54 protein-coding genes (1 of these 54 only partly in view) are annotated in these 56209 nt (G+C 73.1%); 34 read left to right on the forward strand and 20 right to left on the reverse strand.

The window, feature by feature from the left end:
• Window positions 1–19: 19 nt before the first annotated feature.
• Window positions 20–1588 (reverse strand): MFS transporter, encoded by a 1569-nt coding sequence (locus tag ABD086_RS22605; RefSeq protein WP_343910441.1) that lies wholly within the window; start codon window positions 1586–1588, stop codon window positions 20–22.
• Between the two features lie 21 nt (window positions 1589–1609).
• Complete coding sequence (locus tag ABD086_RS22610) at window positions 1610–2203, reverse strand: TetR/AcrR family transcriptional regulator (protein ID WP_343910443.1); 594 nt, start codon at window positions 2201–2203, stop codon at window positions 1610–1612.
• Between the two features lie 194 nt (window positions 2204–2397).
• Here ABD086_RS22610 and ligA point away from each other — a divergent pair, with 194 nt between their 5' ends.
• Entirely contained in the window at window positions 2398–4497 is a 2100-nt protein-coding gene (gene ligA / locus ABD086_RS22615) for an NAD-dependent DNA ligase LigA (protein WP_343910445.1), read from the forward strand.
• A gap of 70 nt (window positions 4498–4567) precedes the next feature.
• Window positions 4568–4900: a hypothetical protein gene (locus ABD086_RS22620; RefSeq protein ID WP_343910447.1), complete on the forward strand. Its 333-nt coding sequence runs from the start codon at window positions 4568–4570 to the stop codon at window positions 4898–4900.
• A 13-nt stretch (window positions 4901–4913) separates the two neighbouring features.
• On the opposite strand, the gene ABD086_RS22625 is transcribed toward ABD086_RS22620, so the two are convergent.
• The 3 genes from ABD086_RS22625 to ABD086_RS22635 are packed head-to-tail and all read right to left on the reverse strand — an operon-like array spanning window position 4914 to window position 7034.
• Window positions 4914–5408: a DinB family protein gene (locus ABD086_RS22625; protein ID WP_343910449.1), complete on the reverse strand. Its 495-nt coding sequence runs from the start codon at window positions 5406–5408 to the stop codon at window positions 4914–4916.
• Between the two features lie 17 nt (window positions 5409–5425).
• Entirely contained in the window at window positions 5426–6523 is a 1098-nt protein-coding gene (locus tag ABD086_RS22630) for a WD40 repeat domain-containing protein (RefSeq protein ID WP_343910451.1), read from the reverse strand.
• Window positions 6516–7034 (reverse strand): SigE family RNA polymerase sigma factor, encoded by a 519-nt coding sequence (locus ABD086_RS22635; RefSeq protein WP_343910453.1) that lies wholly within the window; start codon window positions 7032–7034, stop codon window positions 6516–6518. The genes ABD086_RS22630 and ABD086_RS22635 overlap by 8 nt, the downstream gene beginning before the upstream one ends.
• 84 nt (window positions 7035–7118) lie before the next feature.
• Here ABD086_RS22635 and gatC point away from each other — a divergent pair, with 84 nt between their 5' ends.
• The 8 genes from gatC to ABD086_RS22675 all read left to right on the forward strand — a co-directional run bounded on the left by gatC (window position 7119) and on the right by ABD086_RS22675 (window position 16131).
• Window positions 7119–7418: an Asp-tRNA(Asn)/Glu-tRNA(Gln) amidotransferase subunit GatC gene (gatC, locus tag ABD086_RS22640; protein ID WP_343910455.1), complete on the forward strand. Its 300-nt coding sequence runs from the start codon at window positions 7119–7121 to the stop codon at window positions 7416–7418.
• Window positions 7415–8938, forward strand: coding sequence for an Asp-tRNA(Asn)/Glu-tRNA(Gln) amidotransferase subunit GatA (gene gatA / locus ABD086_RS22645; RefSeq protein WP_343910457.1), 1524 nt, complete (start codon window positions 7415–7417; stop codon window positions 8936–8938). The genes gatC and gatA overlap by 4 nt, the downstream gene beginning before the upstream one ends.
• Window positions 8935–10467, forward strand: coding sequence for an Asp-tRNA(Asn)/Glu-tRNA(Gln) amidotransferase subunit GatB (gene gatB, locus ABD086_RS22650; protein WP_425571688.1), 1533 nt, complete (start codon window positions 8935–8937; stop codon window positions 10465–10467). The genes gatA and gatB overlap by 4 nt, the downstream gene beginning before the upstream one ends.
• 246 nt (window positions 10468–10713) lie before the next feature.
• The gene (locus ABD086_RS22655; RefSeq protein WP_343910459.1) at window positions 10714–11745 is read left to right on the forward strand and encodes a prenyltransferase/squalene oxidase repeat-containing protein; all 1032 of its coding nucleotides are present in this window, start codon (window positions 10714–10716) and stop codon (window positions 11743–11745) included.
• Window positions 11746–11752: 7 nt separating this feature from the next.
• Window positions 11753–12625, forward strand: a complete 873-nt coding sequence (locus tag ABD086_RS22660) for a hypothetical protein (protein ID WP_343910461.1) — start codon at window positions 11753–11755, stop codon at window positions 12623–12625.
• Between the two features lie 10 nt (window positions 12626–12635).
• On the forward strand, window positions 12636–13730 hold the full coding sequence (locus tag ABD086_RS22665) for an energy-coupling factor transporter transmembrane component T (protein WP_343910462.1): 1095 nt from the start codon (window positions 12636–12638) through the stop codon (window positions 13728–13730).
• Window positions 13727–15334: an ABC transporter ATP-binding protein gene (locus tag ABD086_RS22670; protein WP_343910464.1), complete on the forward strand. Its 1608-nt coding sequence runs from the start codon at window positions 13727–13729 to the stop codon at window positions 15332–15334. The genes ABD086_RS22665 and ABD086_RS22670 overlap by 4 nt, the downstream gene beginning before the upstream one ends.
• Window positions 15331–16131: an ECF transporter S component gene (locus ABD086_RS22675; protein ID WP_343910466.1), complete on the forward strand. Its 801-nt coding sequence runs from the start codon at window positions 15331–15333 to the stop codon at window positions 16129–16131. The genes ABD086_RS22670 and ABD086_RS22675 overlap by 4 nt, the downstream gene beginning before the upstream one ends.
• Here ABD086_RS22675 and ABD086_RS22680 read toward each other — a convergent pair.
• Genes ABD086_RS22680 through ABD086_RS22690 form a run of 3 tightly spaced genes read right to left on the reverse strand, consistent with a single transcriptional unit; the run spans window position 16118 to window position 18422 of the window.
• A complete protein-coding gene (locus tag ABD086_RS22680; RefSeq protein ID WP_343910468.1) occupies window positions 16118–17284 on the reverse strand; it encodes a PQQ-dependent sugar dehydrogenase in 1167 nt (388 codons plus the stop codon). The genes ABD086_RS22675 and ABD086_RS22680 overlap by 14 nt on opposite strands.
• A gap of 1 nt (window position 17285) precedes the next feature.
• Window positions 17286–18200, reverse strand: coding sequence for an alpha/beta fold hydrolase (locus tag ABD086_RS22685; protein ID WP_343910469.1), 915 nt, complete (start codon window positions 18198–18200; stop codon window positions 17286–17288).
• Window positions 18201–18224: 24 nt separating this feature from the next.
• Window positions 18225–18422, reverse strand: a complete 198-nt coding sequence (locus ABD086_RS22690; RefSeq protein ID WP_343910471.1) for a hypothetical protein — start codon at window positions 18420–18422, stop codon at window positions 18225–18227.
• 124 nt (window positions 18423–18546) lie between these two features.
• Between ABD086_RS22690 and ABD086_RS22695 the strand changes: the two genes are divergently transcribed.
• Window positions 18547–18957: an NUDIX domain-containing protein gene (locus ABD086_RS22695; RefSeq protein ID WP_343910473.1), complete on the forward strand. Its 411-nt coding sequence runs from the start codon at window positions 18547–18549 to the stop codon at window positions 18955–18957.
• A 9-nt stretch (window positions 18958–18966) separates the two neighbouring features.
• Window positions 18967–19206 (forward strand): glutathione S-transferase family protein, encoded by a 240-nt coding sequence (locus tag ABD086_RS22700; RefSeq protein ID WP_343910475.1) that lies wholly within the window; start codon window positions 18967–18969, stop codon window positions 19204–19206.
• Window positions 19207–19269: 63 nt separating this feature from the next.
• On the opposite strand, the gene ABD086_RS22705 is transcribed toward ABD086_RS22700, so the two are convergent.
• The 3 genes from ABD086_RS22705 to ABD086_RS22715 form a co-directional block, all read right to left on the reverse strand.
• A complete protein-coding gene (locus ABD086_RS22705) occupies window positions 19270–20607 on the reverse strand; it encodes a hypothetical protein (protein ID WP_343910477.1) in 1338 nt (445 codons plus the stop codon).
• Window positions 20608–20842: 235 nt separating this feature from the next.
• Window positions 20843–21070, reverse strand: coding sequence for a hypothetical protein (locus ABD086_RS22710; protein ID WP_343910479.1), 228 nt, complete (start codon window positions 21068–21070; stop codon window positions 20843–20845).
• Window positions 21071–21715: 645 nt separating this feature from the next.
• A complete protein-coding gene (locus ABD086_RS22715; protein ID WP_343910481.1) occupies window positions 21716–22600 on the reverse strand; it encodes an EamA family transporter in 885 nt (294 codons plus the stop codon).
• A gap of 46 nt (window positions 22601–22646) precedes the next feature.
• On the opposite strand from ABD086_RS22715, the gene ABD086_RS22720 reads away from it, so the two are divergent.
• Window positions 22647–23732, forward strand: coding sequence for a WD40/YVTN/BNR-like repeat-containing protein (locus ABD086_RS22720; protein ID WP_343910483.1), 1086 nt, complete (start codon window positions 22647–22649; stop codon window positions 23730–23732).
• A gap of 10 nt (window positions 23733–23742) precedes the next feature.
• Here the strand turns inward: ABD086_RS22720 and ABD086_RS22725 are convergent, their stop codons facing one another.
• The 5 genes from ABD086_RS22725 to ABD086_RS22745 form a co-directional block, all read right to left on the reverse strand.
• The gene (locus tag ABD086_RS22725; protein WP_343910485.1) at window positions 23743–25410 is read right to left on the reverse strand and encodes an APC family permease; all 1668 of its coding nucleotides are present in this window, start codon (window positions 25408–25410) and stop codon (window positions 23743–23745) included.
• A gap of 84 nt (window positions 25411–25494) precedes the next feature.
• Complete coding sequence (locus ABD086_RS22730; protein ID WP_343910909.1) at window positions 25495–28056, reverse strand: glycoside hydrolase family 65 protein; 2562 nt, start codon at window positions 28054–28056, stop codon at window positions 25495–25497.
• Window positions 28057–28082: 26 nt separating this feature from the next.
• Window positions 28083–28817, reverse strand: a complete 735-nt coding sequence (locus tag ABD086_RS22735; RefSeq protein WP_343910487.1) for an HAD family hydrolase — start codon at window positions 28815–28817, stop codon at window positions 28083–28085.
• A gap of 9 nt (window positions 28818–28826) precedes the next feature.
• Window positions 28827–30548: a hypothetical protein gene (locus ABD086_RS22740; RefSeq protein ID WP_343910489.1), complete on the reverse strand. Its 1722-nt coding sequence runs from the start codon at window positions 30546–30548 to the stop codon at window positions 28827–28829.
• 20 nt (window positions 30549–30568) lie between these two features.
• A complete protein-coding gene (locus ABD086_RS22745; RefSeq protein ID WP_343910491.1) occupies window positions 30569–31009 on the reverse strand; it encodes a hypothetical protein in 441 nt (146 codons plus the stop codon).
• A gap of 79 nt (window positions 31010–31088) precedes the next feature.
• Between ABD086_RS22745 and ilvD the strand changes: the two genes are divergently transcribed.
• Together ilvD and ABD086_RS22755 are read left to right on the forward strand one after the other, a co-directional pair.
• Entirely contained in the window at window positions 31089–32771 is a 1683-nt protein-coding gene (gene ilvD, locus ABD086_RS22750) for a dihydroxy-acid dehydratase (protein WP_343910493.1), read from the forward strand.
• Window positions 32772–32775: 4 nt separating this feature from the next.
• Complete coding sequence (locus ABD086_RS22755; RefSeq protein ID WP_343910495.1) at window positions 32776–33774, forward strand: hypothetical protein; 999 nt, start codon at window positions 32776–32778, stop codon at window positions 33772–33774.
• On the opposite strand, the gene ABD086_RS22760 is transcribed toward ABD086_RS22755, so the two are convergent.
• Window positions 33761–34642 (reverse strand): aldose 1-epimerase family protein, encoded by an 882-nt coding sequence (locus ABD086_RS22760; RefSeq protein ID WP_343910497.1) that lies wholly within the window; start codon window positions 34640–34642, stop codon window positions 33761–33763. The two genes, ABD086_RS22755 and ABD086_RS22760, sit on opposite strands and share 14 nt — an antisense overlap.
• Window positions 34643–34667: 25 nt before the next feature.
• Between ABD086_RS22760 and xylB the strand changes: the two genes are divergently transcribed.
• Complete coding sequence (xylB, locus tag ABD086_RS22765; protein ID WP_343910499.1) at window positions 34668–36065, forward strand: xylulokinase; 1398 nt, start codon at window positions 34668–34670, stop codon at window positions 36063–36065.
• Window positions 36062–37261, forward strand: a complete 1200-nt coding sequence (locus tag ABD086_RS22770) for a kynureninase (protein ID WP_343910501.1) — start codon at window positions 36062–36064, stop codon at window positions 37259–37261. The genes xylB and ABD086_RS22770 overlap by 4 nt, the downstream gene beginning before the upstream one ends.
• 211 nt (window positions 37262–37472) lie before the next feature.
• On the opposite strand, the gene ABD086_RS22775 is transcribed toward ABD086_RS22770, so the two are convergent.
• Complete coding sequence (locus tag ABD086_RS22775) at window positions 37473–38009, reverse strand: GrpB family protein (protein ID WP_343910503.1); 537 nt, start codon at window positions 38007–38009, stop codon at window positions 37473–37475.
• 82 nt (window positions 38010–38091) lie between these two features.
• Here ABD086_RS22775 and ABD086_RS22780 point away from each other — a divergent pair, with 82 nt between their 5' ends.
• The 7 genes from ABD086_RS22780 (at window position 38092) to ABD086_RS22810 (ending at window position 44350) form a co-directional block, all read left to right on the forward strand.
• Window positions 38092–39096: a beta-ketoacyl-ACP synthase III gene (locus ABD086_RS22780; protein ID WP_343910505.1), complete on the forward strand. Its 1005-nt coding sequence runs from the start codon at window positions 38092–38094 to the stop codon at window positions 39094–39096.
• A gap of 21 nt (window positions 39097–39117) precedes the next feature.
• Window positions 39118–39543: a VOC family protein gene (locus ABD086_RS22785; protein WP_343910507.1), complete on the forward strand. Its 426-nt coding sequence runs from the start codon at window positions 39118–39120 to the stop codon at window positions 39541–39543.
• Complete coding sequence (locus ABD086_RS22790) at window positions 39540–40217, forward strand: 4a-hydroxytetrahydrobiopterin dehydratase (protein ID WP_343910509.1); 678 nt, start codon at window positions 39540–39542, stop codon at window positions 40215–40217. The genes ABD086_RS22785 and ABD086_RS22790 overlap by 4 nt, the downstream gene beginning before the upstream one ends.
• 230 nt (window positions 40218–40447) lie before the next feature.
• A complete protein-coding gene (locus ABD086_RS22795; protein ID WP_425571689.1) occupies window positions 40448–42202 on the forward strand; it encodes an acetolactate synthase large subunit in 1755 nt (584 codons plus the stop codon).
• On the forward strand, window positions 42199–42753 hold the full coding sequence (ilvN, locus tag ABD086_RS22800; RefSeq protein WP_343910513.1) for an acetolactate synthase small subunit: 555 nt from the start codon (window positions 42199–42201) through the stop codon (window positions 42751–42753). Before ABD086_RS22795 ends, ilvN begins: the two co-directional genes overlap by 4 nt.
• Before the next feature lie 31 nt (window positions 42754–42784).
• Window positions 42785–43813 (forward strand): ketol-acid reductoisomerase, encoded by a 1029-nt coding sequence (ilvC, locus tag ABD086_RS22805; RefSeq protein WP_343910515.1) that lies wholly within the window; start codon window positions 42785–42787, stop codon window positions 43811–43813.
• 57 nt (window positions 43814–43870) lie between these two features.
• A complete protein-coding gene (locus tag ABD086_RS22810) occupies window positions 43871–44350 on the forward strand; it encodes a hypothetical protein (protein ID WP_343910517.1) in 480 nt (159 codons plus the stop codon).
• Here ABD086_RS22810 and ABD086_RS22815 read toward each other — a convergent pair.
• Window positions 44298–44624: a DUF6907 domain-containing protein gene (locus ABD086_RS22815; RefSeq protein WP_343910519.1), complete on the reverse strand. Its 327-nt coding sequence runs from the start codon at window positions 44622–44624 to the stop codon at window positions 44298–44300. The genes ABD086_RS22810 and ABD086_RS22815 overlap by 53 nt on opposite strands.
• A gap of 80 nt (window positions 44625–44704) precedes the next feature.
• Here ABD086_RS22815 and ABD086_RS22820 point away from each other — a divergent pair, with 80 nt between their 5' ends.
• The 6 genes from ABD086_RS22820 to efeB all read left to right on the forward strand — a co-directional run bounded on the left by ABD086_RS22820 (window position 44705) and on the right by efeB (window position 50881).
• Window positions 44705–45025 carry a helix-turn-helix domain-containing protein gene (locus ABD086_RS22820; RefSeq protein WP_343910521.1) on the forward strand — a complete coding sequence of 107 codons (321 nt, stop codon included), beginning with the start codon at window positions 44705–44707 and terminating at the stop codon, window positions 45023–45025.
• Between the two features lie 4 nt (window positions 45026–45029).
• Complete coding sequence (locus tag ABD086_RS22825) at window positions 45030–46766, forward strand: sensor histidine kinase (protein ID WP_343910522.1); 1737 nt, start codon at window positions 45030–45032, stop codon at window positions 46764–46766.
• Window positions 46767–46794: 28 nt separating this feature from the next.
• The gene (locus ABD086_RS22830; protein ID WP_343910524.1) at window positions 46795–47502 is read left to right on the forward strand and encodes a DsbA family oxidoreductase; all 708 of its coding nucleotides are present in this window, start codon (window positions 46795–46797) and stop codon (window positions 47500–47502) included.
• A 62-nt stretch (window positions 47503–47564) separates the two neighbouring features.
• Complete coding sequence (gene efeU, locus ABD086_RS22835) at window positions 47565–48431, forward strand: iron uptake transporter permease EfeU (RefSeq protein ID WP_343910526.1); 867 nt, start codon at window positions 47565–47567, stop codon at window positions 48429–48431.
• A 33-nt stretch (window positions 48432–48464) separates the two neighbouring features.
• The gene (gene efeO, locus ABD086_RS22840; protein ID WP_343910528.1) at window positions 48465–49622 is read left to right on the forward strand and encodes an iron uptake system protein EfeO; all 1158 of its coding nucleotides are present in this window, start codon (window positions 48465–48467) and stop codon (window positions 49620–49622) included.
• Window positions 49619–50881 (forward strand): iron uptake transporter deferrochelatase/peroxidase subunit, encoded by a 1263-nt coding sequence (gene efeB / locus ABD086_RS22845; protein ID WP_343910911.1) that lies wholly within the window; start codon window positions 49619–49621, stop codon window positions 50879–50881. Before efeO ends, efeB begins: the two co-directional genes overlap by 4 nt.
• 4 nt (window positions 50882–50885) lie before the next feature.
• On the opposite strand, the gene ABD086_RS22850 is transcribed toward efeB, so the two are convergent.
• Window positions 50886–52448: a PucR family transcriptional regulator gene (locus tag ABD086_RS22850; RefSeq protein WP_343910530.1), complete on the reverse strand. Its 1563-nt coding sequence runs from the start codon at window positions 52446–52448 to the stop codon at window positions 50886–50888.
• Window positions 52449–52565: 117 nt separating this feature from the next.
• Between ABD086_RS22850 and ABD086_RS22855 the strand changes: the two genes are divergently transcribed.
• The 4 genes in view from ABD086_RS22855 to ABD086_RS22870 are tightly spaced (at most 34 nt apart) and all read left to right on the forward strand, a layout consistent with a single transcriptional unit that may run on beyond the window.
• Window positions 52566–53456 carry a hypothetical protein gene (locus ABD086_RS22855; RefSeq protein ID WP_343910532.1) on the forward strand — a complete coding sequence of 297 codons (891 nt, stop codon included), beginning with the start codon at window positions 52566–52568 and terminating at the stop codon, window positions 53454–53456.
• Window positions 53453–54568: an o-succinylbenzoate synthase gene (gene menC / locus ABD086_RS22860; protein ID WP_425571690.1), complete on the forward strand. Its 1116-nt coding sequence runs from the start codon at window positions 53453–53455 to the stop codon at window positions 54566–54568. Before ABD086_RS22855 ends, menC begins: the two co-directional genes overlap by 4 nt.
• 34 nt (window positions 54569–54602) lie before the next feature.
• Entirely contained in the window at window positions 54603–55493 is an 891-nt protein-coding gene (locus ABD086_RS22865; protein WP_343910534.1) for an ABC transporter substrate-binding protein, read from the forward strand.
• Window positions 55490–56209 carry the 5' portion of an amino acid ABC transporter permease gene (locus tag ABD086_RS22870; protein ID WP_343910536.1) on the forward strand. The gene runs 186 nt beyond the window's last position, so 720 of the gene's 906 nt are visible here — the first part of the coding sequence; it begins with the start codon at window positions 55490–55492; its stop codon lies off the right edge, out of view. Before ABD086_RS22865 ends, ABD086_RS22870 begins: the two co-directional genes overlap by 4 nt.

A 56209-nucleotide genomic window follows, 5' to 3' on the forward strand; every position in this document is an offset into this window, starting at 1 on the left:
CGGGGTCAGCCGACGTGGCTCAGCCGACGTGGACAGGTGCCTCGGGTCCGTCGGTCGCCAGCTCCTCGTGCTTGACGTTCAGGAAGATCCAGGTGACCAGCGAGGCCACCAGCATCAGCCCGGCGCCGAGCAGGAACGCGTCGCTCGCGCCGGCCGTGAAGATCTGCTGGCTCGCGACCTTCATCTGGTCGGCGGTCGGCTGCACGCCGGAGGCGGCCGCCGCCTGCCGGACCGTCGCGGACAGGTCGTCGATGGTCTGCGTCGCGATCGTCCCCAGCAGCGACAGGCCGAGCGCGCCGCCGACCTGCTGCATGGTGTTCAGCACGCCGGAGCCGATGCCGGAGTCCTCGGCGCGCAGGTGGTGCACCGCGGTCAGCGTGAGCGGCACGAAGACCATGCCCATGCCGAAGGCCATCACGACGATGAACGGGAACAGGTCGGTCCAGTACTGGCCCTGAAGGTCCCGCATCGGGAGCGTCGTGTCGTTCGGCAGCCGGGTGAACCCGAAGAGCGCCACCGCGGCCATCAGCGTGCCGGTGCCGGCCAGGTAGCGCGCGTCGATCCGGCTGGCGAGGTTGGACACCAGGCCGGCGGCGGCCACGAGGGCGAAGCAGAACGGCAGGAAGGCGACGCCCGCCTTGATCGGGCTGTAGCCCATGACGTTCTGGATGTACTGGCTGAGGTAGTAGAACATCGCGAACATCGCGGCCGGAGCGAAGAACATCGCCACGAAGCTCGACGCCCGGGTCCGGTTGGCGAAGACCCGCACCGGGAGCAGCGGGTGCTCGACCCGGCGCTCCAGCACCAGGAACACGACGAGCAGGACGAGGCCGGCCGCCAGGCTGGCGAGCGTCCAGGTGTCGCCCCAGCCGTCGCTGCCCGCGCGGCTGATGCCGTAGACGAGGCCCAGGACGCCCAGGGTGCCGGTGACGGCGCCCGGCAGGTCGAGCTCGCCGGGGTGCGACTCGGACTCGGCGAGGAAGCGCGGTGCGAGCAGCGCCGTGACGATGCCGATCGGGGTGTTGATGAGCAGCGTGAGCCGCCAGCCCTCGACGTCGAGGCCGAACACGCTGTCCAGCCCGGTCAGCCAGCCGCCGAGCAGCAGGCCGACGGCCGCACCGACGCCGGACATCGCGGCGTACACCGCGAACGCGCGGTTGCGCGCCGGGCCGGCCGGGAACGTCGTCGTGATCAGCGCCAGGGCGGCGGGGGAGGCGAGTGCCGCACCCAGGCCCTGGAGGGCCCGCGCCGCGAGCAGCGTGGTCTCGCTCGTGGCCAGGCCACCGAGCAACGACGCGATGCCGAAGACGATCAGGCCGGCCATGAAGATCTTGCGGCGGCCGTAGAGGTCACCGAGGCGGCCGCCGAGCAGCAGCAGGCTGCCGAACGCCAGCGCGTAGCCGGTGACGACCCAGCGCAGGTTGGCGGTCGAGATGTCCAGGTCGTGCTGGATGTAGGGCAGGGCGATGTTCACGATGGTGCCGTCGAGCACCACCATCAGCTGCGCCACGGAGATGAGCACGAGCGCCCATCCCAGGTGCAGCTTCCTGACGGAGCTGGTGCTCTCGGCGTTCGCGACGTCGGTCATGTCGGTTTCCTTGCTCGTGGGTCAGTGGGACGGGGCCGACGCGCGGGTGGCAGCCGGCAGGATGATCTGGTCGATCACGCGGGTGATCAGCTCGGGGGTCGGCTGCTCGCCCATGATGAACAGCCGGTGCAGGACGATGCCGGCGAGCGCCGGCTCGAGGAGGGACAGGTCGACGTCCTCGCGGAGCTCGCCGCGGTCTCGGGCGCGCTCCCAGATCTGCTGCGAGGCCGCGATCTTCGGGCCGACGACGTCGCGCCGGAACGCCTCGGCGAAGTCGGGGTCGCGGGTGATCGCGGTCAGCACGCTCGCGAAGACCGACACGACCTCCTGGTCCGCCAGGCCGCCCATGCCGCAGAAGACGCCCATCAGGTCGCCGCGCAGCGTGCCGGTGTCCGGCACCTCGGTCGGCCCCTTGCTGTGGTGCAGGGCGTCGACGACGAGGCTGACCTTGTTGGTCCACCGTCGGTACAGCGTCGCCTTCGAGGCCTTGGCCCTCGCGGCCACGGCGTCCATCGTGAGCCGGTCGTAGCCGACGTCGACGAGGACCTCGAGGGTGGCGCCGAGGATCTCCAGCTCGCGGTCGCCCTCGATGCGGGGGCGCTCGGTGGGGGACATCGGGTTCCTTCGGTGGTCGTTCACCTGGATGAAACGAAACGGTTTCGTTTCATCGTGAACACCGTAGCCCGGGCCGCCATTCCGGCCCAACCGACTTTTCCCGGATTCCTGCCCCCCGCCTGCGCGTGGTCTGGACCGGAGCGTGGCGGCCGGTCCGCTCCGGGACCGTCGGCGGGCCCCGGCACAATGTCCTCGTGACCGACCCGCGCGAGGAGCACCGCCTGATCGCCGAGCAGGTCGAGGAGGCTCGCTGGCGCTACTACGTGCTGGACAGCCCCACGATCGACGACGCCGAGTTCGACCGGCTGATGCGCCGGCTCGAGGAGCTCGAGGCCGAGCTCCCCGAGCTGCGGACGCCGGACTCGCCGACCCAGAAGGTCGGGGGGTCGGTGTCGACCGAGTTCACCGCCGTCGACCACCTCCGGCGGATGGAGAGCCTCGACAACGCGTTCACCTACGACGAGCTCGAGGCCTGGTACGCCCGGCTGGCTCGCGACGGCGTCGAGAGCCCGGACCTGCTGTGCGAGCTCAAGGTCGACGGGCTCGCGATCAACCTCCTCTACGAGCGCGGGCGGCTGGTCCGGGCGCTGACCCGCGGCGACGGCACCACCGGCGAGGACGTCACGCCGAACGTCAAGACGATCGAGTCGATCCCGCACCGGCTGACCGCCACCGCCGAGTTCCCGGTGCCGGAGCTGGTCGAGGTCCGCGGCGAGGTGTTCCTGCCCGTGGAGGCCTTCGAGCGGCTCAACGAGTCGCTGCTCGAGGCGGGCAAGGCGCCGTTCGCCAACCCGCGCAACTCCGCGGCCGGGTCGCTGCGCCAGAAGGACCCGCGGGTGACCGCGAGCCGCGCGCTCGACATGGTCTGCCACGGGCTGGGGGAGCGCCGCGGGTTCGAGCCGGAGGCGCAGTCTCACTCCTACGAGGCGCTGGCCGCCTGGGGGCTGCCGGTCTCCGACCAGGTGCGCGTCGTGCCCACGCTCACCGACGTCGAGGCGTACATCGAGAACGCCGGCGAGCACCGGCACACGATCGTCCCGTACGAGATCGACGGGGTCGTGGTGAAGGTCGACGACGTCGCGCTGCAGCGCCGGCTCGGATCGACCAGCCGCGCGCCGCGGTGGGCGATCGCGTTCAAGTACCCGCCCGAGGAGGTCAACGCCAAGCTCCTCGAGATCCGGGTGAACGTCGGGCGCACGGGCCGGGTCACGCCGTACGGCGTGATGGAGCCGACGAAGGTCGCCGGCTCCACGGTCGAGAACGCCACGCTGCACAACTACTACGAGGTCGAGCGCAAGGACGTCCGCCCCGGCGACACCGTGATCCTGCGCAAGGCCGGGGACGTGATCCCGGAGATCCTCGGCCCGGTCCTGCCGCTGCGGCCCGAGGGCCTGGCGCCGTGGGTCGGTCCCGAGGAGTGCCCCGCCTGCGGCACCCCGCTGGTCGAGCAGAAGGCCGGCGACAAGGACCGCCGCTGCCCCAACCACCGGTACTGCCCCGCGCAGGTGCGGGAGCGGGTCTTCCACGTCGCCGGGCGCGGCGCCTTCGACATCGAGGGCCTCGGCTACGAGGCGGCCGCCGCGCTGCTGGAGGCGGAGGTGATCGCCGACGAGGGCGACGTGTTCGACCTCGATGAGGCCAAGCTGCTGCGGGCCCCGCTGTTCACCCGGGCCCCGAAGAAGGGTGCCCTTCGAGACGGCGCTGGCGCGCCTCCTCAGGAACCGGACGGGAGAGAGCTCAGTGCCAACGGTCAGCGCCTGCTCGACAACCTCGCGAAGGCGAAGCAGGTCCCGCTGTGGCGGGTGCTGGTCGCCCTGTCCATCCGGCACGTCGGCCCGACCGCGGCCCGGGCGCTGGCGGCGGAGTTCGGCTCGATGGCCGCCATCCGGGAGGCCACCGAGGAGCAGCTCGCCGCGGCCGAGGGCGTCGGCCCCACCATCGCCGAGGCGGTGATCGAGTGGTTCGGCGTGGACTGGCACGAGCAGATCGTCGACAAGTGGGAGCGCGCGGGCGTCTCGATGGCCGACGAGCGCGACGACTCGACGCCGCGGACCCTGGAAGGGCTCACGGTGGTGGTCACCGGGTCGCTGGTCGACTTCAGCCGCGACTCCGCGAAGGAGGCGATCCTGTCCCGCGGGGGCAAGGCCGCCGGGTCGGTCTCGAAGAAGACCGACTACGTCGTGGTCGGCGACAACGCCGGGTCCAAGGCGGACAAGGCCGAGCAGCTCGGGGTGCCGATCCTCGACGAGGAGGGGTTCAAGCGGCTCCTGGACGGCGGCCCGGAGGCGCTCTGACCGCGCTGCCGGGACCACTGGCCGCGAGGCCGGGACCTACGCCTCTCGTGCCGGGCGGTGGCGGCCGCCGATGCTCGACTCGTCGGGGGACGGCACCAAGGAGGTCGCCATGGTCGTCATCGTCATCATGGTCGTCGGCGGGATCCTGCTCGCGACCGTCTTCGCCGTCGCCGCGCTCCGCGCCTGGGGCAAGGACGTCCAGCGGACCGAGGAGGAGCTGCACGCCCCCGGTGTGCGCACCGTGACCTACGCCGTCCCTCCGGGCCGCGACCCGGCCGTGCTGCGCGCGGTGCTCGCCCAGGCCGGCTACCGCGCCATCGAGGAGGACCCCACCACGCTGCTGGTCGCCTGTCCGCATGAGGACGACGCCGAGAAGGTGCTGAGCCTGCTCGAGAGCGCCTGAGCCGGCCGCGGGATCAGCTCGCGAGGATCTGCTCGCGCAGGATGTCGCCGTGCCCGGCGTGCCGGGCCAGCTCCTCGATCAGGTGCGCGTAGATCCACCGCAGCGTGAGGGGGCCGCGGCGGTTGTGCTCGGCCAGGTCGTCGAGCGCGAACGCCGCAGCGATCTCGTCCGCCTCCGCCCAGGTCCGCCGGTACTCCGCGCGCACCGACTCCACGGTGTCCCCGTCCGCCAGCACCCAGCTGTCCTCGGCGGCGTCCGGGATGCCGACCTCGGCGCGGGAGCGGCCGGCGAGCGAGACGTGGAACCAGACCTTCTCGACGAACACCGCGTGCTTGACGATTCCCAGCGGCGTGGTCAGCGACGGCACCAGCCGGCGCCGCGCCTGCTCCTCGGTGAGCCCGTCGAGCAGGCCGAGGATCTCCAGGCGGTTGTCGTGCACGAACGCCTCGAGCTGCTGGCGCTCGGTCCCGACCAGGGTGGACTCGCTGCGGTACTCGTCGTGGGTCACCGGGCCAGGGTAGGCGGCTAGTAGGAGAGCGCGTAGGGGCCGCTGACGAGTGTGAGCGGCTCGTCGTACGAGTCGCCGGTCCCGTCGCAGGTCCCCGTTCGCGGGTCGCAGACCTCGACCTCGGCGGCCTGCGACCGGTACCGCTTGCCGACCAGGTGCCCGTCCGGGGTCCAGCCGTAGTCCTCGACGTCGCGGTCGTCCCCGAAGTGCACGGACGTCCCAGCGGCCACGTCGTGGACGTCGAAGCCGTCGTCCGTGGAGGCGGCGAGGTAGCGACCGTCGACCGACAGGGAGACGTGCGCGCTGGCCGGGTCCGAGACCGGCAGCTCGAGCACGCGCGAGTCTTCGGACCGGGAGGTGACCACCCAGAGCTGCTGGGTGGGGTCGTAGCCGATCGTCACTCCGTGGCCGAAGCCGTTCTGGCTGTTCACCGGCCCGTCCGGGTAGGGGACGCGCTCGCCGGTCTGCCAGTCCACGAACCTGCCGTCGCCGCGCCTGAACCAGAAGACCTGGGTGTCCCACAGCTGCTGCGCCTCGCTCGCGCCGGCGGGGTCCTCGGGGAACGGGTCGCCGACGGTGGTCTCGGCGCCGGTACCGAGGTCTCGGACGACCAGCTGGGAAGCCGCGTCGTCGACGGCGCGGACGTAGGCGAGGTAGGGCTGCGTCGGGTCGGTCGCGACCGTCGGCGGCCGCGGCGTCGAGCGTCGGATCGGAAGGTGGAGCGGCTGCACGTCGCCGTCCGGCGTGACGAGGACGAACCCCCCGTCCTCGGTCGTGACCACCACGCCGGCCGAGGAGTACTGGAGCGCCTGCGTGCCCGGCACGACCACGACGTGGTTGCCGACGTGGACCTCGTCGCCGCGCGCCCAGGCGCCCTCCTGCTCGTAGGCGAGGCGGTCGGCGGGCTGGACGGTGTCGTCTCCTCCGAGCCAGGCGCTGACGGCGGCCGAGACCCCGACGGTGACGAGCAGGACGACCAGTGCCGTGGCCAGCGTCGTGCGCGTGCGGCGGTTCCGGAGCTCCCGGTGGCCGGCGGCCAGCAGGTCGCCGGGGACCGGCGGCACCTCGAGCGCCGCCGCCTCCTCGCGGAGCAGGACGGAGAGTCGGTCAGTCATGGCGGGCTCCCTCGGTGGAGGGGACGACGTCGTCCCCCAGGACGGCCCGCAGCCGGGCGAGCGCGTCGGAGGTCTGGCTCTTCACGGTGCCCTCGGAGATCCCGAGGGCGTGGGCGACCTCGCGCACGCTGAGGTCGTCGTAGTAGCGCAGCACGACCACGGCCCGCTGCCGGGGGGCCAGCCGGGCGAGCGCGTCGACCAGCGCGGGCCGGGTGCTCGGGTCGTGCTCGACGCCCGCCTCGGGCAGGATCTCGGTCGGCCGTTCGTTGCGCCACGAGCGGCGGCGGAACCACGAGGTCGCGGTGTTGGCCAGCACGGCCCGGGCGTACGCCGGAGCCGCCGCGGGGTCGCGGACCCGGCGCCACGAGGCGTAGGTCTTCGCGAGCGCCGACTGCACCAGGTCCTCGGCCAGCTGGTGGTCCCCGAGCATCAGGTACGCCGTGCGGTACAGGCCCGGCCACGCGGCGTGGACGAACTCGGTGAACTCTGCGTCCCTCGGCGGTGCTGGCATCGATCCTCCTCGAGCGGTCACGAGCGTAGACGCGGTGTCGGGCCGATCGGTTGGGTCGAGCGGGCCTCTCCTAGGATTGAGCCCATGCCTGAGATTTCCCGTGACGAGGTCGCGCACCTGGCGAACCTCGCCCGGATCGACCTGTCCGACGAGGAGCTGGACCACCTCGCGCCGCAGCTGAGCGTGATCCTCGAGTCGGTCGCCTCGATCAGCGGCGTGGCCGGCGACGACATCCCGCCGACCTCGCACGCGCTGCCGCTCACGAACGTCTTCCGCGAGGACGTCGTGACGCCGGGCCTGACCCCGGAGCAGGCGCTGTCCGGCGCCCCCGAGGTCGAGGACCAGCGCTTCTCGGTTCCCCGCATCCTGGGGGAGGAGCAGTGAGCACCGACTGGACCCGGAAGACCGCCGCCGAGCTGGCCGACGCGCTGGCCGCCGGTGAGACCACCTCGGTCGAGGTGACCCAGGCGCACCTCGACCGGATCGCGGCCGTGGACGCCCCTGCCGATCGACGGGGTGTCCACGCCTTCCTCCATGTCGACGCCGAGGGCGCGCTCGCCCAGGCGCGGGCCTCCGACGAGCGCCGCGCGGCCGGGACCCTGCTGTCGCCGCTGGACGGCGTCCCGATCGCGGTCAAGGACGTGCTCACCACCGAGGGCCTGCCGACCACCTGCGGCTCGAAGATCCTCGAGGGCTGGATCCCGCCGTACGACGCGACCGTCGTGCGCAAGCTGCGCGAGGCCGGCCTGCCGATCCTCGGCAAGACCAACATGGACGAGTTCGCGATGGGCAGCTCGACCGAGCACTCGGCGTACGGTCCGACCCACAACCCGTGGGACCTGGACCGGATCCCCGGCGGCTCCGGCGGCGGCTCGGCCGCGGCCGTGGCGGCGTTCGAGGCCCCGCTCGCGATCGGCACCGACACCGGCGGCTCGATCCGCCAGCCCGGCGCGGTCACCGGCACCGTCGGCGTCAAGCCCACGTACGGCGGGGTGTCCCGCTACGGGCTCGTGGCGCTGGCGAACTCGCTGGACCAGGCCGGTCCGGTCACCCGGACCGTGCTCGACTCCGCGCTGCTGCACGAGGTGATCGGCGGCCACGACCCGCTGGACTCCACCAGCATCGACCAGCCGCTGCCCGCGCTGGTCGAGGCCGCCCGGCTCGGCGCCACCGGCGACCTGTCCGGCCTGCGGGTCGGCGTCATCCAGGAGATGTCCGGCGAGGGGTGGCAGCCGGGCGTGCTCACCCGGTTCCAGGAGTCGGTCGACCTGCTGGTCAAGGCCGGCGCCGAGGTCGTCGAGGTGTCCTGCCCGTCGTTCGTGCACGCGCTCGCGGCGTACTACCTGATCCTGCCGGCCGAGGCGTCCAGCAACCTCGCGAAGTTCGACGCGATGCGGTACGGCCTGCGGGTGTGGCCCTACGAGGGGGCGAGCGCCGAGGAGGTCATGCGCGCCACCCGCGACGCCGGCTTCGGCGACGAGGTCAAGCGCCGCATCATCCTGGGCACCTACGCGCTGTCCAGCGGCTACTACGACGCCTACTACGGCCAGGCGCAGAAGGTCCGCACGCTGATCGCCCGCGACTTCGACGCGGCGTTCGAGAAGGCCGACGTGCTGGTCTCGCCGACCGCGCCGACCACGGCGTTCAAGCTCGGCGAGAAGCTCGACGACCCGATCGCGATGTACCTCAACGACCTCGCGACGATCCCGGCCAACCTGGCCGGCGTCCCCGGCATCTCGGTGCCCGGCGGCCTGGCCGACGAGGACGGCCTGCCGACCGGCGTCCAGATCCTGGCGCCCGCACTCGCCGACGACCGGCTGTACCGCGTCGGCGCCGCCCTCGAGTCCGCACTGCTCGCGCAGTGGGGCGGCCCCCTCGTTCCCCCTGAGGAGAACCTCCGATGACCGAGCGACGTATCGAGCCAGTCGAGATGACCTTGGTGCCGTTCGACGAGGTCGTCGAGCGGTTCGACCCGGCGCTGGGCCTGGAGGTCCACGTCGAGCTCAACACCGCGTCCAAGATGTTCTGCGGCTGCCCGACCGAGTTCGGCGCGGAGCCGAACACCCAGGTCTGCCCGACCTGTCTGGGCCTGCCCGGCGCGATGCCGGTGGTGAACCGCAAGGCGGTCGAGTCGGCCATCCGGATCGGGCTGGCACTCAACTGTGACATCGCGGAGTGGTGCCGGTTCGCGCGGAAGAACTACTTCTACCCGGACATGCCGAAGAACTTCCAGACCTCGCAGTACGACGAGCCGATCGCGTTCGAGGGCTACATGGACGTCACGGTGCCGAACGAGGAGGGCGACGGCGAGACCTTCCGGGTCGAGATCGAGCGCGCGCACATGGAGGAGGACACCGGCAAGTCGCTGCACGTCGGCGGCGCCACCGGCCGCATCCACGGCGCCGACCACTCGCTGGTCGACTACAACCGCGCCGGCATCCCGCTCATCGAGATCGTGACCAAGCCGATCGTCGGCGCCGGCGCGAAGGCGCCGGAGGTGGCCCGGGCGTACGTCGCGCAGCTGCGCGACCTGATCGTCGCGCTCGGGGTCTCGGACGCGCGGATGGAGCAGGGCTCGATGCGCGCCGACGTGAACCTCTCGCTGTCGCCGAAGGGCTCGGGCGTGCTCGGCACCCGCACCGAGACCAAGAACGTGAACTCGCTGCGCTCGGTCGAGCGCGCGGTGCGGTTCGAGATGTCCCGCCACGCGGCGGTGCTCGAGTCGGGGCAGAAGATCCTCCAGGAGACCCGCCACTGGCACGAGGACACCGGCGTCACCACGAGCGGTCGGGAGAAGTCCGACGCCGAGGACTACCGGTACTTCCCGGAGCCCGACCTGGTGCCGGTCGCGCCGTCGCGGGAGTGGGTCGAGGAGCTGCGCGGCACGCTGCCGGAGAACCCGACCGCTCGCCGGGCCCGGCTCCAGGGGGAGTGGGGCTTCTCCGACCTCGAGATGCGCGACGCCGTCGGCGCGGGCGCGCTCGACGTGATCGAGCAGACCATCGCGGCCGGGACCGCGCCGCAGGCGGCCCGCAAGTGGTGGCTCGGCGAGCTGGCCCGGCGCGCGAACGAGCAGGGTGTCGACGTACCCGCGCTCTCGGTGACCCCGGCCGACGTCGCCCGGGTGCAGGCGCTGGTCGACGAGGGCACGCTCAACGACAAGCTGGCCCGCCAGGTCTTCGACGGGCTCTTCGCCGGCGAGGGCACCCCGGACGAGATCGTCGCCGCCCGCGGGCTTGCGATCGTCTCCGACGAGGGCGCGCTCTCGGCCGCCGTCGACAACGCGATCGCCGCCAACCCCGACGTCGCGGACAAGATCCGCGACGGCAAGGTCGCCGCGGCCGGAGCGCTGATCGGCGCGGTGATGAAGGAGATGCGCGGCCAGGCCGACGCCGGCCGGGTCCGGGAGCTGATCCTCGAGAAGCTGTCCTGACCGCCCCGGCGGAGTGCCGCGCCGGCTGGGATATGCTGCGCGCGCACAACTCCATCCATCACGCCCGCAGTGGGGGAAGCCGGTCCGAGTCCGGCGCTGACCCGCAACCGTAGGCACCCGGCCGGAGGTCGGGTGCGAGCCGGAGCACCTGGTGCGGCGCGTCCCCACCCCACGCTGTCGCGGAATGCAGCGGGCGGCCATCGGTCCGGGTCCGGTGCTTCCCGCTACTGCAGCGGGAAGGAAGCCATGAATCGCAGGACCCGCCTCGTCCCGGCGCTCGTCGCCACTGCCCTCGCCCTCGGCCTGACCGGTGCGGCCGGACCGGCGTCGGCGGCCGCCGGCCGCCCGTCGGAGTGGCTCGAGAGCCAGCTCACCGACGGCCTCGTCCACAACGACACCTACGACTTCGACGACTACGGCCTGACGGCGGACACCGGCATGGCACTCGCGGCGATCGGCGGCCACCGGCCGGCCGTCCGGGAGATCAAGCGGGCCCTCGCCCAGCACGTCGACAGCTGGACCACCGGCGTCGACTTCGGCAGCAGCGACGTGTACGCCGGCTCCGTCGCCAAGGCGGTCGTCTTCGCCCAGGCCGCCGGCGCCGACCCGACGAGGTTCGGCGGAGTCGACCTGGTCGACCGGCTCGAGGGCCGGATCAGCACGACGGCCGGCACGGTCGGCCGGCTGCAGGACCAGACCGAGGGCACCGACTACGCCAACACGCTCGGCCAGGCGTACGCCGTCGCGGGCCTCAGCCGCGCCGGGTCGTCGTCGGCGGCCCGGGCGACCAGGTTCCTCCTGCTGCAGCAGTGCGACGCCGGGTTCTTCCGGCTCTACTTCGCCGACAAGTCCGCGGCCGACCAGAGCTGTGACGGCGCGGCCAAGGGGGACCGCGACCCGGACACCGACGCGACGGCGGTCGCCGTGCTGCAGCTGCAGTCGCTGAAGCACCCCTCGCGCGCGGTGCAGCGCTCGGTCACGCAGGCGCTGCGCTGGCTGGCCCGGCACCAGAAGCCGAACGGCAGCTTCGGCGGCGGACCCACCACGTCCGCGGCGAACAGCAACAGCACCGGGCTCGCCGCCTGGGCCCTGGCCCGGGGCGGCAAGTGCCGTGCCGCGGACAACGCCACCGACTGGGTCGCCGGCCTGCAGAAGAAGAGCGGCGCGATCGCCTACGACCGCAAGGCCTACCGCGCCGGGATCACCGAGGGGACGCTCGACCAGTGGCGGCGGGCGACGAGCCAGGCGGCGCCGTCGCTTCAACTCCCGGGCTGCTGAGGCCGCGGTGCATCGCACGCTCGCGCGCGTCGCCGCGGCGGCCGTCCTGGCCGCCGCGGCGTACGCCGGCCTCCCCGCCGCCCCGGCCGCCGCGGCGGGCTGTCCGACCGACCACGGGGTGACGGTCGTCGTCGACTTCCACCAGCTGGGCGGCGGCGTGCAGACCGCGTGCGTCGCGGACGGTGGCGGGCAGACCGCCGCGCAGCTCTTCCCGGCGGCGGGCTTCCCGCTGACCTACGTCCAGAGCCAGCGGGGCTTCGTGTGCCGCGTCTCCGGCGAGCCCGCCGACGACCCGTGCGCGAACACGCCCCCGGCCGACGCCTACTGGGCCCTGTACTGGTCCGACGGCGAGACCGGCCGCTGGTCCTACGCCACCAGCGGCGCGGGCGGCCAGCACGTGCCCGACGGCGGGTACGTCGCCTTCTCCTGGCAGGGGAGCCACGACAGCACGCCGCCGGGCGCCAGCCCGGCGCCGCACCCGGGCGCCAGCCCGTCGCCCACGCACGCGCCGACCCACGCCACCCCCCACCCGAGCTCGTCGGCCCCGCCGTCGGCGCACGCCACCGAGCAGGGCGGGTCCCCCTCGGCCACGCCGTCGCAGGCGCCGTCCGCGACGGAGTCGTCGAGCGGCGACGCCTCCCCCGCGCCCGGGGCGAAGCACCGGTCGAAGCCGAAGCCGAGGGCGTCGGAGTCGCCGACCCCGACCACGGGTGCGTCGCCGACCGCGAGCGCCTCACCGTCGCTGGCGCCGGCGTCCGCCGACCCGGCGGACCCGGGCGCGGGCGGACTGCCCGGGTGGGTGGCGCCGGTCGTGATCCTGCTGCTCTTCGGCGCCGCGGGCGCGGTCGCCGTCGTACGCCGGCGTCAGGGAGCCGGGTGACCGGGTGAGCGTGGACCGCTTGCCCCGTGACCTGCACCCCGTCGCCTGGTGGGTGTGGGCGCTCGGGCTCGCGGTCGCGGCGTCGTTCACGACCAACCCGCTGATCCTGCTGATGCTGGTCGGCGTCGCGGCGACCACGGTGTCGCTGCGGCGCTCGGACCAGCCGTGGGGGCGGTCCTTCCGCCTCTACGTCTGGCTGGGCGTCGTGATCATCGGCGTCCGGCTGGCGTTCTGGGTCGTCTTCGGCGGCTGGACCGGCGGCCGGGTGCTGCTCGACCTGCCGGAGGTCCCGCTGCCGGACTGGGTCGCCGGCATCACGCTGCTCGGCCCGCTGTACGCCGAGGCGCTGCTGTTCGCGTTGTACGACGGGCTGCGGCTGGCCACGATCGTGATGTGCGTGGGTGCGGCGAACTCCGTGGCGAACCCCAAGCGCCTGCTGCGCTCGGTCCCGCCCGCGCTCTACGAGATCGGCACCGCGCTGGTCGTGGCGGTCACGGTGCTGCCGCAGTTCGCCGACAGCGCCCGCCGGGTGCGCGCCGCGCAGGCCCTGCGGGCGGGGGAGACCGGCCGGGTGCGGCGGCTGCGGCGGTTCCTCGTGCCGGTGCTCGAGGACGCCCTGGAGCGCTCGCTCGCGCTGGCCGCCGGCATGGACACCCGGTGCTACGGCCGGACGAGCGGCGTGAGCCGCGCCCAGCGGCGGACCACCGGAGGCCTGATGCTCCTCGGCCTCGGCGGCATCTGCGTCGGCACCTACGCCGTCCTGGACACCACCGCGCCGCGCATGCTCGCGCTGCCGATGCTCGGGCTGGGCGTCGCCGCCGCGCTGGCCGGGATGCTCAGCGCCGGCCGCCGGGTCGAGCGCAGCCGCTACCGGCCCGACCCCTGGCGCTGGCCGGAGCTGGCCGTCGTCGGCAGCGGTGTGCTGGTGACCGCACTCGGCTGGTGGGTCAACGCGCACCAGCCCACGGTCGCCTACCCGGCCCTCGACGCGTTCCCCCCGGTGAGCGGGGCGGCACTCCTGATGGCCGTGGTCGGCCTGCTCGGCCCGCTCTGCTCGCCGCCGACGCGGCTGGCGGCCCCGTCGGCCGAGGCGGCGGTCGCGTGATCGAGCTGCGCGGGATCCGGTTCCGGTACGACGACGCGGTGTCGGCACCCCCGATCCTCGCGGGCGTCGACCTGGCGATCGACGAGGGCGAGCTGGTGCTGGTCTCCGGCCCGACCGGCGTCGGCAAGTCCACGCTGCTCGGCGTCGTGACCGGACTGGTGCCGCGCTTCAGCGGCGGCACCCTGGACGGCGACCTGCTGCTCGACGGCGCCAGCATCGTGCACGCCCCGCCGCGCGAGCGCGCACACGCGATCGGGTACGTCGGGCAGAACCCGGCCGCCGGCTTCGTCACCGACACCGTCGAGGAGGAGCTCGCGTACGGCATGGAGCAGCTCGGGCTGCCCGCCGACACGATGCGCCGCCGGGTGGAGGAGACGCTCGACCTGCTCGGGATCGCCGACCTGCGCGCCCGCGACCTGCGCACGCTCTCCGGCGGCCAGCAGCAGCGGGTGGCGATCGGGTCGGTGCTCACGATGCACCCGCGGCTGCTGGTCCTCGACGAGCCGACGTCGGCGCTCGACCCCACCGCCGCCGAGGAGGTGCTCGCGACGCTGACCCGGCTGGTGCACGACCTCGGTGTCTCGGTGCTGCTCGCCGAGCATCGGCTGGAGCGGGTCGTGCCGTTCGCGGACCGGATGTGCCTGCTGACCGGCGACGGCCGGATGCACGTGGGCGAGCCCGGCGAGCTGCTGGTCGACTCGCCCGTCGTACCCCCGATCGTGGAGCTCGGCCGGGCCGCGGGCTGGGACCCGCTGCCGCTGAGCGTGCGCGACGCCCGCCGCCACGCCCGCGGGCTCGCCGAGCGGCTGCGGCCGCCGCCGGCCGCCGACCCTGCGGGGGAGTCGGCCGGGGAGTCGGCCGTGGACGTGCGCGGCCTCTCGGTCGTGCACGGCCGCACCGTCGCGCTGCGCGACGTCGATCTCACGCTCGGCGCCGGCCGGGTGACCGCGCTGATGGGCCGCAACGGCGCCGGGAAGTCGTCGCTGATCTGGGCCCTCCAGGGCAGCGGCCGCCGCTCGGGCGGCCGGGTGTCCGTCGGCGGTGTGGACCCGAAGGAGCTGGACGCCGCCGGGCGCCGGTCGCTGGTCGGGCTGGTGCCGCAGAACGCCGCGGACCTGCTCTACCTCGAGACCGTCGGCGAGGAGTGCGCCGCCGCCGACGGCGGCACGGGCGCCGGCCGGGCGCTGCTGGGCCGGCTGGTGCCGGGCATCCCCGACGACCAGCACCCGCGCGACCTCTCCGAGGGGCAACGACTCGCCCTGACCCTCGCGCTGGTGCTGGCGACCCGCCCGCGGGTGCTGCTGCTCGACGAGCCGACCCGGGGGCTCGACTACGCCGCCAAGCACGTGCTCGCCGGGATCCTGCGCGGCCTGGCGGACGACGGCCACGCCGTGCTGGTGGCCACCCACGACGTGGAGTTCGTCGCCCAGGCGGCCGACGACGTCGTCGTGCTGGCCGACGGCGACGTGGTGTCGTCCGGGCCGGTGCGGCGGGTGGTGGCCGAGTCGCCGTCGTTCGCACCCCAGGTCACGAAGGTCCTCGGACCCCCGTGGCTGCGGGTGGACGAGGTCGCCCGACAGCTGGCGGAGCTGGGCGCGTCGTGACCGCGGTCCGCATCTCGCCGCGCTCGCTGCTGGTGCTCCTCGTCGCCTCGGCGGCGGGGCTGGCGATGCTGTGCTGGCCGCTGCTGCTCCGGGTGCACGACGGGACGCGCGTCGACCCGCCGTTCCTCTTCCTCGGGCTGCTGCCGGTGGTGCTCGCCGTGGTGCTCGCCGAGCTCAACGAGGGCGGCCTGGACCCGCGGGTGCTGGCGATCCTCGGCGTGCTCAGCGCGGCCAACGCGATCCTGCGCGGCATCTCGCCCGGCACGGCCGGCGTCGAGCTGACGTTCTTCCTGCTGATCCTCGCCGGGCGGGTGTTCGGGCCCGGCTTCGGGTTCGTGCTCGGCTGCACGTCGCTGTTCGCGTCCGCGCTGATGACCGCCGGGGTCGGGCCGTGGCTGCCGTACCAGATGCTCTGCGCCGCCTGGGTGGGGATGGGCGCCGGCCTGCTCCCGCGGTCGGTCACCGGGCGTGGCGAGGTCGCGATGCTGGCGGCGTACGGCGTGGTGTCGGCGTACCTCTACGGGCTGCTCATGAACCTGTCCGGCTGGCCGTTCATCGCCGGGATCGTCGTCGAGGGCCACGAGGGCTCGCTGGCGTACGTCGCGGGCGCGCCGGTGCTGGAGAACCTGCACACGTTCCTCGTCTACACCCTGCTCACGTCGACCGGGAGCTGGGACACCGCGCGGGCGATCACGAACGCCGTCGCGGTGGCCGTGCTCGGGCCGGCGATCCTCACCACCCTGCGGCGGGCGTCGCGGCGGGCGACGGTGACCGGCGAGGTCGTCACGGGTCGATGAGGAGGATCCGGTCGTCGCCCGGCTGCGGGTCGCCGCGGCCGTCCCGGTTGCTGGTGCTGACCCAGAGCTTCCCGTCCGGCGTGACGACCACCGTGCGCATCCGGCCGTACTTCCCCACGAAGTAGTCGACCGGGTGCGAGGCGTGGTCGCCGTGCACGTCGACCCGCCACAGCCGCTGGCCGCGCAGCGACGCCATCCAGAGGTGGCCGTCGAGGTAGGCCAGGCCGGACGGCGACGCCACGTCGGTCGACCAGACGACCTGCGGGTTGGTGAGCCCCGCGCCCTCGCCGCGGCCCTCGACCATCGGCCACCCGTAGTTGTGGCCCTTCTCGATCAGGTTGAGCTCGTCGTAGGTGTTCCACCCGAACTCCGAGGCCCAGAGCCGGTCGTCGCCGTCGAACGCGAGGCCCTGGACGTTGCGGTGGCCGTAGGACCAGATCTGCGAGTCCGGGAAGGGGTTGCCGGGGGCCGGCTTCCCGTCGGTCGTCATCCGCAGGATCTTGCCCGCCAGCGTGGTCTTGTCCTGGGCGAGCTCGCCGTCGCCGGTCTCGCCGGTGGAGGCGTAGAGGTAGCCGTCGGGCCCGAACGCGAGGCGGCCGCCGTCGTGGATGAAGCCGTTCGGGATGCCGTCCAGGATCACCGTGGTCGGGCCGAGCTGCCCGCCCTCGAGCCTCGCCTTCACGATCCGGTTGTCGGCGGCGGTGCTGTGGTAGAAGTAGAGGAGGTGGTCGCGGCCGAAGTCCGGCGACACCGCGACGCCGAGCAGACCGGCCTCGCCGCCCTGGTCGCCCAGCGGCACGGCCGCGCTGATCAGCCCGACCTGCCGGACGTCGTACGACGACCCGTCGACCAGCAGCACCTTGCGGGTGTCGCGCTCGGTGACCACCGCGTCGCCGTCCGGCAGGAACGCGATGCCCCACGGCGCCGCGAGCCCGGTCGCGACGGTCCGCACGACCTTCGGCGGGGTGTCGTCGACCGACGGCGTGTTGTCGCCGGTCGGCTTCGACGGGGTGGTGGACGGCGAGGACGGCGATCGGGGCGTCGCCGTGACGGTGTCGCCGGGGGAGGACGACGGTGGCTCGTCGTCGCTGCAGGGGGTGAGGAGGGCCGCCGTCAGGGCGGCAGCGGTGACCAGCGCGGCGGACCGTCCCATGTCACCCGACTCTACGCAGGAACTCCCGGAGCAGGTCGTGCACGCGGTCGGGATGCTCCATCTGCAGGAAGTGGGAGCCGCTCAGCTCGACGTAGACCGCGTCCGCCATCCGCTCTGCGGCGGACGCCATCGCGCGGGCGCCCGCGAGCAGGTCCCAGGTGCCCGCGACGAACACCGCCGGCACCTGCACCCGGCTCAGCGAGATGCGCGGGTGGCGCGAGGTGTGGAGCGCGACGTGGAAGTACCACTCGACCGGTGTCTCGAGGAACGCCGTGATCGCGCGGCGGGCCAGGTCGGGATCGGCCACCGGGAGCATGAACCCGCTGTGGCTGATCAGGTCGATCGCGCGGCGGCCGACGGGCAGCCGGGTCGAGACCGGCGTGACCAGGCGGCCGCCGTGCTTGAGGACGCGGGCGAGGTTCACGGCGACCGCCTTCGCGGCGGCGCGGGGCACGCGTAGCGGGCCGAGCATGGTCGCGAACGTGTCGCCCGGGACGCCGGCGACCGCGAACAGGCCGCTGACCCGCTCCGGGTGCCGCAGCGCGATCTCGAACGCGGTGTTGACGCCCATCGACCAGCCGACCAGCACCGCCCGGTCGATCCCGAAGTGGTCCATCACCGACAGGCCGTCCTCGGCGAACTCCTCGATGCCCACCCGCTCGACGTCGTCGGGCCGGTCGGACCCCCCGGTGCCGCGGTGGTTCCAGGACACGACCCGGACGCCGCAGTCGGCGTCGAGGAAAGCCGGCCACGCCCAGGCGCTCGTCCCGAGGCCGTTGCACAGCAGCACGGTCGGGCCGTCGATCGCGCCGTCGGGGTCGTTGGTCCAGGCGCGCAGCCGGGTGCCGTCGTCGGAGAGGACCTCGTGGTACGCCAGGCGCGGCTCGACCTCGGCGCGGGCAGGGGAGGCGGACATGCCCCCGATTCTGCCCGGTGCGGGTCAGCCGTGCGCGGCGCGGACCGAAGCCTGGGCCGCGGCGCTGGCGGCCAGGTACTCCTCGACCTCCACGAGCTCCGCACGTCGTTGGGCGAGAGCCGTGGAGGCGACCATCGCGTTGCGGCGAGCCCGGAGCTGCGACTCGACCGGCCAACGGCGCGCCGTGTCGACCGGGTGACGAAGGAGGTGGACGACGGACATGGGCGCTCCCGATGATGCGATCCCGAGACGATGTGCGTCTCACCCTAGGCAGCGGGCGATTCCGCCGGGTCAACGCCGTGTGACGGTTGCGTGAACACGACGCCGCCTGGGGCAGGATGCCCGGGTGGACATCGCCCTGGTCATCCCGCTCGAGGGCGAGCGGGTGCACCTGGTCGAGCAGTACCGGCGTCCTGTCGACGCGCGCTCGTGGGAGTTCCCCTCGGGCGACGTCGAGGTGGGGGAGTCGCCCACCGATGCCGCCGCCCAGGAGCTCCGTGAGGAGACCGGCCTCGTGGCCGGATCCCTCGTCCCCCTCGGCGTCGTCGACGTGCACCCCAGCACGCTCTCGGACCGCTGCCACGTCGTCCTCGCCACCGGGCTCGTGGCCGGCCCTCCCGACCGGGACGCGGGCGAGCAGGACATGCGGTCGGCCTGGTTCACGCGCTCCGAGCTGCACACGATGGTGCGCGACGGCGTGCTCGCCGACGCCAAGTCGCTGGCGGCGTACGCGCTGCTGCTGGTGCGGGAGGCGTAGCGTGGCACGGTGACCGACGACATCACGAACGACGACCCCCGGACCGAGCTGGCCCGCGTCGAGCGACAGATCGAGGATCTGCGACAGGTCGCCCGCGACCTCCGAGCCAGTCTCAACGACGCCGGCCCGACCGACCCGGAGGACCGCTCACTGGTGATCAGCCAGGCCGAGGAGCAGGAAGCGATCATCGCCGAGCTCGAGCAGCGCCGCCGCCACCTCCGGGAACAGCTCGGGGAAGGCAATCCGTAGCGCACCGTGCACGGCGTTCGCCCACCTGTCGCCCTCCCGACTGCGGTCGGCTGAGTGGTTGAGTCAGGCGGCAGCACGCCTCGTGTTCGCCGCCGCGAGCGTCGCGTGGTGACGGAGCACGACCTCGCACCTGGTCGTGACCTCGGCCGAGCAGGTGTCGCGGCCGCCGAAGCCGTCCGCGGAGTCCGTTCCGGGCCCGCCGACCAGGACGTCGTCCGTGCGGTCTCCGCCGGTCAGGCGGTCGTCCCCGGCATTGCCGTAGACCTTCGTACGCGCGCAGCGCGTCGACGCGCCGTCCCAGCGGAGCACGTCGTCGCCAGCCCTTCCTCGCACCACGCCCGGACAGCCGTGCCACGTGATCGTGTTGTCCCCGGCGTCGCCCGAGATGCGGGCCGACTCCGCCGCGACATCGAGGTCTTCCCACCCGGGGATGCGGTTCTGCGGCGAGCCGTCGTTGGTGAAGGAGTAGTCGAAGCGCTCGTCAGCGAGATCGAACCGGACCTGCTCCCGGTACGCCTGGACCCGCAGGAGGTCGGTCCCTGGACCACCGTCGAGCGGACCGCCGTCGAGCGGACCGCCGGCGTGGACCACCGCCACCGGCCTGCGGACATGGACTCCGGACAGCCTCAGGACGTCGTCCCCGCCGCCCATGTCGACGCTGCGGACCAGGCCCTGGGGGGCGACGAGGAGCCGCTCATCGAGGTCGGACCCGACGAACGCCAGCCGGGTCCTGCCTGAGATCTCGGCCCTGAACTGGATGTCCTCCGCGCCGGTTGCATTGACCGTGCGCGGACGGGAGGGCGCCTCGGAGGTGGTCATGTCGAGTGACCACAGGCCCACGGCCACCGCATCGACGAGCAGGTGGTCGGCGCCGGGGCCCAGGTCGATCTCGTCGTGCGACTCGGCAGGATCGTGGACCCTGAGCCAGTCGTGGCCGTCACCGGTGCTGATCTGGTCGTCGCCCGGACTGCCGCGGCCGAACCCGAGGTCGACGTTGTCGGCGCCGACGGCGCCGATCACCACGTCATCTCCGTTGCCGGGTTCGATGCTCCCGAAGACCTGCGGATCCAGGTCTCCGCTGCGGTCGATCACGTCGTCTCCGGCCCCTGCGCCGACGTACACGTCGACCTGGTCGGGACCCGTCGCCGTGTTCGTCGTGTTCGTCGTGCAGACGACATCGTCCCCGGCCCGCGCGTCAATGCTGACGGCGCCATTGCTGACGATGACGTCTGGACCATCGGTCCCGACCACGGGCTGGCCCGGTTCTCCGACGATCGTCGCCGACTGGCCCCGGCACACCGCCGGCTCCGGAGCAGCTCCGACCGCTTGCGGCCCCACCGCGCCCGCCAAGCCGATGGCTGCCGAGATCCCGAAGGCTGCCAGGTACCCGAGGTCGGCCATGGCCGCAGGCTAGCCACGATTCGGCGGGCTGACGTCCGGATCCGGGGCGCGATCCGAGCGGACGGAGACACGCCTGGTCCGCGCACGTTGATGGCCCCGCCGGCCGTGGTCGGCGGGGTCCTGGTCAGTTGATATGTCGCTGGCCGTGCGGGTCGGTCCACACGAACCCGGTGCCGGGTTCCCAGCTGGTCGGTGGGCCGGTAGGCCTCGGTGGACAGCTCCGCGGCCAGGTCGATCACCGGGCGGACGGTGACCCCTCGTCGATCGTGGGGGCGCCGTCGCCGGCGATCTCCAGGTCCCGCATCCCCCACTCGATGCTGATGTCCACCTCGTCGCCGGGGTGCAGCTCCACCCACTCGACCGCGAGCTGGAGTTTGTCGATCTCGGCCCGAGTCACCGTGGCCTGGCGTTCGCGGGCGGCGTCGATCACCTGCTGTTCGCGGGTGACCGGCGGGGTGTTCATGGGTCTACTCAAGCACTGGCCACCGACATCGCCTCTGGCGAGAATCCCCTGTGTCCACAGGGGTTCTGAGCATCGTGAGTTTCAGGGTCGTGTGCCTGAGACCGCGCTATAGCGCGGTCTCAGGCACACGACCCGAAAGCCGCGGCCAGCGAGCCGGGAGCCGGCCGCAACCACCCACCCGCCGGCCCGCTTCGCTGCGTTGTCGGTCGCAACCGAAGACCACCCGGAAGACGTCGGCAGTCACCCCGGCTTCCGGGGTCTCGACGAGCTCGACCAACCGAGCGGCGGCCAGCAAGCCGGGCGCTGGCCGCAACCGCCCACCCACCGTCCCCGTTCGCTGCCATAGCGGTCGCAACCGGAGGCCACCCGCAGGCCGCGGGCAGTCGCCCGGCTTCCGGGGTCTCGACGAGCTCGACCAACGAGCAACCCGGGAGCCCACCGCAAGCACCCACTCGCCGGGCCGGTTCGCTGCCACTGCGGTCCCAACCGGAGGCCACCCGGAGACGCCGGCAGTCGCTCGGCTTCCGGGGTCTCGACGAGCTCGACCAACGAGCAACCCGGCAGCCGACCGCGACCACCCGCTCGCCGTACCCGCTTCGCTGCCATAGCGGTCGCAACCGAAGATCACCCGCAGCGAACGCCGACTCAGTCCGGGACCGGCTGCGCCACCACCCGCGACGACCGGGTCGCGCCGACAGAGGCGACGACGACGCAGGCCATCGCGACCCACTGGGCCGCGGTGAGGAACTCGCCCAGCACGAGCATGCCGGCGAGGGCGGCGGCGGCGGGCTCGAGGCTCATCAGGATGGAGAACGCCGCGGGGGCGATGCTGCGCAGGGCCACCAGCTCGCAGCTGTACGGGATGACCGAGGAGAGCAGGCCCACGACGGCGCCGAGGACGAGGATCCGCGGGTCGGCGAGGTCGTGCGCGCCGACGCCGACGGCGGCGGGCAGGAGGAGCAGCGCGGCGACGACGGAGGCGACCGCGAGCCCGTCGAACCCCGGCCAGCGGCGCCCGGTCTGGACGCTGAGCAGGATGTACGCGGCCCAGCAGGCCCCGGCCAGCAGCGCGAACGCCACGCCGGCCACGGTCAGCGACCCGCCGCCGGAGAGCCCCGAGAGCCCCAGCAGCGCGATGCCGAGCCCGGCCAGCGCCACCCACAGCAGGTCGCGCAGCCGGCGCGACAACACGACCGCGAGAGTCAGCGGACCCAGGAACTCCAGCGTCACCGCGACGCCGAGCGGGATCCGTGCGAACGCCTGGTAGAACGACCAGTTCATCACCCCGAGCGAGACGCCGAACCCGAGCACGACGTACCAGTCCTCTCGGCTCCGGCCGCGCAGCACCGGCCGGGCGACCGCGACGAGCAGCAGCGCGCTCGTCGCCAGCCGCAGCCAGACGACCGTGGTCGGGCCGGCCTGGTCGAAGGTCGACTTCGCGACCGAGGCGCCGAACTGCACCGACAGGATCCCGATCAGGACCAGCCAGACCGGCGAGACCAGGCGGAGCGATGAGTTCCGGGTGGCCACCGAGTCAACCTAGCGGCAGAGTAGAGGCGCGAGATCGGAGGGCGAGATGGCAGACCGCACGCTGGTGATGGTCGGGACCCGCAAGGGCCTGTGGATCGGAACCTCGGACGAGGCGCGTGAGGAGTGGGAGTTCACGGGGCCGCACTTCGACATGGAGGAGGTGTACTCCTGCCTCATCGACACGCGGGGTGCGCCGCGCCTGCTCGCCGGGGCGTCCTCGAGCTGGCTCGGCCCGCAGGTGTGGCGGTCCGACGACCTCGGGGCGAGCTGGCAGGAGACGCCGAACGGCGCGGTCCGGTTCCCCGACGACACCGGCGCGAAGGTCGAACGCGTCTGGCAGCTGGTGCCCGGCTCCGAGGACGGCGTCGTGTACGCCGGCACCGAGCCGGCCGCGGTGTTCCGCTCGACCGACCGAGGCGAGACGTTCGGCCTCGAGCGGGCGCTCTGGGACCACCCGCACCGCCCCGAGTGGAACGCCGGCTTCGGCGGCCAGGCGTTCCACACCGTGCTGCCGCACCCGGCCGACCCGCTCAGCGTGACCGCGGCGCTGAGCACCGGCGGGGTCTACCAGACCAGCGACGGCGGGCGCAGCTGGGAGCCGCGCAACCACGGGATCCGGGCCGAGTTCCTGCCCGAGGGGCAGCAGTACCCCGAGTTCGGCCAGTGCGTGCACAAGGTCACCCGCCACCCGGCCCGCCCCGAGCGGATGTACCTGCAGAACCACGGCGGCGTCTACCGCTCCGACGACCACGGCGGGTCCTGGACGTCGATCGCCGACGGGCTGCCGGCGGACTTCGGGTTCCCGATCGTCGTGCACCCGCACGAGCCGGACACGGTCTTCGTCTTCCCGCTCGACGGCAGCGCGGGACGCTACCCGCCCCAGGCGCGGGCGCGGGTCTGGCGGTCCCGGGACGCCGGCGAGACCTGGGACGAGCTCGGCGACGGGCTGCCGGACGCGTTCTACGTGGCCGTGATGCGCGACGCGATGTGCGCCGACGACCACGAGCGGGCCGGCCTGTACTTCGGCGCGCGCAACGGGGCGGTGTGGGGATCGGCCGACGAGGGCGCGACCTGGCGCCAGCTCGTCGTCGACCTCCCGGACGTGATGTGCGTCCGGGCGGCCGCCCTCTGAGCGGACCCCGTCAGGCCCGGTCGAGCTCCTGCTCCTCGAGCTCGGACTCGGCGCGCGAGCGCTCGACGTGCTCCTCGATCTCGGCGGTCGGCAGCGGCGAGCGGTAGGCGAGGACGTAGATCGCGACCGAGAACACGAAGATGATCGGGATCGCGGTGCTGAAGCTCAGCATCATCTGGTTGCCGGCCGCCGGCTCCGGGTAGTTGCCGAGCCACGAGATGACCAGCAGGCCGAGCAGCCACGGGACCACCCAGGTCGCGCCGGCCCGCAGGTCCAGCTTGGGCGTGTCCTGGCCGAGCACGTGGTAGATCGGCAGCAGCACGAAGCCGATCGCCACGGCGACCGCGAGCTTCCACACGATGTCCCAGCCGGACCAGTAGATGATCAGGTTCGAGGCCCAGAACGCGAGGACCGGGATCACGTGGCCGCCGGGGAGGCGGAACGGGCGCTCCTGGTCGGGGAGCCGCTTGCGCAGCGCGGCCAGGACCAGCGGCCCGGAGGAGAAGGACAGCACGGTCGCCGAGGTGATGAACCCGACCAGCTGCTGCCAGCTGGGGAACGGCAGGAACACGATCAGGCCGACGAAGAAGGTCACCAGCAGCGAGATGAAGGGCACGCCGCGGCTGGTCGTGCGGGCCAGCACCTGGGGCGCGTTGCCGTTGCGGGCCATCGCATAGGAGATCCGCGAGGTGACGGTCGTGTAGATCAGGCCGGTGTCGCCGGGGGAGATGATCGCGTCGGCGTACAGCAAGATCGCGAGCCAGCTCAGCCCGAGCAGCGTGGCGAGCGCGGCCAGCGGACCGAAGTCGTTCTGGAAGCTGAGGTCGGCCCAGCCGCCGGAGTCCGACAGGGTGCCCGGGTCGAGCGCGCCGATGAACGCGAACTGCAGGGCGATGTAGATGAGCCCGGTGATGAGCACCGACCCGATCACCGACAGCGGCACGTTGCGGCGCGGGTTGTCGGTCTCGCCGGCGAGCTCGATGCCCTGGCGGAACCCGAGGTAGGAGAACACGATCCCGGAGGTCGCGATCGCGGTGAACACGCCGTGCCAGCCCTCCGGCTTGAACCCGTGGCTGGTGAAGTTCTCGCCGTGGAACGCGGTGACGAGGAACGCCGCGATCACCAGCAGGATGATGAAGATCTTCCAGCCGACCAGCACGTTGTTGATCCGCGCGAACCACTTGATGCCGTAGTAGTTCACGATGACGAAGACCGCCATCAGCAGCACCGCGGCGACGTAGCCGAGGCCGGTCAGGGTGTAGACCGACTCCCCGTTGACCGTGTGCTCCGCGGTGAACGGCGCGTACTTGGTGCCGTACTGCAGCGCCGCCATCACCTCGATCGGTGCGGTCGTGGCCACCGCGACCCAGGTGATCCAGCCGGCCGTGTAGCTGGCGAAGGAGCCGAACGCGAGGTGGGGGAACCGCACGACGCCGCCGGACAGCGGGAACATCGTGCCCAGCTCGGCGTACACCAGCGCGATCAGCAGGATCATCACGCCGCCGAGGGCCCAGGAGATGATCGCCGCGGGGCCGGCCTGCTGGGCGGCGTTGAGCGCGCCGAAGAGCCACCCGGAGCCGATGATCGAGCCGACGCTGGCGAACAGCAGCCCGACGACGCCGACGTGGCGTTTGAGGTTGGGCCCGGTGTCCTGCAGGTCCTCGGTAGCGCTGGTCATCCGGACTCCTCGGTGCCGAGACGGTGGAAAAGGCCCCGCCCTACGTGCCCGGGCGCCACCGGGTGCAAACGTCGGCGCGGCGGGTCAGCTCTGCGGGACCTGCGGCGCCAGGGAGGGGGCGTCGAGCAGGGGGACCGGGATCTCGCCGGTGGTGGCGTCGGTCTCGTCCGGCGGGTGGATGGGCTCGGGCACGCCGGCGGTGATCGTGCTGCCGTCGGCGCGCTGGCCGCCCACGATCGGCCGGTCGCCGAGCAGGCCGTCGATCCGCTCGCCCTGGTCGACGAGCTCGACCTCGACCGGGGCGTCCGGCGCGACGACGTGCTCGAGGCCGCGCACGGTGAGCGGGACCGGGTCGTCGCCCGCGACCACGGAGAACCGGATGCGGTCCGTGGTGAGCTCGACCAGCACCCGGGTGCCCCGCCAGCAGAACCGGAACGTCAGCCGGTCCCACGTCACCGGGAGGCGGGGGTCGAAGCTGAGCCGGCCCCCGTAGTCCCGCATCCCCCCGAAGCCGAACGCGAGCGCGCTCCACACGCCGCCGCACGACGCGACGTGCAGGCCGTCGACCGTGTTGCCGTGCAGGTTCACCAGGTCGACGTACAGCGCCTGGTGGAAGTAGTTGAGGGCCGCCTCGTGGTAGCCCACCTCGGCGGCGATCACCGACTGCACGACCGCGGACAGCGTGGAGTCGCCGGTGGTGATCGGGTCGTAGTACTCGAAGTCCGCCCGCTTCTCCTCGAGCGTGAACCGGTCACCCTGCAGGAAGAGCGCGAGCACGACGTCGGCCTGCTTGAGCACCTGGAAGCGGTAGATCACCAGCGGGTGGAAGTGCAGCATCAGCGGGAACAGCTCGTCCGGCGTCTGCGAGAGGTCCCACACCTCGCGGTCGAGGAAGTAGTCGTCCTGCGGGTGGATGCCCAGGCCCTCGTCGTACGGGATCGTCATCCCGTCCGCGCAGCGCTGCCACTCCTCGGCCTCGGCGGGGTCGAGCTTCAGCCGTGAGACCACCCGCACGTAGTCGTCGGGGTGCTGGTCGCGGATCCACGCGAGCGCGGCCACGGCCTGCTCGAGGTTGAAGCGGGCCATCACGTTCGTGAACAGGTTGTTGTTCACGACCGTCGTGTACTCGTCCGGCCCGGTGACCCCGTGGATGTGGAACGACGGCTCGCCGTTGCTGCGCCAGAAGCCGAGGTCGGCCCACATCCGCGAGGTCTCGACGAGGATGTCGATGCCCTCGCGCACGAGGAATCCCTCGTCGCCGGTCGCGGCGACGTACTTGATCAGCGCGTAGGCGATGTCGGCGTTGATGTGCACCTGCGCGGAGCCGGCGGCGTAGTACGCGGAGGCCTCCTCGCCGTTGATGGTGCGCCAGGGGTACATCGCGCCGCTCTGCGCCATCTCGCGGGCGCGCTCGCGCGCGGCCGGCAGCATCAGCGACCGGAAGTGCAGCGCGTTCCGCGCGATCTCGGGGTTCGTGTAGCTGAGGAACGGGACGACGTAGATCTCGGTGTCCCAGAAGTAGTGGCCCTCGTAGCCGGAGCCGGTCACGCCCTTCGCCGGTACGCCGAGGCCGTCGATGCGCCCGGTGGCCTGCGCGAGGCTGAACAGGTTGAAGCGGATCGCCTGCTGCACCGCCCGGTGCTCGTCGGTCTCGCCGTCGGTCTCGCCGCCGATCTCGACGTCGGCGCCGGCCCAGAAGTCGGCGTACCAGGCGCGCTGGTCCTCGACGTACTGCGCGACCCCGTGCCGCTTGACCCGGTCGAGGGTCCGGTCGCACCGGTCCGAGAGCTCGCGGACCGGCACGCCGCGCGAGGTGTGGTAACTGACGGTCTTCGTCAGCCGCAGCGGGTGGCCCTGCCTGGCGTCGACCCGGAACACCGCCTTCGCCTGGTCGTCGTCGGCGCGGTGGAGGATCTCGTGCTCGTCGTCGGTCTCGAGCACGTGGTCGGCCGCGACGGCGAGCCGCATGCCCGAGTGGGCGCACTGGTAGCCGAGCAGCATCCGGTCGTCGCTCGCGTAGCTCATCCGCGGCTCCAGGACCCGCTCGGCGAAGACGGCCGTCTTGCGCGGGTCGAGGGCCGTCGTCAGCTGCTGCGGCATGCGGTACTCGTCCATGCCGTCCTGGCGGTTGAGGATCTGCGACGAGATCACGATCGGCGCGTCGCCGGTCAGCACCTCCACCTCGAGCGTCATCACCGCCAGGTGACGCTGCGTCATCGAGACCATCCGCGTCGAGTCGATGCGGACCCGCTTGCCGGACGGCGTGCGCCAGAGCAGCCGCCGCCGCAGCACGCCGTCGCGGAAGTCGAGCCGCCGCTCGTAGTGCTCGAGGTCGGCGGTCCCGAAGGTCAGCGGCTCGTCGTCGACGTAGATCTTGAGGACCTTGGTGTCCGGCGCGTTGACGATCGTCTGGCCGGTGCGGGCGAACCCGAACGCCGCCTCCGCGTGCCGGATCGGCCACGTCTCGTGGAACCCGTTCACGAAGGTGCCGTGCGCGTACGACGGCCGCCCCTCCTCGGGGTTGCCGCGCATGCCGAGGTAGCCGTTGGCGACCGCGAAGAGCGTCTCGGTCACGCCCATGTCCTCGGAGCTGTAGCTGGTCTCGACCAGCGCCCACGGGTCGATCGGGAAGCGGCCGTGGTCCATCGGGTTCGCGCCGACGGTCCGGCGGCTCACCCTGTCACCTGCTGGGCAGCCTCGCCGGGGAGCAGGTCGGCGAGGTCGGCGACGACCACGTCCGCGCCGGCCTCGCGCAGCGCCTGCTCGCCCGCGCCGCGGTCGACGCCGATGACGTGCCCGAACCGGCCGGCCCGGCCGGCGCGCACCCCGGACACCGCGTCCTCGAGCACCACCGATCGCTCCGGGGTCGCGCCCAGCTCGGAGGCGGCGTGCAGGAAGGTGTCCGGCGCGGGCTTGCCCGCGAGGCCGAGGTCGTGCGCGACGGACCCGCTGACGACGGTGTCGAACCGGTCCAGGAGACCGGCCGCCTCGAGCACCGCGGGGGCGTTCGCGGACGAGGAGACCACGCCGAGCCGGGCCCCGAGCGCCGCGAGGTGGTCGAGCAGCCGCACCGAGCCGGGGTACGGCGCGACGCCGTCGCGCGCGAGCACCACGTTGAACGCGTCGTTCTTCCGGTCGCCGAGCTCGCGCACGAGCTCCTCGGACGCCGGGATCCCGCGCGAGGACAGGAAGTCGCGGACCCCGTCGTACCGCGGCTTGCCGTCGACGTGCGCGAAGTAGTCGACGTCGGTGTACGGCGCGGTGTCGCCCTCGCCCTCCCACGACGAGAGGAAGTCGTTGAACATGTCCGACCAGGCCCGCATGTGCACCTCGGCGGTCGGCGTGATCACGCCGTCGAGGTCGAACAGCACGGCCGCCTGGTCCTGCCAGTTCAGGGGAGAGGTCACACCACGAGGCTAGGGGGCGGGCGACTCCGCCGACAGGACCCACGCCACCGGGCGGGCCGGGTCCGGCTCGGCGACGCACACGGTGCCGGTGCGCACCGTGTCGCGCAGCAGCCGCGCGAAGGCCGGGTCCCGCCGCTCGACCCGGGCCAGGACGGCGGCGATCGTCTTGCGCACGGCGGTCCGCGCCCGCTCGGCGGTGGCGCCGGAGCGCCGGTCGCGGCCGGCGAGCCCGGTCGCCCGGCCGAGCTCCTCCAGCAGCGCCTGCCGCTCCAGCACCGCGCGCTCCGACCGGCCGGTGTCGGACCAGGCGTCCGCCTCCTCGATCTCGGCGTCGAGCTCCGCGAGCCGGACGCCGTACGCGCGGCGCGCCGCGTCGTCGAGCACGGGCCCGAGGTCGGCGTCGCGCGGCCCGCCGGCGGCCCCGGCCAGGTCGGCGGCCGCGACCTCGACGCCCGGGTTCGCGAGGAGCTGCCGGAGGTGGTGCAGCCCGCGCAGGTCCGGCAGCGGGAACGTCGCGCCCTCCCACCCGACCGTCCAGGTCTCGCCCGAGGGGCGGAGGTGGGCCCGGCGCCGGACGGGCGCCGCGGCGGCCGGCGGAGCGCCGAGCCGGTCGGCCCACCAGCGGGCGCCGATCCGGCGGTACGCCGCCAGCGCCGCCGCCTGCCGGGAGGGGTCGTCGGTCGCGCGGGCGAGCGCGTCGTCGACCACCCCGTGGAACGAGACGGCGGCCGCGTTGAGCACCGCCCGGCCGGCGTACGGCGTCAGCACGTCCGCGCACTCGGCGGCGAGGTCGGCGCGCCCGGTCGCGGCGGCGACGTACGCGACGCAGCTGACCGTGAGCAGCAGGTCCACGTCCTCGGGGAGCTCGGCCGGCCGGGGGAGCCGGTCGACGACGGCGCCGGCGCGGTCCGGCTCGCCGGCGTCCAGCCAGAACACCGCGGCCTCGGCGAGCACGGAGACGATGCCCTCCGCGTCGCCGTACCCCTCGAACCCGGCGGCCTCCGCCCGCAGCGCGCCGGTGTCGCCGCGCTGCCGCGCGAGGTCGGCGGCGAGGCTGTGCACGACCGCCTCGACGTCCGCCTCGGCGAGCGTCCGGCCCACCTCGACCACCTCGTCGAGCAGCGCGGCGGCGAGGTCGAGGTCCCCGGCGACGAGCGCGTGCATCGCCTGCCGGGACCGCGCGAAGAACGTCACCCGCGGCGACCCCGCCTCGGCGTCCAGGAGCTCGAGGCCGCGCAGCTGGCGCCGTACCGAGACCAGGTCGAGGCACTCCCACGCCGTGGTCAGCCGCCACAGGTGCGCGGTCAGCCGTGCCTCCGGGTCGGCGAGGTGCGCGCTCACGGTCTCCAGCCGGGCGGCCAGGCGGACCCGCTCCGCGAAGTCGTCGGGACCCCAGCGCGCGAGCAGCGCGGCGTCCAGGACGTCGGCGGTGAGGGCCGGGTCGTCGAGGCCCGCGGCCAGCTCCTGCGCCCCGGCGGCGAAGTCCGCCGCCCGGGCCGCCTCGCCGCCGTACACCCACGCCCGCGCGAGCCCGGCCAGCAGCCGGGCCCGCGTCCGGTCGTCGGTCGCGGCGAGCAGCGCCTCGTGGAGGTACGCCGGGACCTCGCCCGGGTGCGCCCCGAAGCCCTGGCCGCGCGGCAGCGCGAGCGCGGCCTCGGCCAGCAGCGCCGGGTCACCGGTCTCCCGGGCCTCCCGGAACGCCGCGACCAGCTGCTCGCGCCTGCCGGACATGAGCGCATCGTAGGGCGGTCTCACGGCCGGGACAGCGCAACCGTCTCCCGGTGCCGGGCCACCGTGGCCTCGTCCCAGTCGCCGGTGCAGTACACCGAGATCTGCGTGACGGTGCCGTCGGTGACGTCGCAGCGCATCAGCTCGCGGCAGTACCAGGTCTGGCCGCGGTCCTCCCACTCCTCCTCGACCTCGAGCAGGAAGCCGGTGGAGGTGTCGTCGAGCCGGGTGCGCGGCACCCGGCCGCCGCCGGGGTGGCCGTCGGTCCGGATCCGCACGCCGGCGTCGCGGCCCTCGGCCTGCAGCCGCCACAGCGGCATCGTGAAGTCGGTGAAGAGGTCGTCGGCGAAGAGCCCCTCGGGGGGCACGTTGGTCTCCAGGAAGCGGACCAGCTCGGCCGCGAGCTCCTGGTTGGTCCGGCTGGCGGTGTTCCTGGGGCCGGTATCGGTGGTGTCGGTGGTCATGCCCCGGAGGCGTGACCTCGGCGGTCACATCGTGACCGTGGGGACCTCACGGCCGTGGCTCGCCACTACGCTCTGGGCCATGACCGGCCCCGACATCAAGCCCCGATCCCGCGACGTCACCGACGGACTGGAGAAGGCCGCGGCCCGCGGCATGCTGCGGGCCGTCGGCATGGGCGACGAGGACTTCGCCAAGCCGCAGATCGGCGTCGCCTCCAGCTGGAACGAGATCACGCCCTGCAACCTGTCGCTGCAGCGGCTGGCGCAGGCGGTCAAGAACGGCGTGCACGCGGCGGGCGGCTACCCGCTGGAGTTCGGCACGATCTCGGTGTCCGACGGCATCGCGATGGGCCACGAGGGCATGCACTTCTCGCTGGTCTCCCGCGAGGTGATCGCGGACTCGGTCGAGACCGTGATGATGGCCGAGCGGCTGGACGGGTCGGTACTGCTCGCGGGCTGCGACAAGTCGCTGCCCGGGATGATGATGGCCGCCGCGCGCCTCGACCTGTCCAGCGTCTTCCTGTACGCCGGCTCGATCATGCCGGGCAACGTGGACGGCCGGGACGTCACGATCATCGACGCCTTCGAGGCGGTCGGCGCGTGCCTGGCCGGCAAGATCAGCCGCGAGGAGGTCGACCGGATCGAGCGGGCGATCTGCCCCGGCGAGGGCGCCTGCGGCGGGATGTACACCGCGAACACGATGGCCGCGGTCGCCGAGGCGATCGGCATGTCGCTGCCCGGCTCCGCCGCGCCCCCGGCCGTCGACCGGCGCCGCGACGGCTTCGCGCACCGCTCCGGCGAGGCCGTGGTCAACCTGCTCCGGCACGGCATCACCGCCCGCCAGATCATGACCAAGGAGGCGTTCGAGAACGCGATCACGGTGGTGATGGCGCTCGGCGGCTCGACCAACGCCGTCCTGCACCTGCTCGCGATGGCGCGCGAGGCCGACGTCGACCTGACCATCGACGACTTCAACCGGGTCGGCGACAAGGTGCCGCACCTCGGCGACCTCAAGCCGTTCGGCAAGTACGTCATGAACGACGTCGACAAGATCGGCGGCATCCCGGTCGTGATGAAGGCGCTGCTCGACGCCGGCCTGATGCACGGCGACTGCCTCACGGTCACGGGCAAGACGATGGCCGAGAACCTCGCCGAGCTGTCGCCGCCGGACCTCGACGACGACGTGATCCGCAGGCTCGACCGCCCGATCCACCAGACCGGCGGGCTGACGATCCTCAAGGGCTCGCTGGCCCCCGAGGGCGCGGTCGTGAAGACCGCCGGCTTCGACGACTCGGTCTTCACCGGCACCGCGCGCGTCTTCGACGGCGAGCGGGCCGCGATGGACGCCCTCGAGCGCGGCGAGATCAAGCCGAAGGACGTCGTGGTGATCCGCTACGAGGGCCCCAAGGGCGGCCCGGGCATGCGCGAGATGCTCGCGATCACCGGCGCCATCAAGGGCGCCGGGCTCGGCAAGGACGTGCTGCTGATCACCGACGGCCGGTTCTCCGGCGGCACGACCGGCCTGTGCGTCGGCCACATCGCGCCGGAGGCCGTCGACGGCGGCCCGATCGCGTTCGTCCGGGACGGCGACACCATCACCCTCGACGTCGCCAACCGGCTGCTCGAGGTCGAGATGGGCGACGAGGACGAGTGGGAGAAGCGCAAGGTCGGCTGGGCCCCGAACCCGCCGAAGTACACCCGCGGAGTGCTCGGCAAGTACGCCAAGATCGTCCAGTCGGCGGCGCACGGCGCGATCACCGGCTGAGTGGATGCCCGACCAGCCGGACAACCGCGGCCCGGTCCTGGTCCTCGTCCTGCTCCTGCTGGTCGCCCTGCTCGTGGTCGCCTGGGGCGTGGGGCAGGAGGACGCGGACGCCCTGACGCTGGTCGAGCCCGTCGAGACGCCTGGCTCCGCCGCCCCTCAGGAGGCGCCCGCCGAGACCCCCACGCCGACGCACGGAGGCGCGCCCGGTGACCGGCCCGTCCCGCTGCCCGACGGCGGGACGAAGGTCTTCGGCGGCGGCCACTTCCTGGTCGCGTACTACGGCACCGGGCAGACGCCGGCGATGGGCGTGCTGGGGGAGAGCGACCCGGACACCATGGACGCGCGGCTGCACCGCGCCGCGGCTCCGTTCCGCCGTCCCGGCCGGCCGCTGCGGCACGTGTACGAGCTGATCGCGACGATCGCCGACGGCAGCCCGGGCCCGGACGGCGACTACAGCCACGACGTGCCGCGGTCGGTCGTCGAGACCTACGTCCGGGCGGCGCACCGCAACCGCGCGCTGCTGCTGCTCGACCTGCAGCCCGGGCGCAGCGGCTTCCTCGAGGTCGCGAAGCGCTGGGAGTGGGCGCTGCGCGACCCGTGGGTCGGGCTGGCCCTGGACCCCGAGTGGCGCATGGGCCCGCACCAGGTGCCCGCGCAGACGATCGGCCAGGTCGGCGCGCGCGAGGTGAACCGCACGTCGCGGTGGCTGTCGCGCCTGACGCGCCGCGCGGACCTGCCGCAGAAGCTGTTCGTCCTGCACCAGTTCCGCGTCGACATGGTCGAGCACATCGAGGACGTCGTCCGCCGCCCGGGGCTGGCGATGGTCCAGCACGTCGACGGGTTCGGCACCCGGCGGCAGAAGCGCGCCACCTTCCACACGGTCGCCCGACCGCAGCAGTTCACGCTGGGCTTCAAGCTCTTCTACGACGAGGACGTCGACCTGATGGGCGCCCGTGCCGTGCGCGCCCTGCGCCCGACGGTGAGGTTCGTCAGCTACCAGTGATCGTGAACGACGTCCGGTGCGTCGCGCCGGGCTCCAGCACCGCCAGGTCGGTGCCGCTGCGGAACGCGTCCGGCGGGCAGGTCATCGGCTCGATCGCCACGGCCTGCCGGGCCGGGTCGTGGGTGTCGCACGTGAAGACGTGCAGCCAGGTGCAGCCCTCGCCGAGGGTGACGGTCACCGACCGGTCGGCGAGGCGGAGCGTCGCGGTGTCGCCGACCAGGCCGCCGAACGGGTGGTCGATCCGCAGGTCGCCGATGGCGCGCGGCTCGCGGAAGTCGTACGGCGTGCCGTCGACCGGCTGCGGGGGCCCCGGCAGACCCCGGTCGTCCATCGGGCACCACGTGCCCGCCGGGAGCGTGAGCTCGAGCTCGTCGGCAGGGCGGCCCATCGTGAGGTAGGGGTGGAAGCCGGCGCCGTACGGCGCGGGCGTGTCGCCCGCGTTGGCCGCCTCCAGCGTGACGTGCAGCCCGGCATCGGTGAGGCGGTAGTGCACGTCGAGGTCGAGCGCGAACGGGTAGCCGGCCTGCGGCACCAGCTGGTGGCGGAACGACGCGCGCGCGGCGTCCGGGTGGTGGGCGTCCCAGCGGACCCAGCCGACCAGTCCGTGCAGGGCGTTGCCGCGCTCGGGCTCGGTCAGCGCGAGCTGGTGGTCCACCCCGCCGAACCGGTACCGGCCCTCGCCGATCCGGTTCGGCCAGGGCTGCAGCACCCATCCGCGGTAGTCGGGGCAGACGTCCCCGGCGGCGTAGCCGGCGACCAGGTCGCGCCCGGCGTGCTGGAGCGAGCGGAGGCCGGCGCCGACGCTGACCACCTCCGCCCGGTAGGGGCCGTGCTCGAGGACGAGGGCGGGTCCGGCGGGGTCGCGCATGCTCGCAGCCTGCCAGAATCGCCGCATGCCACTGGTCGCCGGGATCGACACGTCCACCCAGTCCTGCAAGGTCGTCGTCTGCGACGCCGAGACCGGGGAGCAGGTACGGAGCGGGACCGCCCGCCACCCCGACGGCACCGAGGTGCACCCCGGCCACTGGTGGAACGCGCTCCAGGAGGCGGTCGCCGCCGCGGGCGGCCTCGACGACGTCGAGGCGATCGCGGTCGGCGGGCAGCAGCACGGCATGGTCTGCCTCGACGAGGACGGCGAGGTGGTGCGCCCCGCGCTGCTCTGGAACGACACCCGCTCCGCGCAGGCGGCCCGCGACCTGATCGAGGAGCTCGGCGGACCGGGCCCGTGGGTCGACGCGGTCGGCCTGGTGCCGGTCGCGTCGTTCACGGTGACGAAGCTGCGGTGGCTGCGCGACCACGAGCCGGAGAACGCCGCGCGCGTCGCCGCCGTGTGCCTGCCGCACGACTGGCTGACGTGGAAGCTGATGGGCGCTCCGGGCCTGGACGCGCTGGTCACCGACCGCGGCGACGCGAGCGGCACCGGCTACTGGTCGCCGCTGACGGGGGAGTACCGCCCCGACCTGCTGACGCTGGCACTGGGCCGGGAGGTGATCGTGCCGCGCGTGCTCGGTCCCTCCGAGGAGGCCGGCCGCACGCCGGCCGGCCAGATCCTCGGCCCCGGCACGGGTGACAACGCGGCGGCGGCCCTCGGCCTCGGCGCGGTCAGCGGCGACGTGATCGTCTCGATCGGCACCTCCGGGGTGGCCTGCGCGGTCGCCGAGAAGCCGGTCGGCGACGTGAGCGGCGCGGTGGCCGGCTTCGCCGACGCCACCGGGCGGTTCCTGCCGCTGGTGGCCACGATGAACGCCGCGCGCGTCCTCGACGCGGCCGCCCGGATGATCGGCGCCGACCACGAGAAGCTCTCCGAGCTCGCCCTGTCGGCGCCCGCCGGCGCGGGCGGCATGGCGCTGGTGCCCTACCTCGAGGGCGAGCGCACCCCGAACCGGCCGGACGCCACCGGCGCGATCCACGGGCTCCGCCTGGAGACCGCCGACCCGGCGTACCTCGCCCGGGCGGCGGTGGAGGGCATGCTCTGCGGGCTCGCCGACGCGGTCGACGCCGTCCGTGCGCTCGGCACGCCGGTCGAGCGGGTGGTGCTGGTCGGCGGCGCGGCCCGCTCGCGGGCGGTGCGCGAGATCGCGTCCGCCGTGCTCGGGCTGCCGGTGACCGTCCCGCAGCCGGGGGAGTACGTCGCGCGCGGGGCCGCCCGCCAGGCCGCGTGGGTGCTCGCCGGCGCGGCCGAGGCGCCGGCGTGGCCGCTGGCCGACGTGGTCGAGACCGAGGTCGAGCCGACGCCGTTCGTGCGCGAGCGGTACGCGTCGGTGCGCGACCTGACCGCGGTGCGGCTGTGACTCGACCGGAGGAGGGCCCGCTCGCGTCGTACCGCGACCGCTTCGTCGGCGCGGACTCGCCGCTCGTCTACTTCGACGGCAACTCGCTGGGCCGGCCGCTGAAGGTCACCGGCCCGCGGCTCGCGCGCTTCGTCGAGGAGGAGTGGGGCGGGCGGCTGATCCGGGGGTGGGACGAGCGCTGGTTCGACCTGCCGCGCACGATCGGTGACGAGCTCGGCCGGGTCGTGCTCGGCGCGGCGCCCGGTCAGGCGGCGATCGGCGACTCGACGACCGTGCTGCTCTACAAGCTGATGCGCGCGGCGGTCGCGGCGCGGCCGGGGCGCACCGAGATCGTCGTGGACCGCGACAACTTCCCGACCGACCGGTACGTCGCCGACGGCGTCGCGCGCGAGTGCGGGCTCACGCTGCGCTGGATCGACGTGGACCGGGCGGCCGGCGTGACCGCGTCGCTGCTGGAGTCCGCCGTCGGGCCGGACACCGCGCTGGTCGTGCTCTCGCACGTCGCGTACCGCTCGGCGTGGCTGGCGGACCTCCCGGAGCTGACCCGGATCGCCCACGACGCCGGCGCGCTCGTGCTCTGGGACCTCTGTCACTCGGCCGGCTCGGTGCCGCTGGCGCTCGACGACTGGGGCGTGGACCTGGCCGTCGGCTGCACCTACAAGTACCTCAACGGCGGGCCCGGCTCGCCGGCGTTCTGCTACGTCGCCCGCCACCACCTGGACTCGCTCACCCAGCCGATCCAGGGCTGGATGGGTGCGGTCGACCCGTTCCTGATGGGCCCCACGTACGCACCCGCCGCCGGGATCCGGCGGTTCCTGTCCGGCACCCCGCCGATCGTCGGGATGCTCGCCGTCCAGGACATGGTCGAGCTGATCGACGAGGTGGGGATGGCGGCCGTGCGCGAGAAGTCGGTGGCGCTGACGTCGTACGCGATCGAGGTGGCCGACGAGCTGTTCGCGGGCCGCGGCGTCGTCGTGGCATCGCCACGCGACCCCGCGCTGCGCGGCGGGCACGTGACGCTCGACCACCCGCTGATGCGCGAGGTCACCGCGGCGCTGTGGGAGCAGGACGTGATCCCTGACTACCGCGACCCGGGCGGGCTGCGGATCGGGCTGTCGCCGCTCTCCACGTCGTTCGAGGAGGTCGAGCGCGGCCTGGAGCGGACTCGCGAGGTCCTCGACGGCCTGACGGGCTGACGGGCTGACGGGCTGACGGAACCACCGGACTGTCAGCACCTTCCGGTTCGCGTGGGGTTGCGACCGCAGTGGCAGCGACGGGGACGGTGGACACGTGGTTGCGGTCGGCGCCCGGCTTACGGTTCGTGGCTTTCGGGTCGTGTGCCTGAGAACGCGCTATAGCGCGGCGTGAGGCACACGACCCAGTGGCCGTGGAAGCGCGCACTGCCTGTCATGGCGAGACCGGCGGCCATCCTCGGGCGGCTCGCGCACGGTTCACGACCTCTTCGACGAACGCGGTCTTCGCCTCCGTGTAGGCGGGGCCCCACACGCCGCGGCGGACGAGCTCGAGCTTGAGCTCGCCGTACCGGTCGCGGGTCGTGTCGTCCCTGCGCAGCCAGTCCGCGAAGAGCCGGACGTGCGCCTCGTCCCACCGGTCGGCCGGGAAGACATGGGCGATCGACTCGCGCACCCCGTCCTCGTGCCGGGCGAGCGCCTGATGGTCACCTGCCTGCGACGGACCGCTCCAGCCGAGGCGGTGGAACACCTCCTGGAAGGAGGCGAGGTGCGCGCCGGGCGGCATCGCCAGCGCGAGGTCGATGACGGGCTTCGCGACGAGCCCCGGCACCGAGGTCGAGCCGACGTGCTCGATCCTCCAGCCCGGCCCCAATGCACCCATGAGGTCGTGCGCCACCTGCTCGTACCGGCGCTCCCACGCCGGGTCGTACGGAACCAGCCTCGCCGCGGGGTAGTGGTCGGCCGGCGCCATGAGGCGCACGGTAGCCGGGCCTACGGACAGACCCTCACCCAGTGAGTGACACGCCCGCGGGTGGGGGTCGTAGCCTTCGCCTGTGACGACCATCAACCAGCGACAGGGTGCGGCCGCGACCGCGATGCTCGGGCTCGGCGTGTACCGCCCCGAGCGCATCGTGACCAACGACGAGATCTGCGAGGTCCTGGACTCCAGCGACGAGTGGATCCAGACCCGGTCGGGCATCCGGACCCGGCGGTACGCCGCGGAGGACGAGTCGCTGCTCGACATGGCCACGATCGCGGCCGAGCGCGCCCTCAAGGCGTCCGGCGTGGCGGCCGGCGACCTCGGCACGGTCATCTTCGCGACGTCCACGCACGTCCAGCACACGCCCGCTGCGGCGCCGCTGCTCGCGGACCGGCTGGGCTCGCGGGCCGCGGCGTTCGACGTCTCCGCCGGGTGCGCGGGCTTCTGCCACGCGCTGTCGGTCGGCTCGGACCTGGTCCGCGGCGGCAACGCCGGCCACGTCCTCGTCGTCGGCGCCGAGCGGCTCAGCACGTTCATGGACCCGACCGACCGCGGCACCGCGTTCATCTTCGCCGACGGCGCCGGCGCCGCCGTCGTCGGTCCGGCGGACGAGGCGGGCATCGGTCCGGTCGCCTGGGGCTCCGACGGCTCGCAGTCGCACGTGATCACGCAGTCGGTGCGCTGCGACGAGCTCGACCCGGACCACCCGCTGGTGGTGCAGATGGAGGGCACCCAGGTCTTCCGGTGGGCGCCGTTCGCGATGGCCGACGTGGCCCGCGAGGCCGTCGCCGGTGCCGGGCTCGAGCTGACCGACCTCGACGCGTTCGTCCCGCACCAGGCCAACCTGCGCATCACCGAGCTCCTCGCCCGCCAGCTCAAGCTGCCCGAGGGCATCGCGATGGCGCGCGACATCCAGGACTCCGGCAACACCTCGGCCGCGTCGGTGCCGCTGGCGATCGAGGCGATGGTCCGCAACGGGGAGGCGAAGCCCGGCGACACCGCCCTGCTGATCGCGTTCGGCGCCGGCCTCAGCTACGCGGGCCAGGTCGTCACGCTGCCGCCGGTGGTCGCGGACTAGGGGTCGGCGGCGGGTGCTTGGGTGGACCACGTGGACCAGCGGATCAGCTTCGTGACCCTCGCCGTGCGCGACGTCGAGGCCAGCCGCGTGTTCTACGTCGACCGGCTCGGCTGGGAGCCGGCGCTGTTCGTCCCCGGTGACGTCCTGATGATCCGCGTCGGCGAGCACGTCGTGCTCTCGCTGTGGGACGAGGCGGCGTTCGAGGCCGAGGTCGGCCCGATCGTCCGAGGGAACGGCGTCGCGCCGATCACCCTCGCCCACAACGTCGCCACCCGCGAGGAGGTCGAGGCCGTCCTCGCGACCGCCCGGGACGCCGGCGCCGACCCGGTCGGCGACCCGGTCGAGCGCGAGTGGGGCGGCTACACCGGCTACTTCGGCGACCCGGACGGGTATCGCTGGGAGGTCGCCTACAACCCCGGACCGATCGGACAGGTGGTGCTGCCATGAGCGACGACCCGAAGCAGGTGCTTCGCTACCCCCAGGTGCAGGCCGAGGAGCTCGCCGACTGGCGGTTCTTCCTGATGCGGCTGCACGCGCGGTTCCGCACCGGCAGCTTCGTCCGGGGCCTCGAGCTCGTCACCCGGATCGCCGAGGCGGCCGAGGCGGCCGACCACCACCCGGACGTCGTGCTGACCTACCCGCACGTCGACGTCGACCTGCACAGCCACGACGTGCAGGGCGTCACCAGCCGCGACGTCGCCCTGGCCCGGCGCATCTCCGAGATCGCGGCCGAGCTCGGCGTCGAGGCGGCGCCCCGCGAGGTGTCCACGCTCGAGCTCGCCCTCGACGTCCCGGACGCCGCCGAGGTGCAGCCGTTCTGGCGGGCCGTGCTCGCCTACGAGGACCACGGCGAGTGGCCGGAGGTCACGGACCCGGGCGGCCGCAACAACACCCTGTGGTTCCAGGAGGCCCCCGGGGCGACGGGGGAGGCGCAGCAGCGCTTCCACCTCGACATCGTGGTGCCGCGCGAGGTGGCCGAGGAGCGGGTCGACGCGGCGGTCGCCGCGGGCGGCACGCTGGTCACCGACGAGCACGCGCCGGCGTTCTGGATCCTCGCGGACGCGCACGGGAACAAGGTCTGCGTGTGCACGGCCGACGGCCGGGAGGCCTCCGGGGAGTGAGACCGCTGTCCCGGATCGTGGGACGCGTGCCACACTCGGATGCGGACGGGAGGCCCGGGCGGTTACGGTGGCGGCATGCGCAAGGACATTCTTGTACGCACCCGACGTGTGAGCTGACCGGACACCGACTCAGCACGCACGTCACCCCTCGCCGCCCACCAGCCGGGCCGGGGGGTTTTTTGTTGGGCAGCACCCAGAAGCAGGCACGGGACGAGAAGGAAGCAGGACCGATGAGCGAGCAGATGACAGGCGCACAGAGCCTGATCAGGTCGCTGGAGGCCGCGGGGACCACCGACATCTTCGGCATCCCGGGCGGCGCGATCCTCCCGGCGTACGACCCCCTCATGGACTCCTCGATCCGGCACATCCTGGTGCGGCACGAGCAGGGCGCGGGCCACGCCGCCCAGGGGTACGCCGCCGCGAGCGGCCGGGTCGGCGTGTGCATGGCCACCTCCGGGCCGGGCGCCACGAACCTGGTCACGCCGCTCGCGGACGCGCACATGGACTCGGTGCCGATCGTCGCCGTGACCGGGCAGGTCGGCGCCGCCGCGATCGGCACGGACGCGTTCCAGGAGGCCGACATCCGCGGCATCACGATGCCGATCACCAAGCACAACTTCCTGGTCACCGACCCGGCCGAGATCCCGCGCACGATCGCGGAGGCGTTCTACATCGCCTCGACCGGCCGCCCGGGCCCGGTGCTCGTCGACGTGGCGAAGTCCGCGCTGCAGGCGACCACGACCTACGCGTGGCCGACCGAGCTCAACCTGCCCGGCTACCGGCCGGTGACCCGTCCGCACTCCAAGCAGATCCGGGAGGCCGCGAAGCTCATCCTCGAGTCGCGGCGCCCGGTCCTCTACGTCGGCGGCGGCTGCATCCGTGCGGGGGCCGCGCGCGAGCTCCGGGTGCTCGCCGAGCTCACCGGCATGCCGGTCGTCACCACGCTGATGGCTCGCGGCGCGTTCCCGGACAGCCACCCGCAGCACCTCGGCATGCCCGGGATGCACGGCACCGTCGCCGCGGTCGCCGGCCTCCAGCGCAGCGACCTGATCATCAGCCTCGGCGCCCGGTTCGACGACCGGGTCACCGGCAACCTCGACTCGTTCGCACCCAACGCCCGGGTCATCCACGCCGACATCGACCCCGCCGAGATCGGCAAGAACCGCGCGGTCGACGTCCCGATCGTCGGCGACTGCCGCGAGGTGATCAGCGACCTGGTCGTGGCGTTGAAGGCCGAGGCCGACGCCGGCCACACCGGCGACTACGAGGGCTGGGTCGACTTCCTCGCGGGGGTGAAGAAGAAGTACCCGCTCGGCTACGACGCCCCGAAGGGCGAGCTCGCCCCGCAGTACGTCCTCGAGCGGCTCGGCGCCATCGCCGGACCGGAGGCGATCTACGCCGCCGGTGTCGGCCAGCACCAGATGTGGGCGGCGCACTTCGTCGGCTACGAGCACCCGAACACCTGGATCAACTCCGGCGGCCTCGGCACGATGGGCTACGCGGTCCCGGCCGCGATGGGCGCCAAGGTCGGCATGCCGGGCTCCACCGTGTGGGCGATCGACGGCGACGGCTGCTTCCAGATGACCAACCAGGAGCTGGCCACCTGCGCGATCAACGACATCCCGATCAAGGTCGCGATCATCAACAACGAGTCGCTCGGCATGGTCCGCCAGTGGCAGACGCTCTTCTACAACGAGCGCTACTCCAACACCGACCTGCACTCCAAGCGGATCCCGGACTTCGTCAAGCTCGCCGACGCCTACGGCTGCGTGGGCCTGGCCTGCGAGAGCCCGGACGACGTCGACGCCACGATCACCAAGGCGATGGAGATCGACGACGTCCCGGTGGTCGTGGACTTCCGGGTGCACCGCGACGCCATGGTGTGGCCGATGGTCGCCGCCGGCACCAGCAACGACGACATCAAGTACGCGCGCGACATGGCACCCAAGTTCGACGACGACGCAGACCTGGAGCTCCGCCCGTGACCACCACGCCCCACACCCGCCACACGCTGTCGGTCCTGGTCGAGAACAAGCCCGGCGTGCTGGCCCGGATCGCGGGCCTGTTCAGCCGCCGCGGCTACAACATCGACTCGCTCGCCGTGGGTCCGACCGAGCACCCGGAGATCTCCCGGATGACGATCGTCGTGAACGTCGAGGAGTCGCCGCTCGAGCAGGTCACCAAGCAGCTCAACAAGCTCGTCGAGGTGATCAAGATCGTCGAGCTCGACGGGTCGGCCTCGGTCAACCGCGAGCTGCTGCTGGTCAAGGTCCGGGCCGACGCGGAGACGCGTGGGCAGGTCCTCGACGCCGTCCAGCTGTTCCGTGCCAAGGTCGTCGACGTCGCGCCCGACGCGGTCACCATCCAGGCCGTCGGCAACGCCGACAAGCTGTCCGACCTGCTGCGGGTGCTGGAGCCGTTCGGCCTCCGCGAGCTCGTGCAGTCCGGCATGGTCGCGATCGGTCGCGGCTCCCGCTCCATCTCCGAGCGCACCCTGCGCCCGGTCACCGTCCCCGCCCCGCCCGCAGCGGGCTGACGTACGACAACAACCAGAAGGAGAAGCCCCCGTGGCTGAGATGTTCTACGACGACGACGCCGATCTGTCCCTGATCCAGGGCAAGAACGTGGCGGTCATCGGTTACGGCAGCCAGGGCCACGCCCACGCGCTGTCGCTGCGCGACTCGGGCGTCGACGTCCGGGTCGGCCTGCAGCCGGGCTCGAAGAGCCGCGCGAAGGCGGAGGCCGAGGGCCTGCGGGTCGTCACCCCGGCCGAGGCGGCGGAGGAGGCCGACGTCATCGTCATCCTCGCCCCCGACCAGCACCAGCGGAAGCTCTACGCCGAGGAGATCGAGCCGGCGCTCACCCCGGGCGACACGCTGGTGTTCGGCCACGGCTTCAACATCCGGTTCGGCTACATCACCCCGCCCGAGGGCGTCGACGTCTTCATGGTCGCGCCGAAGGGCCCCGGCCACCTGGTGCGCCGCGAGTACGTCGACGGTCGCGGTGTGCCGGTGCTCGTCGCCGTCGAGAAGGACGAGTCCGGCAAGGCCTGGGACCTCGCGCTCTCGTACGCCAAGGCGATCGGCGGCCTGCGCGCCGGCGGCATCAAGACGACGTTCACCGAGGAGACCGAGACCGACCTGTTCGGCGAGCAGGCCGTGCTCTGCGGCGGCGCCTCGCAGCTGGTCATGTACGGCTTCGAGGTGCTCACCGAGGCGGGCTACCAGCCCGAGGTCGCCTACTTCGAGTGCCTGCACGAGCTGAAGCTGATCGTCGACCTCATGTACGAGGGCGGCATCGCCAAGCAGCGTTGGTCGGTCTCCGACACCGCCGAGTACGGCGACTACGTCTCGGGCCCGCGGGTGATCACCCCCGAGGTCAAGGAGAACATGAAGGCCGTCCTCGAGGACATCAAGAACGGGTCGTTCGCGCAGCGCTTCATCGACGACCAGGACGCCGGGTCGCCGGAGTTCAAGGAGCTGCGCGCCAAGGGCGAGCAGCACCCGATCGAGCAGACCGGCCGCGAGCTGCGCAAGCTGATGGCCTGGGTGAAGTCGCACGACTCGGACTACACCGAGGGCACCGCGACCCGCTGACGTCGCCGGGCCGGCGCCTGAGCGTAGGTGACCATCTATAGATGGTAGTCTCGCCGGGTGCCGGTCCCGGGCTCGGATCCTGCGCTCGCGGTCGCAGCGGGCCTGGCCCGCGCGGCGGCCGCCGCCTGCGACCGGCGGCTCGTCTCCGACGGTGAGCGCCTCTACGACCGGGTGCGGCAGCGGGTCGACCCGCTGGTGTCCGCGGCCGGCGAGGTCGTCGTCGCGTTCCCGAGCATGCTGCTCCACCCCGGGGCCCGCCACGAGTGCCTGGTGGTCGTGCTGCCCGAGGCCGTCGTCGTGGCCCTGCGGCGGAAGGGCGCGCGCACGCTGCCCGAGGTGATCGTCGTCGAGAAGAGCACGGTGTCCCGCGTCGAGATCGCGCCGCCGCCGCTCTCGGTGCCGTTCCCGCTGGCCGCGAGCCTGATGGGCGGCTTCGGCGTCTGCGTGGTCGGCCTGCCGCGAGGTGCGCTGGTCTTCGGGGGAGTCACCCGTCGCCCGGGAGGGCCGACCGCAGCCGGCGGGCGCTCTCGTCGCTGAGCACCAGCGCCGCACCCGCGCCCTCGGCCTCCGCGATCACGACCCACGTGGGGGCGGTCTCGGGCAGCTCCCGGACCCGCTGGACCACGAGCTCGGCCGGCTCGGCGAGATAGCGCAGGCGGACCGGTTCGAGCCGGCCGACGACCGCGGGGACGACGACCCCCTCGTCGCGGTGCACGCGGTCCTCGGGGTGGTCGTGCTGGCCGTGCGCCCGCGTGCACCACGCCGGGCACGGCGCCGGGAGCCAGGTGGGTGCGTCCTCGTCGTCGGCCATGCCTGAACTCCCGAGCTGAGATGGTGTCGTCCGGTCGACGGTAGGCGCGGCGACCGACAGCCGCAGAATCCCATACCGGTATGACCATCTTCGTTCTGTCGACCCGGGAGGCTGGGGGCGTGCCGCGTCGTCACACGGAGACCACCTGGGAGTCGTTCGCCCGCGAGCTCGGGCACAACCTCCGCAGGGCACGGGAGGCCACCGGCCTGAGCCAGGAGCGCGTCGCGCACGCCGCCGGGCTGGCGTCGTACACGTACCAGAAGTTCGAGAAGGGCGAGTCGCGGCCGGGCATGCCGCTGAACCCCCGGCTCACCACGCTCGTGGCGCTCAGCCAGGTCCTGGGCGTGCCGGTCGCGGAGCTGCTCCCGGCCGACCTGCCCGACGTCACCAGCGGGCGCTGAGGACATGGCCGACCAGGCCCCGGGCCATGGGTGGTCGGACTCCTCGGCGCGCGCCGTCCTCCAGCTGATGGTCGAGTCCGTCGCGGAGATGGTCGGCTTCGAGGTCGCCGTCCTCTCCGTCGTGCTCGACGAGGAGCTGGTGACCGTCGCCTACACCGGCCCCGAGGAGCACCGCGAGTACCTGCTCGAGTCCGACCCGGTGAGCGTCCTCGACTCGGTGCTCGCCGCCGCCGTCTCGTGGGGCCCGCGGCTCCGCTTCATCGCGGCCGGCACCCACGGGGAGCTCGAGGGCCACTGGGTGGTGATGGAGCAGGAGGCGCCGGCGACCGCGGACGCCTGGCACCCCGAGGACGCCCTGCTCGCCCTGCTGACCGACGACACGGGCACACCGGTCGGCATCCTCTCGGTCGACAAGCCGGTCTCCGGGCAGCGGCCGGACGACCGGCAGCGCGACCTGCTCGAGCGGTACGCCGCCCAGGCCGAGCGCGCCGTGCTCACGGCGTTCGAGCGTGAGGAGCTGTTGGCGCAGGTCGGCCACGCCGAGGCCGCCCGCCGGCTGATCCGGGCCGCGTCCACCGCGCCGGACGCGTCCGTGGAGGCGGTGCTCCGGCTCACCCACGGGCCGCTCGTCGAGGGGTTCGGCGCCAGCGGCTCCTGGATCCAGGTCTTCGACCCGGCCATCGGCTACGCGCGCTCCCGCGACGGCGAGACGGTGTTCATCACCGACGAGGTGCTCGAGGTCGCGACCCGGCAGGCGCTGCTGCTGTGGGCCGAGCAGCGGTGCCTCCTGGTCACGGCGGGGGAGTCGAACGAGGTGTCCGGCGCGGTCCACGCCCTGCTCGCGGACCTCGAGCTCTGGTCGGTGGTCGGCGTCCCCCTCGGCGTCGGTGCGGAGTGCGTGGGGTTCCTCGTCCTGACCCGCCGCGCACAGGACCCGGCCTGGACCCAGGGCGAGATCGACTCCGCCCTCGAGATCGGCCACGACCTGGGCGCGGCGCTCACCACGGCCCGCGCTCTCGAGCGGGAGCGCGCGGTGGTGCGCGAGCTCCAGCAGCTCGACGACTACCGCAGCCACCTCATCGCGACCCTGTCGCACGAGCTGCGCACCCCCCTCACGGTGATCTCGGGCAACCTCGAGCTGCTCGGCGCCCACGGCCTGGACGCGGAGGCGGAGCGCTTCCACGCCGCGATGACCCGCGGCACCCTGCGGATGCAGAAGGTGGTCGACGACCTCCTGCTGCTGGCCCGGGTCAGCCACCCGCAGCACCCGCTGGTGCGCACGCCGGTGGACCTGCGCGCCGTGGTGGACGACGTCACGATGCTCGTGGAGTCGACGGCCCGCTCCAAGGGCCTGACGCTCGCCATCGAGCTCGAGGACGGCCCGCTGCTGGTGCTGGGCGACCTCGGCGAGCTCGACCGGTTGCTCGGCAACCTGGTCAGCAACGCGGTGAAGTACACGCCGGCGGGCGGCCAGGTGCGGATCACGGCCCGCCGCGACGAGGACGACGTCGTCGTCCGGGTCGCCGACACCGGGCTGGGCATCTCGGAGGAGGACCAGGCCGGCCTGTTCAGCGCGTTCTTCCGCACCACCAACCCCGCGGCGCTCAGCGAGTCCGGGACCGGGCTGGGGCTGGCGATCGTCGCCTCGATCGCGGAGCGGCACGCCGGCCGGGTCGACGTCGAGTCGCGACTGGGCGAGGGCACGACGTTCACCGTGACCTTGCCCGTGGCCGGGGAATGACCGCGGCCGGTTGTCCGTTCAACCAGTCATGCGCATCGAGATCTGGAGCGACGTCGTCTGCCCGTGGTGCTTCGTCGGCAAGCGCCGGCTGGAGTCCGCGCTCGCCGAGTTCGAGCACGCCGACGAAGTGGAGGTCGTGTTCCGCTCGTTCGAGCTCGACCCGTCCGCCCCTCACCACGGCCACGAGCTCTCGACCGGCGTGCTGGCCCGCAAGTACGGCCGCCCCGAGGCGGAGATGCGGCAGATGCAGCAGCAGCTGACCGACGTCGCGGCCGAGGAGGGCCTGGCGTTCCGGCTGTTCGACACCGTGCACACCAACACCGTCGACGCGCACCGGCTGCTCCACCTCGCCCTCGAGACCGGTGGGCCGACCCTCCAGCGCGAGCTCAAGGAGGCGCTGCTCTCGGCGTACTTCGAGCGGGCCGAGGACGTCGGCGACCACGACGTGCTCGCGCGGGTCGCCGCCGGGGTGGGCCTCGACGAGGCCCGGGTGCGGGAGGTCCTGGCCGGCCACGAGTACGCCGACGCGGTCGAGGCCGACGTCGCCCAGGCGCGCGCGTACGGCGCCACCGGCGTGCCGTTCTTCGTCGTCGACCGCGCGTACGGCATCTCCGGTGCCCAGCCCGCGGAGGTGTTCACCCAGGTGCTGGAGCAGGCCTGGGCCGCGTCGCACCCCGTGCTCACCACCGTCGGCGGGGACGCCGACGCCTGCGGGCCGGACGGCTGCGCGATCTGAGCCGGGATTTCTTTGCCACCTTTGGTTAGGCAAACCTAATCCAGAGGCGTAGCATCCGAAGCGTGCTCGCGAACTACCTCATCGGACTCCGCGAGGGCCTGGAAGCGGCCCTCGTGGTCAGCATCCTGGTCGCCTACCTGGTCAAGACCGACCGCCGGCACCTGCTGGCGCGGATCTGGATCGGCGTGGGCATCGCGGTCGCGGTGGCCCTGGCCTTCGGCTTCGCGCTGTTCTTCGGCCCTCGCGGCCTGACCTTCGGGGCGCAGGAGGCGATCGGCGGCACGCTCTCGATCGTCGCCGTCGGACTGGTCACCTGGATGATCTTCTGGATGGCCCGCGCCGCCCGCTCGCTGAGCGGGGAGCTGCGCGGCCAGATCGACAGTGCCGCCGAGGGCTCGTGGTGGGCGCTGGTGCTGGTCGCCGTCCTCGCGGTCGGCCGCGAGGGCCTGGAGACCGCGCTGTTCCTCTGGTCCGCGACCGAGGCGGTCACCCGCGACACCAACGCGACCTGGCAGCCGCTGCTCGGCGCCGCGCTCGGCATCGCGACCGCGGTCGTCCTCGGCTGGCTGCTCTACCGCGGCGCGATCCGGATCAACCTGAGCAAGTTCTTCACCTGGACCGGCGCGTTCCTCATCCTGGTCGCCGCCGGGGTGCTGTCGTACGGCGTGCACGACCTGCAGGAGGCCGGCATCGTGCCGGGCCTGGACACCGTGGCCTGGGACGTCTCCGGCACCGTCGACCCGAACAGCTGGTACGCCACCCTGCTCAAGGGCGTCTTCAACTTCTCCCCGGTGACCACGGTCCTCGAGGCGGTCGTCTGGGCGCTGTACGTCGTCCCGGTGATGACGTTCTTCGTCCTCGGCGCCCGGCGCCGGAGCGCTCCGCCCGCGCCCGCGAAGGCCGCCGCGCCCACCCCCGTCAGCCACTGACCGCACGACCGCGGAACGACCGAAGAGAGATCGATGCGCAAGACCCTGCTCGTGGCGCTCCTGTTCGCCACGCCGCTGTTCGCCGCCTGCACCGAGAACGTGAGGTCCGGGAGCGACTCCGGTGACGCCCGCACCATCGCGGTGACCTCCACCGACGACGGCTGCGAGGTCTCGAGCTCCGAGGCGCCGTCCGGATCGCTGACGTTCGACGTCACCAACGACGGCTCCACGGTCACCGAGTTCTACCTGTTCGGCGAGGACGGCAAGCGCATCGTCGGCGAGGTCGAGAACATCGGCCCCGGCCTGTCCCGCCAGCTCGTCGTCGCCGCGTCCGCGGGCACGTACGTCACCGCGTGCAAGCCGGGCATGAAGGGCGACGGCATCCGCGCGGACTTCACGGTGACGAAGTCCGACCAGGAGCCGACCGTCTCCGCCGGCACCGATGAGCAGGTCGACCGGGCGCTGACGCGGTACGAGGAGTACGTGAGGGAGCAGTCGGGCCAGCTGGTCGCGAAGACCAAGCAGTTCGTCGCGCTCTACGAGCGGGGCGACGACGCGGCCGCCCGTGCGCTGTACCCGGCGGCCCGCACCCACTGGGAGCGGATCGAGACCGTCGCCGAGTCGTTCGGCGACCTGGACCCGAAGACCGACGCTCGCGAGGCGGACCTCGAGCCCGGCCAGAAGTGGACCGGTTGGCACCGGATCGAGAAGGACCTCTGGCCGCCCGCGTCCGGCTACCGGCCGCTCACGACCGAGCAGCGCGCGTTCTACGCCGACGACCTGCTGAGGAACACCGAGACCCTCGACGGCCGGATCCAGCAGCTCACCTACACCGTCGACCAGATCGCCAACGGCTCCCGCGGCCTGATGGAGGAGGTCGCCAAGGGCAAGGTCACCGGCGAGGAGGAGATCTGGTCGCACACCGACCTGTGGGACTTCCAGGCCAACGTCGACGGTGCCCACGAGGGCTTCGAGTACCTCGAGCCGATCCTCGCGCAGAAGGACCCCGAGCTCCTCGAGACGCTGGACGACCGGTTCGCCGCACTGCAGAAGCTGCTGGACGCCCAGCGCACCGACGACGGCTTCGTGCCCTACGACCAGCTCAGCCGGGACGAGGTCAAGCAGCTCGCGAACGCCGTGAACGCGCTCGCGGAGCCGCTCTCCGAGCTGACTGCGGCGGTGCTGTCCTGACCGCGCCGCACCTCTCGCGCCGCGGCCTGGTCGGTGGCGGTGTCGCCGCCGGCCTGGCGGTCGGTGCGTACGCGGCCGGCCGGGCCAGTGCAGCCGACGATCTGCCGACGTCCGCCGCCGGCGACGCCTACGCGTTCCGCGGCGCCCACCAGGCCGGCATCACCACGCCGGCCCAGGACCGGCTGCACTTCGCGGCGTTCGACGTCACCACCGGATCGCGCGCCCAGCTGGTCGCGCTCCTCCAGGCCTGGACCGAGGCCGCGGACCGGATGACGCGGGGCCTGCCCGCCGGCGAGATCGGCCCCACCGAGGGCGCGGTCGACCTGCCGCCGGACGACACCGGGGAGGCGATCGGGCTGCCGGCCAGCGGCCTGACCATCACCTTCGGCTTCGGCCCGTCGCTGTTCCGCGACGCCGGCGGACGCGACCGGTTCGGCCTCGCCGACCGGCAGCCGGAGGCGTTGCGCACGCTGCCGCACTTCCCGGCCGACGCGCTGGACCCCAGCCGGTCGTACGGCGACCTGTGCGTGCAGGCCTGCGCCGACGACCCGCAGGTCGCGGTGCACGCGATCCGCAACCTGGCCCGGATCGGCTTCGGCACCGTGGCCGTGCGCTGGTCCCAGCTCGGGTTCGGCCGCACCTCCACCACGTCGACCGCGCAGTCGACGCCGCGCAACCTGTTCGGCTTCAAGGACGGCACCGCCAACATCAAGGCCGAGGAGGAGTCCGCCGTCGCCCAGCACGTCTGGGTGGCCGACGGCGACGACCCCGGGGCTGGCTGGCTGGCCGGCGGCTCCTACCTGGTCGCGCGCCGGTTCAACATGAACATCGAGGTCTGGGACCGCCAGTCGCTCGGTGACCAGGAGGACTTCGTCGGCCGCACCAAGGCGTCCGGTGCACCGCTGTCCGGCGGCTCCGAGCTCACCGAGCCGGACTTCGCGATGCCCGGCAGCGACGGACCGGTCATCCCGCGCGACGCGCACGTCCGCGTCGTGCACCCGGACTTCAACGACGGCGCCCGGATGCTGCGCCGCGGCTACAACTTCGTCGACGGCACCGACGCCCTCGGCGGGCTGAACGCGGGGCTGTTCTTCATCGCCTTCGTACGCAACCCGGACACCCACTTCATCCCGATCCAGAACAGGATGGCCGAGGCCGACGCGCTCATGGAGTACGTCCAGGTCACCGGTTCGGCGCTGTTCGCCGTCCCGTCCGGCATCGGGCCGGGGGAGTACGTCGGGCAGGCGTTGTTCGACTGAGCGTTCAGCCGAGCTCGGCCGACGTCCGTAGCGTCCACCACAGCACGAGCACCTGGTCCGGGGCGTCCAGGTCGAGGCCGAAGCTCTCGCCCACCCGGCGCAGCCGGTAGCGGACGGTGTTGGCGTGCACGCCGAGCCGCCGGGCCGTGGCCGACACGTCGCGCCCGCACTCCAGCCAGGTCAGCACCAGCGAGGAGTACGTCGTTCCGTGCTGCGCGTCGTGGGCGAGCAGCGTGCGGGCGGGTGCCGAGGCCAGCGCAGGCTCCTCGGCCAGCAGGTTGCGGAGGTGAGCGATCGCGAGCTGGTCGGCGAGCGAGGCGGCCGAACCGACTCCGGCGAGATCCGGGCGGGTGCGCAGGAGCGCGAGCACCCGGTCGGCATCGATCCGCGCCGGAACCACCTGGGCGGCGTCGTCCACAACCGGGCCGACGGCTGCGAGCACGTCGAGCCGCAGCGAGCGCGCGGCCGAGGTGCGCACGTCGCCGGCCAGGGTCGTCAGCCGCGCCGGATCGGCCGCACGGGAGCCGGCGGCCAGGACGTAGAACGTGGAGCCGATCAGGCAGGTGCCGATCGGGCCGAGCCGCGGCTCGAGCTGCAGGGCGAGCAGGTCGAGCAGCCGGCCGGAGGCCGTCGGCACCGTGTCCGGCTCGGCGGCGCTGAAGGCCAGGACCGCGAACGGACCCGTCGTCTCGACCCCGAGGCGAGCGAGCGCCGTGGTCGACGGCATCTCCCCGGTGAGCACGCCGCGCACCACCTCGCCCCGGCGGTGGCGCGCCAGGTCCTGGCCGCTGCGAGCACGCAGCAGGTGCAGGGCCGCGAGCTCGGCCGCGGCCAGCAGTGCCGGCTCGGCCTCCTGCCCGATGGTCCCGGTCGGGTCGACGACCCAGATGCTCCCGATCGGCTCCGCTCCTGCCCGGACGGCGACCGCCACGCGGGGGAGGGCCGGCGGCTCCGCGCCGAAGCGCACCACGCCGGTGGTCCGGTAGACCTCGCGGTACTGCGCGTCGTTCTCCGGTACGTCGGGCACCCGCCGTCCCAGGATCCCCTCGCGTCGCTCGGCGTCGATCGGCTGGTCCGGCAGCGTGGAGTAGGCGAGCACCCGCTGGGCGAAGTCCTCGATGGCGGTCGACCCACCGGCCGCGGCGGCGATCGCGTTCGCGAGCCCGAACAGGTCGCCCACGGCCGGATCACCCCAGGCGGAGTCCCGGGCGGCGGAGTCGATGACGGCGGTGGCCATGGTCGCCAGGTGCAGCCACTCGACGTCCGGGTCGACGCCGAGCGCCGCGATCCCCAGCTCGTCGGCGGCTGCGGCGAACGTCGCGCCCGGATCCGTGTCGAGACGGGCGACCACCGCGGCGTACCCGCAGTCGGCCGCCGCCCGCACCACCTCGCGAGCCCGGGCCGCCGACGGGTCGAGGCCGGCCAGGAGCAGCACCCCGCTGGTCGCGGGGGGCAGCGTCGAGCGCTCGTCGTGCAGGACCACCCGGCGGACGGCCAGCGAGGTGCCCGCCGGGTCGGAGAGCAGACGCAGCCCGCTCTCCCGCAGGTTGTCCACCAGGTCTCCCACGCTCGCCGACCGCACGGTGCCATTCTCCGCGCCGGTTGTCGGATCCGACAAGAATCTAGCGAAGAATTCAGCAGGAGCACAACGACTACCGCCCGGCCCACCCGAAATGCTCGTCCCGTGCCGCCTTCGTCCTCGTTCAATGCCGCCGCCCAGGCGACCCGCGTCGCCGGGCTCGCCGCGACCCGCGCCGGAGTCGACGTGCGGGAGTCGGAGGACATGCCCGACCTGCACGCCGCCTCCGAGCTGCTCGCCGCGGTGTGGGGGCGCAGCGCCGAGGGCGTGCCGATCCCGTCGGAGGTGATGCGCAGCATCGCGCACGCGGACGGTGCCGTGACCCTCGCCCGCGACCTGGCCACCGGGGACCTGGTCGGCGCGGCGGTCCTCATCCGCGGCGCCGGCACCTCGACGTACTCACTGATCGGAGCGGCCGCGACCGGCGCCTCGGACCGGGGCATCGGCCACGCCCTGAAGCTCCGCCAGCGGTCGTGGGCGCTCGCCGCGGGACTCGACACGATGACGTGGACGTTCGACCCGCTGGTGACGCGCAACGCCCGGTTCAACCTCACCAAGCTCGGGGCCAGCGCGTCGGAGTACCGGCTCGCCTTCTACGGCGTGATGAGCGACGGCGTGAACGGCGCCGACGAGTCGGACCGGTTGGTCGCCCACTGGGACCTCGCGAGCGCGCGCACGCTGGCCGCGACCGAGGGGACGCTGCCCGACCCCGGGTGCCCCGACCTCGACGACACGGCGTCCGTCACGGTGCTCGCCGACGCCCCGGACGGCGCTGCCGGGTACGTCGTGGACGCCGGCGGGACGGCATGGTGCCGGGGCCCGCGCGACATCGTCGCGCTGCGACGCACCGATCCCGCTGCCGCGACCGCCTGGCGCGCCGCCGTTCGCGCCGCGTTCGTCGATGCCCTGGGCCGGGGCCGGGTGGCCGACGGGCTCTCCCGGGACGGGTGGTACCGGCTGTCCCTCCCCGACCGAGCCGAAGGAGCCGAGCAATGAGCCTGACGATCGAGCGGATCGACCTGCACCACGTGCGCATCCCCCTGGTGGCGCCGTTCCGTACCTCGTTCGGCACGTCGTACGACCGGGAGACGTTCCTGCTGCGCGTGGTCACCGACGCCGCGGAGGGCTGGGCCGAGTGCGCCGCCGAACCGGACCCGCTCTACAGCGAGGAGTGGCTCGGCGGCTGCGAGGCAGTGCTGCGCGAACAGCTGGTCCCGCGGGCGCTCGCGCTGGGGAAGCGGCTCACGGCCACCCGCGTGGCCACCGCGCTGGAGCCGGTCAAGGGCAACCCGATGGCCAAGCACGTGCTCGAGACCGCCCTGCTGGACGCGGAGCTGCGCGCGCACGGGCTGTCCTTCGGTCAGTACCTCGGCGCCGTGCGGGAGACGGTGCCGGCCGGGGTATCGGTGGGGATCATGGACTCCCTTCCGGAGCTCGTGGACGCCGTCCGCGACTACCTCGACCAGGGGTACGTGCGGATCAAGCTCAAGATCGAGCCGGGCTGGGACCTCGAGCCGGTCCGGCTCGTGCGGGAGACGTTCGGCGACGACGTGCTCCTCCAGGTCGACGCCAACACCGCCTACACCCTCGCCGACGCCCGGCACCTGGCGCGGCTCGACGACTTCGACCTGCTCCTGATCGAGCAGCCGCTGCCCGAGGACGACCTGCGCGGCCACGCCGAGCTCGCGCGCGTGGTCCGTACGCCGATCTGCCTCGACGAGTCGATCCGCTCGGCACGGGACGCGGCCACGGCGATCGCCCTGGGCGCGTGCTCGGTGATCAACGTCAAGCCGGCCCGGGTCGGTGGCTACCTCGAGGCCCGCAGGATCCACGACGTCGCCCACGCGAACGGGGTCCCGGTGTGGTGCGGCGGCATGCTCGAGACCGGGATCGGTCGAGGGCCCAACCTGGCGCTGGCCGCGCTGCCCGGGTTCGTGCTGCCGGGCGACACCTCTGCCTCCTCGCGCTACTACCGGCAGGACCTGACCGCACCCTTCGAGCTCGTCGACGGCCACGTCGCCGTCCCGACCGGGCCCGGGATCGGCGTCGACCTCCTCCCTGACGTCCTCGCCGAGGTCACGGTCTCGTCCTCGACCATCCCCGTCTGACCGACCCCACCACCGCCACGAGAAGGAGCACCCCATGAACCGAATCCAGACCCGACGGGCCCTCGCCGGGCTTGCGGCCGTCATCCTCGGCGCCGGACTGCTCGCCGGCTGCGGTGGCTCCGGCGGCAACGACGAGCCGGCCGCCACCGGCGCGTCGGCGCCGCTGTTCGACCAGCTGCCCCAGAAGTTCCAGGACTCGAAGGTCATCGAGGTCGGCTCGGACATCGCCTATGCGCCGATGGAGTACTACGACACCGACGGCGAGACCGTGCTGGGCTTCGACAAGGAGCTCACCCTCGCGCTGTCCGAGCAGCTGGGCGTGACCTTCGACTGGAACAACGCGACGTTCGACGGGCTGATCACGCAGCTCAAGTCGGGCAAGATCGACGTGGCCATCTCCGGGATGAGCGACACCAAGGACCGTCAGTCCGAGGTCGACTTCGTCGACTACTACGTCGCCGGCGCGATGATCCTCGTCAAGAAGGGCAACCCGGAGGGGATCCAGTCGCTCGCGGACCTGTGCGGCAAGACCATCGCGGTCCAGCGCGGCACGACGCAGGAGGGCTACGCCCAGGAGCAGAGCGCGAAGTGCGACGAGCCGATCCAGATCCTCTCCTTCGACCGGGAGACCGAGGCGATGCTGCAGGTGAAGAACGGCCGCGCGGTGGCGGGCATGCAGGACTACCCGGTCGCGACGTACAACGCGAGGACGTCGGGCGGCGGCAACGACTTCGAGGTCGTCGGCGACCAGATCCAGGCGGGCCCGCTCGGCATCGCCGTCGGCAAGGACGACACCGGGCTGCGCGACGCGCTGCAGAAGGCGCTCCAGGCGATCATCGACGACGGCACCTACGCCGCGCTGATCAAGAAGTACGAGACCCCGCTCGGCGCGGTCGAGTCCGCGACGATCAACGCCGGGTCGTGAACGAGCACGACGCGGCCGCGGCGCCGGCGGCCGCTCCGGCGCCCATCGTGGTGCCCGTGCGTCACTACGGCCGCTGGGCCGCGGCCGTCGTCGTGCTGGTCCTGCTGGCGCTGGTCGTCCGCGCCTTCGCCAGCGCGGACATCGACTACCGGATCACCTGGGAGTTCCTGACCCAGGAGAACGTCGTCCGGGGCGCGCTGAACACGCTGATCATCAGCGTGTGCGCCCAGACGCTCGGCTTCGTGCTCGGTGTGCTGGCCGCGGTGATGCGGCTGTCCCGCAACCCGGTGACCTCCGGGGTCGCCTGGCTCTACGTGTGGTTCTTCCGGGGCACACCGGTCCTGGTCCAGCTCCTGGTCTGGTACAACCTCTCGCTGGTCTTCCCGACGATCTCGCTGCCTGGGCTCGGGACGTGGGAGACCAACGCCGTGATGACGCCGTTCCTCGCCGCGCTGCTCGGCCTGGGCATCAACGAGGGCGCCTACATGGCCGAGATCGTGCGCGCCGGCATCTCCTCGGTCGACCGTGGCCAGACCGAGGCGGCGCACGCGCTCGGCATGACGCCGCCGCTGACGATGCGCCGGGTGGTCCTGCCGCAGGCGATGCGGGTGATCATCCCCCCGACCGGCAACGAGTTCGTCAACATGCTGAAGACCTCGTCGCTGGCCTACGCGATCCAGTACCCCGAGCTGCTGCAGTCGGCGGTGAAGGTGTAC

This window comes from Nocardioides aquiterrae, assembly GCF_039526625.1.
Classification (GTDB): Bacteria; Actinomycetota; Actinomycetes; order Propionibacteriales; family Nocardioidaceae; genus Nocardioides; species Nocardioides aquiterrae.

What these genes read in the sequence shown, in the direction of transcription:
- ABD086_RS22790 (WP_343910509.1), top strand. Translation starts at nt 39,540, where the DNA reads ATGAGCGACGACCCGAAGCAGGTGCTTCGCTACCCCCAGGTGCAGGCC.
- ABD086_RS22820 (WP_343910521.1), top strand. Translation starts at nt 44,705, where the DNA reads ATGACCATCTTCGTTCTGTCGACCCGGGAGGCTGGGGGCGTGCCGCGT.
- ABD086_RS22680 (WP_343910468.1), bottom strand. Translation starts at nt 17,284, where the DNA reads ATGGGACGGTCCGCCGCGCTGGTCACCGCTGCCGCCCTGACGGCGGCC.
- ABD086_RS22690 (WP_343910471.1), bottom strand. Translation starts at nt 18,422, where the DNA reads ATGTCCGTCGTCCACCTCCTTCGTCACCCGGTCGACACGGCGCGCCGT.
- efeO (WP_343910528.1), top strand. Translation starts at nt 48,465, where the DNA reads ATGCGCAAGACCCTGCTCGTGGCGCTCCTGTTCGCCACGCCGCTGTTC.
- ABD086_RS22705 (WP_343910477.1), bottom strand. Translation starts at nt 20,607, where the DNA reads ATGGCCGACCTCGGGTACCTGGCAGCCTTCGGGATCTCGGCAGCCATC.
- ABD086_RS22635 (WP_343910453.1), bottom strand. Translation starts at nt 7,034, where the DNA reads ATGCCAGCACCGCCGAGGGACGCAGAGTTCACCGAGTTCGTCCACGCC.
- ABD086_RS22740 (WP_343910489.1), bottom strand. Translation starts at nt 30,548, where the DNA reads ATGTCCGGCAGGCGCGAGCAGCTGGTCGCGGCGTTCCGGGAGGCCCGG.
- ABD086_RS22815 (WP_343910519.1), bottom strand. Translation starts at nt 44,624, where the DNA reads ATGGCCGACGACGAGGACGCACCCACCTGGCTCCCGGCGCCGTGCCCG.
- xylB (WP_343910499.1), top strand. Translation starts at nt 34,668, where the DNA reads ATGCCACTGGTCGCCGGGATCGACACGTCCACCCAGTCCTGCAAGGTC.
- ABD086_RS22760 (WP_343910497.1), bottom strand. Translation starts at nt 34,642, where the DNA reads ATGCGCGACCCCGCCGGACCCGCCCTCGTCCTCGAGCACGGCCCCTAC.
- ABD086_RS22610 (WP_343910443.1), bottom strand. Translation starts at nt 2,203, where the DNA reads ATGTCCCCCACCGAGCGCCCCCGCATCGAGGGCGACCGCGAGCTGGAG.
- ABD086_RS22775 (WP_343910503.1), bottom strand. Translation starts at nt 38,009, where the DNA reads ATGGCGCCGGCCGACCACTACCCCGCGGCGAGGCTGGTTCCGTACGAC.
- ABD086_RS22620 (WP_343910447.1), top strand. Translation starts at nt 4,568, where the DNA reads ATGCTCGACTCGTCGGGGGACGGCACCAAGGAGGTCGCCATGGTCGTC.
- ABD086_RS22710 (WP_343910479.1), bottom strand. Translation starts at nt 21,070, where the DNA reads ATGAACACCCCGCCGGTCACCCGCGAACAGCAGGTGATCGACGCCGCC.
- ilvD (WP_343910493.1), top strand. Translation starts at nt 31,089, where the DNA reads ATGACCGGCCCCGACATCAAGCCCCGATCCCGCGACGTCACCGACGGA.
- ABD086_RS22795 (WP_425571689.1), top strand. Translation starts at nt 40,448, where the DNA reads ATGAGCGAGCAGATGACAGGCGCACAGAGCCTGATCAGGTCGCTGGAG.
- ABD086_RS22685 (WP_343910469.1), bottom strand. Translation starts at nt 18,200, where the DNA reads ATGTCCGCCTCCCCTGCCCGCGCCGAGGTCGAGCCGCGCCTGGCGTAC.
- ABD086_RS22745 (WP_343910491.1), bottom strand. Translation starts at nt 31,009, where the DNA reads ATGACCACCGACACCACCGATACCGGCCCCAGGAACACCGCCAGCCGG.
- ABD086_RS22630 (WP_343910451.1), bottom strand. Translation starts at nt 6,523, where the DNA reads ATGACTGACCGACTCTCCGTCCTGCTCCGCGAGGAGGCGGCGGCGCTC.
- ABD086_RS22730 (WP_343910909.1), bottom strand. Translation starts at nt 28,056, where the DNA reads ATGGACCACGGCCGCTTCCCGATCGACCCGTGGGCGCTGGTCGAGACC.
- ABD086_RS22720 (WP_343910483.1), top strand. Translation starts at nt 22,647, where the DNA reads ATGGCAGACCGCACGCTGGTGATGGTCGGGACCCGCAAGGGCCTGTGG.
- ABD086_RS22755 (WP_343910495.1), top strand. Translation starts at nt 32,776, where the DNA reads ATGCCCGACCAGCCGGACAACCGCGGCCCGGTCCTGGTCCTCGTCCTG.
- ABD086_RS22725 (WP_343910485.1), bottom strand. Translation starts at nt 25,410, where the DNA reads ATGACCAGCGCTACCGAGGACCTGCAGGACACCGGGCCCAACCTCAAA.
- ABD086_RS22865 (WP_343910534.1), top strand. Translation starts at nt 54,603, where the DNA reads ATGAACCGAATCCAGACCCGACGGGCCCTCGCCGGGCTTGCGGCCGTC.
- gatB (WP_425571688.1), top strand. Translation starts at nt 8,935, where the DNA reads ATGACCGAGCGACGTATCGAGCCAGTCGAGATGACCTTGGTGCCGTTC.
- ABD086_RS22825 (WP_343910522.1), top strand. Translation starts at nt 45,030, where the DNA reads ATGGCCGACCAGGCCCCGGGCCATGGGTGGTCGGACTCCTCGGCGCGC.
- ABD086_RS22605 (WP_343910441.1), bottom strand. Translation starts at nt 1,588, where the DNA reads ATGACCGACGTCGCGAACGCCGAGAGCACCAGCTCCGTCAGGAAGCTG.
- ABD086_RS22830 (WP_343910524.1), top strand. Translation starts at nt 46,795, where the DNA reads ATGCGCATCGAGATCTGGAGCGACGTCGTCTGCCCGTGGTGCTTCGTC.
- menC (WP_425571690.1), top strand. Translation starts at nt 53,453, where the DNA reads ATGAGCCTGACGATCGAGCGGATCGACCTGCACCACGTGCGCATCCCC.
- gatC (WP_343910455.1), top strand. Translation starts at nt 7,119, where the DNA reads ATGCCTGAGATTTCCCGTGACGAGGTCGCGCACCTGGCGAACCTCGCC.
- ABD086_RS22655 (WP_343910459.1), top strand. Translation starts at nt 10,714, where the DNA reads ATGAATCGCAGGACCCGCCTCGTCCCGGCGCTCGTCGCCACTGCCCTC.